This window comes from Hydrogenophaga sp. (genome assembly GCF_019635465.1).
Classification (GTDB): Bacteria; Pseudomonadota; Gammaproteobacteria; order Burkholderiales; family Burkholderiaceae_C; genus Hydrogenophaga.
Genome location: NZ_JAHBZK010000017.1, coordinates 1 through 55416, shown reverse-complemented (window position 1 = coordinate 55416; position 55416 = coordinate 1). Strand labels below are relative to the sequence as shown.

Annotated in this window: 58 protein-coding genes (1 of these 58 only partly in view); 37 read left to right on the top strand and 21 right to left on the bottom strand. The window is 67.3% G+C overall.

What is annotated here, in order from left to right:
* Nucleotides 1–5: the start of a hypothetical protein gene (locus tag KF871_RS15485; RefSeq protein ID WP_291144442.1), read on the bottom strand. The gene continues 214 nt to the left of window position 1, outside the view; 5 of the gene's 219 nt are visible here — the first part of the coding sequence; it begins with the start codon at nucleotides 3–5; its stop codon lies off the left edge, out of view.
* Between the two features lie 206 nt (nucleotides 6–211).
* Here KF871_RS15485 and KF871_RS15480 point away from each other — a divergent pair, with 206 nt between their 5' ends.
* Nucleotides 212–652, top strand: a complete 441-nt coding sequence (locus KF871_RS15480) for a hypothetical protein (protein ID WP_367172062.1) — start codon at nucleotides 212–214, stop codon at nucleotides 650–652.
* 26 nt (nucleotides 653–678) lie between these two features.
* On the top strand, nucleotides 679–1497 hold the full coding sequence (locus KF871_RS15475; RefSeq protein WP_291144437.1) for an EamA family transporter: 819 nt from the start codon (nucleotides 679–681) through the stop codon (nucleotides 1495–1497).
* Nucleotides 1498–1512: 15 nt separating this feature from the next.
* On the opposite strand, the gene KF871_RS15470 is transcribed toward KF871_RS15475, so the two are convergent.
* Nucleotides 1513–1830: a YnfA family protein gene (locus KF871_RS15470; RefSeq protein ID WP_291144435.1), complete on the bottom strand. Its 318-nt coding sequence runs from the start codon at nucleotides 1828–1830 to the stop codon at nucleotides 1513–1515.
* A gap of 6 nt (nucleotides 1831–1836) precedes the next feature.
* Nucleotides 1837–2232, bottom strand: coding sequence for a MerR family transcriptional regulator (locus tag KF871_RS15465; RefSeq protein WP_291144432.1), 396 nt, complete (start codon nucleotides 2230–2232; stop codon nucleotides 1837–1839).
* Nucleotides 2233–2318: 86 nt separating this feature from the next.
* Here KF871_RS15465 and KF871_RS15460 point away from each other — a divergent pair, with 86 nt between their 5' ends.
* From KF871_RS15460 to KF871_RS15415, 10 genes are all read left to right on the top strand, one after another.
* Nucleotides 2319–4592, top strand: coding sequence for a heavy metal translocating P-type ATPase (locus KF871_RS15460; RefSeq protein ID WP_291144428.1), 2274 nt, complete (start codon nucleotides 2319–2321; stop codon nucleotides 4590–4592).
* Nucleotides 4593–4606: 14 nt separating this feature from the next.
* A complete protein-coding gene (locus tag KF871_RS15455; protein WP_291144424.1) occupies nucleotides 4607–4870 on the top strand; it encodes a zinc ribbon domain-containing protein in 264 nt (87 codons plus the stop codon).
* Between the two features lie 39 nt (nucleotides 4871–4909).
* The gene (locus KF871_RS15450) at nucleotides 4910–5248 is read left to right on the top strand and encodes a hypothetical protein (protein WP_291144422.1); all 339 of its coding nucleotides are present in this window, start codon (nucleotides 4910–4912) and stop codon (nucleotides 5246–5248) included.
* A gap of 104 nt (nucleotides 5249–5352) precedes the next feature.
* Nucleotides 5353–5859: a signal peptidase II gene (gene lspA / locus KF871_RS15445; RefSeq protein ID WP_291144420.1), complete on the top strand. Its 507-nt coding sequence runs from the start codon at nucleotides 5353–5355 to the stop codon at nucleotides 5857–5859.
* A complete protein-coding gene (locus KF871_RS15440; protein WP_291144417.1) occupies nucleotides 5856–6272 on the top strand; it encodes a disulfide bond formation protein B in 417 nt (138 codons plus the stop codon). Before lspA ends, KF871_RS15440 begins: the two co-directional genes overlap by 4 nt.
* Complete coding sequence (locus tag KF871_RS15435) at nucleotides 6269–6979, top strand: thioredoxin domain-containing protein (protein ID WP_291144414.1); 711 nt, start codon at nucleotides 6269–6271, stop codon at nucleotides 6977–6979. The genes KF871_RS15440 and KF871_RS15435 overlap by 4 nt, the downstream gene beginning before the upstream one ends.
* A gap of 64 nt (nucleotides 6980–7043) precedes the next feature.
* On the top strand, nucleotides 7044–7616 hold the full coding sequence (locus tag KF871_RS15430) for an SCO family protein (RefSeq protein ID WP_291144611.1): 573 nt from the start codon (nucleotides 7044–7046) through the stop codon (nucleotides 7614–7616).
* A gap of 12 nt (nucleotides 7617–7628) precedes the next feature.
* Nucleotides 7629–8954, top strand: coding sequence for a M23 family metallopeptidase (locus tag KF871_RS15425; protein WP_291144412.1), 1326 nt, complete (start codon nucleotides 7629–7631; stop codon nucleotides 8952–8954).
* Nucleotides 8955–9124: 170 nt separating this feature from the next.
* Nucleotides 9125–10261 carry a murein L,D-transpeptidase family protein gene (locus KF871_RS15420; RefSeq protein WP_291144409.1) on the top strand — a complete coding sequence of 379 codons (1137 nt, stop codon included), beginning with the start codon at nucleotides 9125–9127 and terminating at the stop codon, nucleotides 10259–10261.
* A 22-nt stretch (nucleotides 10262–10283) separates the two neighbouring features.
* Nucleotides 10284–10445, top strand: a complete 162-nt coding sequence (locus tag KF871_RS15415; RefSeq protein WP_291144406.1) for a hypothetical protein — start codon at nucleotides 10284–10286, stop codon at nucleotides 10443–10445.
* Here KF871_RS15415 and KF871_RS15410 read toward each other — a convergent pair.
* The gene (locus KF871_RS15410) at nucleotides 10442–11065 is read right to left on the bottom strand and encodes a tyrosine-type recombinase/integrase (protein ID WP_291144403.1); all 624 of its coding nucleotides are present in this window, start codon (nucleotides 11063–11065) and stop codon (nucleotides 10442–10444) included. The two genes, KF871_RS15415 and KF871_RS15410, sit on opposite strands and share 4 nt — an antisense overlap.
* Before the next feature lie 377 nt (nucleotides 11066–11442).
* Here KF871_RS15410 and KF871_RS15405 point away from each other — a divergent pair, with 377 nt between their 5' ends.
* From KF871_RS15405 to KF871_RS15395, 3 genes are read left to right on the top strand one after another with little or no spacing between them, the layout of a single operon-like run.
* The gene (locus KF871_RS15405) at nucleotides 11443–11661 is read left to right on the top strand and encodes a SlyX family protein (RefSeq protein WP_291144400.1); all 219 of its coding nucleotides are present in this window, start codon (nucleotides 11443–11445) and stop codon (nucleotides 11659–11661) included.
* Nucleotides 11662–11714: 53 nt separating this feature from the next.
* Nucleotides 11715–12671 carry an NAD-dependent epimerase/dehydratase family protein gene (locus tag KF871_RS15400; protein WP_291144397.1) on the top strand — a complete coding sequence of 319 codons (957 nt, stop codon included), beginning with the start codon at nucleotides 11715–11717 and terminating at the stop codon, nucleotides 12669–12671.
* Complete coding sequence (locus KF871_RS15395) at nucleotides 12668–13486, top strand: hypothetical protein (protein WP_291144394.1); 819 nt, start codon at nucleotides 12668–12670, stop codon at nucleotides 13484–13486. The genes KF871_RS15400 and KF871_RS15395 overlap by 4 nt, the downstream gene beginning before the upstream one ends.
* Here the strand turns inward: KF871_RS15395 and KF871_RS15390 are convergent.
* The 3 genes from KF871_RS15390 to KF871_RS15380 form a co-directional block, all read right to left on the bottom strand.
* A complete protein-coding gene (locus KF871_RS15390; RefSeq protein ID WP_291144391.1) occupies nucleotides 13474–13983 on the bottom strand; it encodes an aromatic-ring-hydroxylating dioxygenase subunit beta in 510 nt (169 codons plus the stop codon). The two genes, KF871_RS15395 and KF871_RS15390, sit on opposite strands and share 13 nt — an antisense overlap.
* Nucleotides 13983–15329 carry an aromatic ring-hydroxylating dioxygenase subunit alpha gene (locus tag KF871_RS15385; protein WP_291144388.1) on the bottom strand — a complete coding sequence of 449 codons (1347 nt, stop codon included), beginning with the start codon at nucleotides 15327–15329 and terminating at the stop codon, nucleotides 13983–13985. The genes KF871_RS15390 and KF871_RS15385 overlap by 1 nt, the downstream gene beginning before the upstream one ends.
* Before the next feature lie 82 nt (nucleotides 15330–15411).
* A complete protein-coding gene (locus tag KF871_RS15380) occupies nucleotides 15412–16077 on the bottom strand; it encodes a DedA family protein (protein WP_291144386.1) in 666 nt (221 codons plus the stop codon).
* A gap of 58 nt (nucleotides 16078–16135) precedes the next feature.
* Between KF871_RS15380 and mutL the strand changes: the two genes are divergently transcribed.
* The 10 genes from mutL (at nucleotide 16136) to pgi (ending at nucleotide 28366) form a co-directional block, all read left to right on the top strand.
* Nucleotides 16136–17989 (top strand): DNA mismatch repair endonuclease MutL, encoded by a 1854-nt coding sequence (gene mutL, locus KF871_RS15375; RefSeq protein ID WP_291144383.1) that lies wholly within the window; start codon nucleotides 16136–16138, stop codon nucleotides 17987–17989.
* A gap of 66 nt (nucleotides 17990–18055) precedes the next feature.
* The gene (locus tag KF871_RS15370) at nucleotides 18056–18931 is read left to right on the top strand and encodes an alpha/beta fold hydrolase (RefSeq protein WP_291144381.1); all 876 of its coding nucleotides are present in this window, start codon (nucleotides 18056–18058) and stop codon (nucleotides 18929–18931) included.
* 104 nt (nucleotides 18932–19035) lie between these two features.
* On the top strand, nucleotides 19036–20265 hold the full coding sequence (locus tag KF871_RS15365) for a multidrug effflux MFS transporter (protein ID WP_367172061.1): 1230 nt from the start codon (nucleotides 19036–19038) through the stop codon (nucleotides 20263–20265).
* The gene (gene miaA, locus KF871_RS15360) at nucleotides 20262–21230 is read left to right on the top strand and encodes a tRNA (adenosine(37)-N6)-dimethylallyltransferase MiaA (RefSeq protein ID WP_291144376.1); all 969 of its coding nucleotides are present in this window, start codon (nucleotides 20262–20264) and stop codon (nucleotides 21228–21230) included. Before KF871_RS15365 ends, miaA begins: the two co-directional genes overlap by 4 nt.
* Entirely contained in the window at nucleotides 21227–21886 is a 660-nt protein-coding gene (locus KF871_RS15355) for an ABC transporter ATP-binding protein (protein WP_291144375.1), read from the top strand. The genes miaA and KF871_RS15355 overlap by 4 nt, the downstream gene beginning before the upstream one ends.
* Before the next feature lie 120 nt (nucleotides 21887–22006).
* A complete protein-coding gene (gene zwf, locus KF871_RS15350) occupies nucleotides 22007–23473 on the top strand; it encodes a glucose-6-phosphate dehydrogenase (RefSeq protein ID WP_291144372.1) in 1467 nt (488 codons plus the stop codon).
* Entirely contained in the window at nucleotides 23470–24168 is a 699-nt protein-coding gene (pgl, locus tag KF871_RS15345) for a 6-phosphogluconolactonase (RefSeq protein ID WP_291144370.1), read from the top strand. Before zwf ends, pgl begins: the two co-directional genes overlap by 4 nt.
* A 130-nt stretch (nucleotides 24169–24298) precedes the next feature.
* A complete protein-coding gene (edd, locus tag KF871_RS15340; protein ID WP_291144367.1) occupies nucleotides 24299–26122 on the top strand; it encodes a phosphogluconate dehydratase in 1824 nt (607 codons plus the stop codon).
* A 13-nt stretch (nucleotides 26123–26135) separates the two neighbouring features.
* Nucleotides 26136–26774 (top strand): bifunctional 4-hydroxy-2-oxoglutarate aldolase/2-dehydro-3-deoxy-phosphogluconate aldolase, encoded by a 639-nt coding sequence (gene eda / locus KF871_RS15335; protein ID WP_291144365.1) that lies wholly within the window; start codon nucleotides 26136–26138, stop codon nucleotides 26772–26774.
* Between the two features lie 5 nt (nucleotides 26775–26779).
* Nucleotides 26780–28366: a glucose-6-phosphate isomerase gene (gene pgi, locus KF871_RS15330; protein WP_291144362.1), complete on the top strand. Its 1587-nt coding sequence runs from the start codon at nucleotides 26780–26782 to the stop codon at nucleotides 28364–28366.
* A 15-nt stretch (nucleotides 28367–28381) separates the two neighbouring features.
* Here the strand turns inward: pgi and garD are convergent, their stop codons facing one another.
* Nucleotides 28382–29968: a galactarate dehydratase gene (garD, locus tag KF871_RS15325; protein WP_291144358.1), complete on the bottom strand. Its 1587-nt coding sequence runs from the start codon at nucleotides 29966–29968 to the stop codon at nucleotides 28382–28384.
* Between the two features lie 173 nt (nucleotides 29969–30141).
* On the opposite strand from garD, the gene KF871_RS15320 reads away from it, so the two are divergent.
* The 5 genes from KF871_RS15320 to KF871_RS15300 all read left to right on the top strand — a co-directional run bounded on the left by KF871_RS15320 (nucleotide 30142) and on the right by KF871_RS15300 (nucleotide 35410).
* Nucleotides 30142–31176, top strand: a complete 1035-nt coding sequence (locus KF871_RS15320) for a LacI family DNA-binding transcriptional regulator (protein WP_291144354.1) — start codon at nucleotides 30142–30144, stop codon at nucleotides 31174–31176.
* 158 nt (nucleotides 31177–31334) lie between these two features.
* A complete protein-coding gene (locus tag KF871_RS15315) occupies nucleotides 31335–32285 on the top strand; it encodes a tripartite tricarboxylate transporter substrate binding protein (RefSeq protein ID WP_291144351.1) in 951 nt (316 codons plus the stop codon).
* Between the two features lie 16 nt (nucleotides 32286–32301).
* Entirely contained in the window at nucleotides 32302–33648 is a 1347-nt protein-coding gene (gudD, locus tag KF871_RS15310) for a glucarate dehydratase (RefSeq protein ID WP_291144349.1), read from the top strand.
* A 45-nt stretch (nucleotides 33649–33693) separates the two neighbouring features.
* Nucleotides 33694–34485, top strand: coding sequence for an aldolase/citrate lyase family protein (locus KF871_RS15305; protein WP_291144345.1), 792 nt, complete (start codon nucleotides 33694–33696; stop codon nucleotides 34483–34485).
* A gap of 28 nt (nucleotides 34486–34513) precedes the next feature.
* On the top strand, nucleotides 34514–35410 hold the full coding sequence (locus KF871_RS15300; protein WP_291144343.1) for a 2-hydroxy-3-oxopropionate reductase: 897 nt from the start codon (nucleotides 34514–34516) through the stop codon (nucleotides 35408–35410).
* Between the two features lie 38 nt (nucleotides 35411–35448).
* Here the strand turns inward: KF871_RS15300 and KF871_RS15295 are convergent, their stop codons facing one another.
* The 3 genes from KF871_RS15295 to KF871_RS15285 form a co-directional block, all read right to left on the bottom strand.
* The gene (locus tag KF871_RS15295) at nucleotides 35449–35781 is read right to left on the bottom strand and encodes a hypothetical protein (protein ID WP_291144340.1); all 333 of its coding nucleotides are present in this window, start codon (nucleotides 35779–35781) and stop codon (nucleotides 35449–35451) included.
* A 28-nt stretch (nucleotides 35782–35809) separates the two neighbouring features.
* The gene (locus tag KF871_RS15290; RefSeq protein ID WP_291144338.1) at nucleotides 35810–37048 is read right to left on the bottom strand and encodes an ammonium transporter; all 1239 of its coding nucleotides are present in this window, start codon (nucleotides 37046–37048) and stop codon (nucleotides 35810–35812) included.
* Between the two features lie 224 nt (nucleotides 37049–37272).
* Nucleotides 37273–37761, bottom strand: a complete 489-nt coding sequence (locus KF871_RS15285) for a VOC family protein (RefSeq protein ID WP_291144335.1) — start codon at nucleotides 37759–37761, stop codon at nucleotides 37273–37275.
* A 190-nt stretch (nucleotides 37762–37951) separates the two neighbouring features.
* Between KF871_RS15285 and KF871_RS15280 the strand changes: the two genes are divergently transcribed.
* Nucleotides 37952–38608, top strand: a complete 657-nt coding sequence (locus KF871_RS15280) for a hypothetical protein (protein ID WP_291144332.1) — start codon at nucleotides 37952–37954, stop codon at nucleotides 38606–38608.
* Nucleotides 38609–38678: 70 nt separating this feature from the next.
* Here KF871_RS15280 and KF871_RS15275 read toward each other — a convergent pair whose 3' ends face one another.
* From KF871_RS15275 to KF871_RS15260, 4 genes are all read right to left on the bottom strand, one after another.
* Nucleotides 38679–39695 (bottom strand): TRAP transporter substrate-binding protein, encoded by a 1017-nt coding sequence (locus KF871_RS15275; RefSeq protein ID WP_291144329.1) that lies wholly within the window; start codon nucleotides 39693–39695, stop codon nucleotides 38679–38681.
* A gap of 73 nt (nucleotides 39696–39768) precedes the next feature.
* Nucleotides 39769–41046, bottom strand: coding sequence for a TRAP transporter large permease subunit (locus tag KF871_RS15270; RefSeq protein ID WP_291144326.1), 1278 nt, complete (start codon nucleotides 41044–41046; stop codon nucleotides 39769–39771).
* Entirely contained in the window at nucleotides 41043–41525 is a 483-nt protein-coding gene (locus KF871_RS15265) for a TRAP transporter small permease (RefSeq protein WP_291144323.1), read from the bottom strand. Before KF871_RS15265 ends, KF871_RS15270 begins: the two co-directional genes overlap by 4 nt.
* Complete coding sequence (locus tag KF871_RS15260) at nucleotides 41522–42058, bottom strand: gluconokinase (RefSeq protein WP_291144319.1); 537 nt, start codon at nucleotides 42056–42058, stop codon at nucleotides 41522–41524. Before KF871_RS15260 ends, KF871_RS15265 begins: the two co-directional genes overlap by 4 nt.
* A 182-nt stretch (nucleotides 42059–42240) precedes the next feature.
* On the opposite strand from KF871_RS15260, the gene KF871_RS15255 reads away from it, so the two are divergent.
* Nucleotides 42241–43266 (top strand): LacI family DNA-binding transcriptional regulator, encoded by a 1026-nt coding sequence (locus KF871_RS15255; protein WP_291144317.1) that lies wholly within the window; start codon nucleotides 42241–42243, stop codon nucleotides 43264–43266.
* A 55-nt stretch (nucleotides 43267–43321) separates the two neighbouring features.
* On the opposite strand, the gene KF871_RS15250 is transcribed toward KF871_RS15255, so the two are convergent.
* The 4 genes from KF871_RS15250 to KF871_RS15235 all read right to left on the bottom strand — a co-directional run bounded on the left by KF871_RS15250 (nucleotide 43322) and on the right by KF871_RS15235 (nucleotide 48062).
* Nucleotides 43322–44302, bottom strand: coding sequence for a nitronate monooxygenase family protein (locus KF871_RS15250; RefSeq protein ID WP_291144314.1), 981 nt, complete (start codon nucleotides 44300–44302; stop codon nucleotides 43322–43324).
* 80 nt (nucleotides 44303–44382) lie between these two features.
* Nucleotides 44383–46173, bottom strand: a complete 1791-nt coding sequence (locus KF871_RS15245) for an acyl-CoA dehydrogenase (RefSeq protein WP_291144311.1) — start codon at nucleotides 46171–46173, stop codon at nucleotides 44383–44385.
* 91 nt (nucleotides 46174–46264) lie between these two features.
* Nucleotides 46265–47197 (bottom strand): FAD-binding protein, encoded by a 933-nt coding sequence (locus KF871_RS15240; protein WP_291144310.1) that lies wholly within the window; start codon nucleotides 47195–47197, stop codon nucleotides 46265–46267.
* 112 nt (nucleotides 47198–47309) lie between these two features.
* Nucleotides 47310–48062 carry an electron transfer flavoprotein subunit beta/FixA family protein gene (locus tag KF871_RS15235; RefSeq protein ID WP_291144307.1) on the bottom strand — a complete coding sequence of 251 codons (753 nt, stop codon included), beginning with the start codon at nucleotides 48060–48062 and terminating at the stop codon, nucleotides 47310–47312.
* A gap of 333 nt (nucleotides 48063–48395) precedes the next feature.
* On the opposite strand from KF871_RS15235, the gene KF871_RS15230 reads away from it, so the two are divergent.
* From KF871_RS15230 to KF871_RS15220, 3 genes are all read left to right on the top strand, one after another.
* Complete coding sequence (locus KF871_RS15230) at nucleotides 48396–49406, top strand: TRAP transporter substrate-binding protein (RefSeq protein WP_291144304.1); 1011 nt, start codon at nucleotides 48396–48398, stop codon at nucleotides 49404–49406.
* Nucleotides 49407–49488: 82 nt separating this feature from the next.
* Nucleotides 49489–49998: a TRAP transporter small permease gene (locus KF871_RS15225; protein WP_291144301.1), complete on the top strand. Its 510-nt coding sequence runs from the start codon at nucleotides 49489–49491 to the stop codon at nucleotides 49996–49998.
* Nucleotides 49995–51290 (top strand): TRAP transporter large permease, encoded by a 1296-nt coding sequence (locus KF871_RS15220; RefSeq protein WP_291144297.1) that lies wholly within the window; start codon nucleotides 49995–49997, stop codon nucleotides 51288–51290. The genes KF871_RS15225 and KF871_RS15220 overlap by 4 nt, the downstream gene beginning before the upstream one ends.
* 48 nt (nucleotides 51291–51338) lie before the next feature.
* On the opposite strand, the gene KF871_RS15215 is transcribed toward KF871_RS15220, so the two are convergent.
* The gene (locus KF871_RS15215) at nucleotides 51339–52628 is read right to left on the bottom strand and encodes a mechanosensitive ion channel domain-containing protein (protein ID WP_291144294.1); all 1290 of its coding nucleotides are present in this window, start codon (nucleotides 52626–52628) and stop codon (nucleotides 51339–51341) included.
* Between the two features lie 34 nt (nucleotides 52629–52662).
* Nucleotides 52663–53616, bottom strand: a complete 954-nt coding sequence (locus KF871_RS15210) for a histone deacetylase family protein (RefSeq protein ID WP_291144290.1) — start codon at nucleotides 53614–53616, stop codon at nucleotides 52663–52665.
* A 42-nt stretch (nucleotides 53617–53658) separates the two neighbouring features.
* Here KF871_RS15210 and KF871_RS15205 point away from each other — a divergent pair, with 42 nt between their 5' ends.
* Entirely contained in the window at nucleotides 53659–54579 is a 921-nt protein-coding gene (locus KF871_RS15205) for an AAA family ATPase (RefSeq protein ID WP_291144608.1), read from the top strand.
* A 5-nt stretch (nucleotides 54580–54584) separates the two neighbouring features.
* Nucleotides 54585–55416, top strand: an 832-nt coding sequence (locus KF871_RS15200; protein ID WP_291144287.1) for a DUF58 domain-containing protein, incomplete at its 3' end; no start/stop codon positions are given.

The window sequence follows — 55416 nt, the reverse complement described above, 5'->3', positions numbered from 1 at the left end:
TTCAACTCGCGATTGAGTCATCTGCCTTGCCGGTGTATGTGACCGCAACCGCTGCACATCTGCCCGTCGCCAATGCGTATCGGCGCCAGGTGACCACCTGACCAGGGCACTTGACGAGGATTCGCCGGGCCTCCAGGCAAAATCCAGATGATCGGGGCGAGCTTGGCGTCGGTCCTGCGGGAGTATCACCTTGAAGAATGGAACAGCAACAATGGCACTGACGAAGAAAGGCGAGTTCTGGTACGGAACCACGTCGGGCGACACCCAAGCCGAGCTGCGCAGCTACAGCGTTGCGAATCGCCATGAGGCCGTCCGGTTTGCCGCGTCCAAATGCGACTGCGGGTCCCGGAGCTTCGCGCTGCAGACCGATGAAGAAGCCGGCGTGGCAATCCGCACTTGCTCCGACTGCGGGCAGGAACACCTGATGGGCGACAGTGCGGAATACGTTGAAGAAGCCTTGCCCGAGGCGCACGAGTGCGTGTGTGAAAACGAGGTGTTTGAACTGATGTCCGGCGTCTCCGTGTACGAGGGCACACATGACGTGCGTTGGTACTACATCGCTTGCCGTTGCGTGGAATGCAATTTGGTTGGGGTCTTCGCAGACTGGAAGTGTGAAGCGGGTGATGCGGCGGCCTTCCTGGCCAAGGTATGAACGGCCGAACTCTGCAGAGATAAGCCATGCGCACCCGCGAGCTTTCATCGCCCGTGGTGCGCGGTGGACTGCTGGCGCTGCTGGCCGCGGCCCTGTTCGGCCTGAGCACGCCACTGGTGCAGCGCTTCGGCCAGGGGCTGGGGCCATTCACCACGGCGGCGCTGCTGTACGGTGGCGCGGCCCTGGTGGCGGTGTTCCAGCGCCGGGGCGCCAGCCGCGAAGAGCCCCTGTCGCGAAGCGACGCGCCGCGCCTGCTGGCCACCGTGGCCTGGGGGGTGGACAACACCCTCTCGCGCGGGGTCGCCGAGCGGGATCCGGGTCAGGTGGTGCTGGCCAAGGCAGCGCTGGGGGCACTGGCCACCACGGCGGTCGCCCTGCTGCGGGGCGAACCGCTGCCCACCCAGGGGGCGGCGCTGGCGCTGCTGGCCGTTGGCGCCAGCGGCTATGGCCTGAGCCTGCGCTTCTACCTGCTGGCGCAACGCCAGTTCGGCGCGGCTCGCACCGGCTCGGTGTTCGCGTTCGCGCCCTTCATCGGCGCGCTGGGCGCGTTCGCGCTGGACGAGCGCACTCCCGGGGTGTTGTTGCTCCTGGGCGGCCTTCTCATGGTGGGTGGCGTGGTGGTGCACCGGCTGGAAGATCACGGCCACGAACACGAACACGAACACGAACACGAACACGACCACGAGGCGCTGGAGCACGAACACGCGCACACCCACGACGACGGGCACCATCTGCATCGCCACGAACCCATGCCCACCGGCCCGCACAGCCACCGGCATGTGCACGCCGATCTGCACCACAGCCACCCCCACGTGCCCGACGCGCACCACACGCACAGGCATTGAAGAGCTCGGAGCCGGTCAGCGCGGCTGGAACGCGATGATGCCCATGCCCAGCAGCGCCACGCTGGCACCCGCAGCATCCCAGGTCGAGGGCCGCACGCCGTCCACTGCCCACAGCCAGGCGATGGCGGCGCCGATGTAGACACCGCCGTAGGCCGCGTACACGCGGCCCGAAGCAGCGTCGTGCAAGGTCAGCAGCCAGGCGAACAGCGCCAGGCTGGCCGCCGCGGGCAGCAGCAGCCAGACCGAGGCGCCTTGACGCAACCAAAGCCAGGGCAGGTAACAACCAAGGATCTCGGCCAGGGCGGTGGCGGCGTACAGCAGAAAGGTTTTCATGGCGGATCAGTGCGCAAGGTGGCCATGGCAGGCACAGGCTTCACCGTGGGCGGCAGCCACGAGCTCCTTGAGGATGCCGCAATCGGCTCCGTCCGCATCACAGCGCCCGCAGCTGGCCTGGAGCAGCAGCAACTGCTTTTCCAGTGCGCGCATGCTCTTGAGCCGCGCCCGCACCCGCTCGATCTGCTCCTGCACCAGCTGATCCACGTCCGGGTGCGGCGTGCCCGGAGCATCCAGCGCGCGGCAGTGGCGGACGAAGGCCAGGCGTTCCAGGTGTTCGTCCGCGTAGTCGCGGTAGCCGTTGTCCTGCCGGGCAGGCGCCGGCAGCAGGCCCTGCTTTTCGTAGTAGCGGATGGTCTCCACATCCACGCCCGTGGCCTGGGCCAGTTCCTTGATGCGCATGCTTCCCTCCGGTGATTGATCGGGCTTGACTCTGGAGCCGCTCCAGGGTTTTCAATACCGGCATTCTGTTCTTTTCGGGAGTTTCCATGTCTGCCCATTGTTGTGACCACGGTCACGCGCACGCCAGCGAAGCCAACCCGCAAACACCACCTGTTAATGACCACCCGAATGACCCTGACCATGGTCATTCCGGCTGCAGATCGCAGGCCTGCTGTGCACCGGCGGTGGCGCCCCTCGGCCAGTTCGATGCGGCACAAAGCGACACCGAGGGTGTGCGAACGCCCATCCGCATCCTGCAGATGGACTGTCCGACGGAAGAGGCCTTGCTTCGCAAAAAGCTCGGCCCGATGCCTCAAGTCAAGCAGCTGGACTTCAACCTGGTGCAGCGGGTCTTGACCGTGGTGCATGCCCCCGGTGCACTGGAGCCCGTTCTGGAGACGGTGCGATCACTTGGATTCCAGCCCGAGGTGGCCACCCCGGACGCCGCACGCCAACCCATGCAGGTGCCCGTCAAACCCTGGTGGCCGCTGGCCCTGGCCGGTCTGGCCGCCATTGCGTCAGAGGCGGTGAGCTGGGCCGGCCTGCCCGAGCTGCTGGCGGCCGGTCTGGCGGTTCTGGCCGTGCTGGGATCGGGGTTGACCACCTACAAAAAGGGCTGGGTGGCCATCCGCAACGGCAACCTCAACATCAACGCGCTGATGAGCATCGCCGTCACCGGTGCGCTCGCGCTGGGGCAATGGCCAGAAGCCGCCATGGTGATGGTGCTCTTCACAGTGGCTGAGCTGATCGAGGCCAAGTCACTGGACCGTGCACGCAACGCCATCGAAGGGTTGATGCGCCTCACGCCCGACCAAGCCACGGTGCAGCAGGCCGATGGCAGTTGGCAGCTGGCGGATGCCAAGGCCGTGGCGGTGGGGGATCTCGTGCGGGTGCGGCCCGGCGAGCGGATCGCGCTGGACGGCACCGTCGTCAGTGGCCGCTCCACGGTCAATCAGGCCCCCATCACGGGAGAAAGCCTGCCCGTCGACAAAACCGAGGGAGACGCGGTGTTTGCCGGCACCATCAACGAGGCGGGTTCGCTGGAATACCGGGTCACCGCGCCGGCCAGCAACAGCACCCTGGCCCGGATCATCCACGCGGTCGAAGAAGCGCAGGGCGCGCGTGCGCCCACGCAACGCTTTGTCGACCAGTTCGCTCGCGTCTACACCCCCCTGGTGTTCGCGATGGCCGTGGCCGTGGCCGTGTTGCCACCGCTGTTGATGGGCGGGGCCTGGCATGACTGGATCTACAAAGCCCTAGTCCTGGTGGTCATCGCCTGCCCCTGCGCGCTGGTGATCTCGACGCCTGTGACCATCGTCAGCGGGCTGGCCGCTGCGGCACGCCACGGTGTGCTGATCAAAGGCGGTGTGTACCTTGAGGAGGGCCGCAAGCTGCGCTGGCTGGCACTGGACAAGACAGGAACAATCACTCACGGCAAGCCCGTTCAAACCAACTTTGAACTGCTGGACGACATGGAGGAAGCGCAATGCCTGAGCCTGGCCGCCAGCCTGGCTGGCCGATCGGATCACCCGGTCTCACAAGCCGTGGCGAAGGCGGCTGACACCCGTGGCGGTGCGCGGGTGCCGGTGGACGCGTTCGAGGCCCTGCCTGGAAGGGGTGTGAAGGGTGTGATCGCTGGCGCTGGCTACAGCCTGGGTAACCACCGCATGGTTCACGAGTCGGGCCTGTGCACCCCAGAGCTGGAGACCCTGCTGGACACCATGGAGCGGCAGGGCAAGACGGTGGTGATGTTGGCGAACGAAAGCCGGGTGCTGGCCCTGTTCGCGGTGGCAGACACAGTCAAGGACAGCAGCCGTGCAGCCATCGCTGAACTCCATCAACTGGGCGTACGGACCGTGATGCTGACCGGCGACAACCCCCACACGGCCGAGGCCATCGCCCAGCAGGTGGGCATTGACCAGGCCCGAGGCAACCAGTTGCCGGAGGACAAGCTGCGCGCCATTGAGAGCCTAAGTCGCGAAGGCCAGGTGGGCATGGTCGGCGACGGCATCAACGATGCGCCGGCCCTGGCGCGCTCGGACATCGGATTCGCCATGGGCGCGATGGGCACCGACACCGCCATCGAGACCGCCGACGTGGCGCTCATGGACGACGATCTGCGCAAGATACCCACCTTCATTCGTTTGTCGAAGACCACGCATGCAGTGCTGATCCAGAACATCACGATGGCGCTGGGGATCAAGGCCGTGTTCCTTGTGCTCACGCTCATGGGCCTGGGCACCATGTGGCTGGCTGTGTTCGCCGACGTCGGGGCGAGTCTGCTGGTCGTTGGCAACGGGCTGCGTCTGCTGCGGCGTTGACAGGGGAGGCCGCGATGGGACTTTTTGATCAGCTGTTTGGCAAACACGGTCATCACCATGGAAGGCACCATGAGCGCGATGGGCACAGGGTGGATGTCCGTCACGAAGGCATTTCGTCCGGGAACATCTGCCCGGGCTGCAGGACCTCGACGGCGGCAGCCGACCGGTTCTGTCGTCAGTGTGGCCAGTCTTTGCTGCCCGCACCATGCAAGCAGTGCGGCATCGCCTTGGCGCCTGGTGCCCGGTTCTGCGTATCCTGCGGTTCGCCATCCACATGAATGACCGGCCTCGACGTCGCCGCCTACAATCGTTCCTCCATGCGCGCCTGCCTGCTTGCCCTCCTGATGCTGTTCTGCCTGCCCTTGCAGTGGGCCGGCGCAGCCACGGGCGCGCCCTGTGCACACGAGCCCTGCGCGCCATTGCACGCCAGCCTGACCGAGGCGTCCGCACAGGCCGCCGCCGATGAGGCGGTGGGCGAATCCCACGCGCAGCATCCCCACTGCGGCAGCTGCCACACGGGCGCCATGGCCCTGTCGGCCAGCGCCCCTTGGGCCGTGGGCGACACCGCTCGCGGCCTGCGGTCGGGCCCCAAGCCCTGGACCGAAGTCATGCTGATTGAGCGGCCCGAACGGCCACAGTGGCTCACCCTGGCCTGACCGGGGTTCGGCAGTCTTCGCGGCACGTTTCGCCGCACCACCGATCCCTGTGAAGCGCGCCAGCCCGTGTGGTTGGCGATGTCCGTTCTTTCAGGGTGTTTTTCATGTCTGTATTTTCCTGGCGGGGCCGTCCCCGCCTGGCCTGGCTCCTCGCCGTGGGCCTGCTGCTGGCCATGGACCAGCTGAGCAAGGCCTGGTTCGCCGCCACCATTCCCTTGGGCACGGCCATCGAGGTCACGTCCTGGTTCAACCTGGTCCATGTGCTGAACACTGGTGCCGCGTTTTCTCTGCTGGCCGATTCGGGCGGCTGGCAGCGGGTGTTCTTCATCGTCGTCGGCGTGCTGGTGATCGTGCCCATCACCTTCGTCTGCCTGGCGCGGCAGGTCGACCCGCTCGAACGCCTGGCCGGCGCCTTGATCGTGGCCGGCGGCAGTGGCAACCTCATCGACCGCATCGACAGCGGCGCCGTCACCGACTTCCTCGACCTGCACTGGCGAGGCCTGCACTGGCCGGCGTTCAACCTGGCCGACGTGTTCATCGTGCTGGCGGCGGGTGCCTGGATCCTGATGTCCCTGCGCCCCGCCAAAGCCGCCTCCAGGAGCGCCCCATGAACCGCCCGTGGACCCTGCTGCTGCTGGCCTGGCTGGTCGCCACCAGCGCCACCCTGGGCGCGCTGTTCCTGGGCGAGGTCATGGGCATGACGCCCTGCGTGCTGTGCTGGTACCAGCGCATCTTCATGTTCCCGCTGGCCATCGTGCTGGGCATCGCTGCCTACCAGGACGACCGCCGCGGTGCGGTCTATGCCCTGTGGCTGTCCCTCGGTGGACTGGCCATCGCGGCGTACCACACCCTGCTGGTGGCCGGTCTGATCCCCAAGGCCTGGGTCCCCTGCAGCGCCGGCGTGTCCTGCGCCGACCAGAAGCTCGAAATCCTCAACGGCGTCCAGATTCCGTGGCTGTCACTGGCAGCCTTCGTGGTCCTGGCGCTCCTGCTCATCGTCTACCTCCGAAAGTCTTCCCGATGAACTCCAAAAAAATCACCGTCGCCGCCCTGGTCGTCATTGTCCTGGTGTTCTTTTTCCTGGGCATGAACGCGTACCAGAAGCGTGTGCAGCAGTCCCAGGCCGAGAAGGTCAACCAGGCCATCAACCAGTCCGCCCCCTCCGGCTCAACAGCCGACGGGCAGGCCCAGCCGGCCGACAACCGCCTGATCCGCTTCCATTCGCCCGTCTTTGGCCCCAGCACCGCGCCGGTCACCATCGTCGAGTTTTTTGACCCGGCCTGCGAGACCTGCCGGGCGTTTTACCCCATCGTCAAGAACATCCTCCAGCAGTACCCGAAGGATGTGCGCCTGGTGATCCGCTACGCCCCCTTCCATGCGGGCTCCGACCAGGTGGTCAAGCTGCTGGAGGCGTCCAAGCGGCAGAACAAATACCTGCCGGTACTGGAGTCGGTGCTGGCTGCCCAGCCGCAGTGGGCAGACCATGGCAATCCCAACCTCGACCTGGCCTACCAGGCGGCCGAGGCTGCGGGCCTGGACATCCAGAAAGCGAAGGCCGACGCCCAGGGGTCGGACATAGCGGCGGTGTTGAAGCAGGACATCGAGGACCTGACCGCGCTGGAAGTGACCAAGACCCCCACTTTCTTCGTCAACGGCCGCGGGCTGCCGTCGTTTGGCGACCAGCAGTTGATGGCCCTCGTGGCCGAAGAAGTGGCCAAAGCCAGGAAGTGACATGAGCCAGCACATCCCCTTTCCCACGACCCCAGTCGCCACCGGTCGCCGCCGTTTCGTGCAGATGGCTCTCGCCTGTGCGGCGCCTGTGCTGCTGCTGGCCTGTTCACCCAAAAAGCCTGAGTTCAAGAGCACCGACGTGACCGGCGCGGCTTTCGCAAAAGACCTCAAGCTCAAGGACCACCACGGCAACGTGAGGACGATGCAGGACTTCAAGGGCCAGATCGCTGTGATCTTCTTCGGCTTCACGCAGTGCCCGGACGTCTGCCCCACGTCCATGAACACCATGGCGGAGGTCAAGCGCCTGCTGGGCGCGCAGGGTGATCGCTTGCAAGTGCTGTTCATCACGATCGATCCCGAGCGCGACACCCAGGCCTTGCTCAAGGAGTACATGGCCAGCTTCGACCCAGGCTTCCTGGCCTTGCGCCCTGAGCCCGATGAAGTCCAACGCGTTGCAAGCGACTTCAAGATCTACTTCAAGAAGGTGTCCGGCTCCACCCCGACTAGCTACACCATGGACCACTCGGCCGGCAAGTACATCTTCGATACCGAAAGCCGGGTCCGCCTGTTCTCGGCCTATGGAACCGACGCCGCCACCATCGCGGCGGACATCCAGGTGCTGCTGTCCGCCGCCTGAGGACGTCCTGTCATGAGAAACGTCCCGCTACACCTGGTGCTCGCACAGGTCCACCACCGCCGAGGGCCTGTGGTGACGGTCCTCGGCGCCCTGATGCTGGGTACCGGCGTCATGGCCTTCGGCGTCTCTACCTCCTTGCCCGACGCCGCTCAGTGGACGGTCCGGCAAGTGGTGGAGCCGGTGGAGGCGCCGCTGGCAACGGCCGCGCCCACGGCACCCAGCACCGACTTCCTGGTTCACCAGTCAGAAACCACCCGGCGCGATGATTCCCTGCAATCGCTGCTCCGGCGTCTGGGGGTTGAAGACCGCGACGCGCAGTACTTCCTGGCGCGCGATGCCACATCGCGCCTGCTGCTGGCGGGCCCGTCCGGCAAGCTCGCCTCCGTCACCCGAACGCCCGAAGGCCAGCTGCACGGCTTGACGGTGCGCTGGGTGGATGGCAGCCAACGCGTCAGCCGGCTGGTGGTTCAGGCGCAGGACGGGATGTACCGCTCCCGGCTCGAACAGCCCGTGCCCCGGCGCCTGGTGCGCTTCGGCGGGCTCACACTGCGTTCCTCGTTCTATGCGGCCGCTGACCAGGCGGGCATCCCGGACGCCATTGCGGCCCAGGTGGTGGAGGCGTTCTCCGGCGATATCGATTTCCAGCGCGACCTGCAGCGCGGGGCGCGGTTCAGCCTGGTGTACGAGGCGTTCGAGCTGGAGGGCGAAACCCTGTTCACCGGGCGGCTGCTGGGCGCCGAGGTCCGCAACGGCAAGGACAGCCACCAGGCCATGTGGTTCCAGGAGCCGGGCCAAGCGGGCGAGTTCGTCAGCCTCGACGGCACGAGCCAGCGACGGGCTTTCCTGGCATCGCCCTTGGCGTTTTCCCGAGTCACCAGTTCGTACGGGCCGCGCATCCACCCAGTGTTCGGTGTGCAGAAAGACCACAAGGGCACGGACTACGGGGCGCCGGCGGGAACGCCCGTGCGAACCGTCGCCGACGGCGTGGTGACGTTCGCCGGCCAGCAGGGCGGGTACGGCAACTACGTGGTGATCCGCCACCCCGACAACGCCGCAACCGCCTACGCCCACCTTCAACGCATCGCGGTCCGGGCGGGGCAGCGTGTTCAGCAAGGTCAGAACATTGGCACGGTCGGTTCCACCGGCACGGCGACGGGACCGAATCTGCACTTTGAATACCTCGTCAAAGGACGGCGCACCAACCCGACCCGGATCGTGGAGGCGCTAGGGGCCAACACCCCGGTGCTGGCGCAGCTGCCGTCGTTTCAGCGGGAGGCCAATGCCATGCGGGAACAGCTCGTTACGGCCGCCTCCGTCGCATGGGCCAGCGTGCAGTGACCCGACCACCCAAGCTCATGTCTCAGATCGACCACCCCGTGAACGCGCCCTCCGATTCGTCCACCCGGCGGATCTGGCTCGCGCGTAGCGCAGCCGCGGTGTCGGCGCTGGCCTAGCCCTTCCAACCCGCCAACGCCCAGCCGGCCCGCAGCCCATCGTACGAGGGCGCCGTGCTGGCCGGCAGCTTGCGCTCGTCGCCCGAGGCGCGGCTGATCCAGATCTACCGGGCCATTGCCGCCGGTGACCCCCAGGCCTTGCCACTGGCGGCGGCGCTGGTGCGGGATGTGCCCAGTTTTCAGCTGGGCCAGCTGGTGTATGGCGACCTGCTGCTGGCCCGCAGCGGATCGTTTCCCGACTTCTGCACCGCGACGGACGGCCCGCCCGCGGTGCGAGGACAACTGCAGAAGCTGCGCACCGAAGCCCAGCGCCGGCTGGGCGCGTTGAAGGAAATGCCACCCGCCGGCTTGGTGCCGGAACAGGCGCTGCAAGTGGCGCGCAACGTCCGGCACGTGGTGGTAGTGGACGCCAGCCATTCGCGGGTCTACGTCTTCGAGCACCAGGCGAACGGCCTGCAACTGTTGCGCAGCTTCTACGCGTCCATCGGTCAAGCGGGATTCGACAAGTGGGTAAAAGGCGACCTGCGCACCCCGCTGGGGGTGTACTTCATCACCAGCCGCCTGGACGACCAGCAGGTCGAGGAGCTGTACGGCATCGGCGCGCTCCCGCTGAACTACCCCAACGAACACGACCGCCGCCTGGGACGCACCGGCAGCGGCATCTGGCTGCATGGCGTGCCGCGCGCCACCTACTCGCGCAGCCCCTACGCCACTGGGGGCTGCGTGGCCCTGGCCAACGACGACATGGCCTACCTCATGCAAGTGCTGCAAACGCGGCGCACGCCAGTGGTGATCACGGACGAGGTGACCTGGGTTCGCCCTGCCGACAAGGCCGCCCAACGCCAGAGCTTCGAATCCCTGCTGGGTCAGTGGCAGCAGGCCAGGGCTCGGGGGGACCGTGGCGCCCTGCAGGCGCTGCAGACCGCCGACTACAACAACGCGCGCGGCGCAGCAGCCCGTTGCGCCGGGTGTCCACGGACGCGGAGAGCGCGCGTCCCCGCGAACCCGAACCGCCCACCGGATGGCGCGACGTCTCGGTGTTCCGCTGGAAACGCCAGTCGGAGGTCGCCATCATCGACTACAGCGCGGTGGCGCCGAAGCCGGCGCGCAGCACGGAACGCCGCCAGTACTGGGTCCGGGAGCAAGGGCGCTGGCGCCTGTTCTTTGACGGGGCCGTCTAAGCAGGTGTGAGCGGCCGGCCACCGTGGCCAACATGGAGCAGAACCTGAGGTTCGCCATCGTTTACAACGCGCAGGACATTCCCTCGGCCGCTGGTCTGCTGCATCTGTTCAACGGCTTGCTACTCTCGCCCATGATCGCCGAGCAGGCCATGAGCCTGCGTTCGGCTTCCGTCATTGGCAATGCGCTGCTCTAAATTTCCGTTTGTTCAGAGATTTCAAGAGCGTCATCGACCTCAATGCCGAGGTATCTCACCGTCGATTCGAGCTTGGAGTGACCGAGTAGCAACTGAACGGCACGAAGGTTCTTGGTGCGGCGATAGATCAAAGTCGCCTTGGTTCTTCGCATTGAATGCGTCCCGTAGTCGGCGCGATCCAGTCCCAGCTCATCCACCCAGTGCCCAAGAATCCGGGCGTACTGCCGGGTTCCCAGGTGAGGTGACTTGTGCAATCTGCTGGGAAACAAGAAATCATCCGATCTCAATGCAGTCTGCTTGATCCATGTCTGCAATGAGTCCCTTGTTGCTGAGGTGATCTCGAACTGCACCGGTCGCTGAGTCTTGTGCTGCATGACGATGGCTCGCGTGGCCATCTGATCACCGTGGCACACATCTCGCACCTTGAGGGACACGAGGTCACATCCACGCAGTTTGCTATCGATGCCGAGATTGAAGAGCGCCAACTCTCGGACACGCCCTTGCATTTGAAGGCGCACGCGCAGCGCCCAAATGTCTTTCAGCTTGAAGGGCGCTTTCTGCCCAACGATTTTTCCCTTGTTCCAAGGCTCCCGATGCACGGAACTGTCCAATGTTTCCATGATGGTCTCCCATCGAGTTGAGGGGCAGACAGCTTGCGCCTGTGAAATCTCATGGGTTTGCGCAACGTCAAGCTCGGCCAGGGTGCCTCTCATTTGATCCCATGTAGAAGAGGGAATTTATGGCGCAAGTGAATGACCGATGTACGCCCGAAAGCAGCCGTCAGAACGAACAATTCAAGAGACGGCTTTCGCTGCGAAGCGGACATAGGTCCCCCTCCTAAAACTGGACGACTGCAACGGGTCGGAAGCGGCTCGTGAGGGACCCACATCCAGCAGGAGAGGCACGGGCAATGACCCAGGAGGTTGCCCATTCACCAAAGCTCCGCCCGGACCTCCCAACGCGTTGCCCCACCGCGTGACGCGAGACAATACTGCCGATGGAACCCACCGACGCCGACGCCCGCCTCACCAATCTCGAGATCAAGGCGAGCTTCGCCGAAGACCTGCTGGACACGCTCAACGAGATCGTCGCGCGCCAGCAGGCCCAGATCAACCGCCTCACCGCTGAGCTCTCCGCGCTGCGCAACCAGATGCCCGCGGCTGACGGTGCCCCCGCCTTTCGCAGTCTGCGCGACGAACTGCCGCCGCACTACTGAGCAAGTATGGTGACGCGCCGGTCGATACCGCCTTCGAGACACAGGACAGCCGCATGCAAACCATCCTGGGGGCCACTGGCCAGATAGCCATTGAACTCGCGCGCGAGCTGGGTCGCCAGTACACGACCGATCTCCGGCTCGTGAGCCGTCAGCCGCGCAAGGTCAACGACACCGACACGCTGCTGCCGGCAGACTTGCTCGATGCCCGGCAGGCGGCCGAGGCGGTCAAGGGCAGCAGCGTCGTCTACTTCACGGCGGGCCTGCCGCCGGACACGGCGCTGTGGGAGGCACAGTTCCCGGTCATGTTGAAGAACGCGCTCGACGCCACCCGCGCTGCTGGCGCCCGGTTCGTCTACTTCGACAACACCTACATGTACCCGCAGGACGATCGCGTGCAGACCGAGCAGACCCCGTTCATGCCAATGGGGCGCAAGGGCAAGGTGCGGGCGGCCATGGCCACCCGGGTGCTGGACGAGATGGCGCGTGGCGACATCCCGGTGCTCATTGGCCGCGCACCGGAGTTCTATGGCCCCGGCAAAACGCAGAGCTTCACCAACGCGCTGGTCATCGATGCCATCAAGGCGGGCAAGACGCCGCGCGTGCCCGTGCGGGACGACACGCTGCGCACACTGATCTGGACGCCCGACGCGAGCCGCGCGCTGGCCGTGCTCGGCAACACGCCCGACGCGTTCGGGCGGACCTGGCACCTGCCCTGTGACGACGAGCGCCTGACCTACCGCGAATTCGTGGCGTTGGCGGCTGATGTGTTTGGCACAGCGCCTTCGTACAAGGTCATCGGCAAATGGGCGCTGACGGCGGTAGGCCTCGTGTCGAAGCCGGCACGGGAGCTGCGGGAACTGCTGCCACGGTACGAACACAACAACCTGTTCGACTCCTCGGCCTTCAAGCAGCGTTTTGCAGACTTTGCGGTGACCACCTACCGGCAAGGTCTGCAACACATCCACCAAGCGTCGGTGCGCAAGGTCGATGACCCGGGAGCCCACCCATGAAGCCCACCCTGACGCATCTGCGGCGTCTGCTGGTGGTGGCACTGGTGCTGGTGATCGTGGTCTGCGCCTGGTACCCGCCCATCGTTGCGCAGGCCAACGAGCAGATCGACGCGGGGCTCAACCGCGCCTTGATCAGCTTTGCCTCGGCGCGCACGCTCAACGGGGTCATCTCGGTGCTGCAGGGCACCGCGGTGGAGGTCGCGCCGCTGGGCGTTGGCGTCACGCTCACGCTGGGCCAGATCCTGGACCCGATCAACGATCTGGTGGAGTCGTTCTCGTCGCTGATGCTCATGGCCAGCGTGGCGTTTGGCGTGCAGAAGATGCTGCTGGCCATTGGCGCGCACTGGGTCGTCTCGGCCGTGCTGTCTGCCCTCGCCATCGCCTGGGGCGTTTGCAGCCTGCGCGGTGGTGCGCCGCGCTGGCTGACGCGCGCCACGCTCGTGCTGGCGATGGTGCGGGTGGCCATCCCGGTGGTGGCCCTGGGCAGCCACCTGCTGTTCGATGAGCTGATGGCCACCGACTATGCCCAGGGGCAGGCCACGCTGGAGGTGGCGGCCGCGCAGGTGGGCGCTGCGGTGCCCGACGACGAAACCGGTCTCATCGACCGGATCAAGAAGAAGCTGCCGGACCTGGAGGCCATCCAGCGCGCGGTGTCGGAAGTGCCCGAGCGGGTGATCAAGCTGATCGTCGTCTTCGTGATGCAGACGGTGGTGATCCCGATCGCGTTGCTGTGGTTGCTCTACATGGTGGTTGCCGGTGCGCTCGGCCTGGGCTCAAGGTGGCCCAGACCCGGGGCAGCGGCTCACACAGGGTAGATCAGCGAGTTCAGCACCATTTCGCTGTCGTACACGCAGCGGCGCTCCAGCAGCTTCCAGACGCCCGCTTCCACGACGAAGGCATCCACATAGCGCCCCACCTGGTAGACCCCGCTGGTGCTGCCGGGCTTGGTGCGGAACACGCTGTAGTTGGCCTCGGCGCGCACCGGGTCACCCGCGCTGCCATCGCCGTCGTGCGTGATGCGCGACGGGCCGATCACGTGGCGGGTGTAGTACGGCGCGTGATAGATGGTCTGGGTGGCGCCGACGATGCGGTCGCGCATCATGGCCTGGCTCTCGAAGTTGAGCAGGCACAGCGGCAGGCCGCGCTCGGCGTTTTCGCGCGCCTGCACCCGGTAGCGGCCATCGGCCACAAAGAGGTCGGGCCACTCGGCAAAGCGGCGTTGATCGAGCACGTCGGCATAGGCCGCGTTGAAGCGGTCGATGGCGTGGTGGCGCAGCACGCTGCGCAGGTCGGAGTCGGTGATGGCGTTCATCAAAGGCCCATCACTTGGCGCCAGTAGGCGTACATCGATCTGATCAGCGTCTCGGTGACCATGTGCTCGGTGGGTGCCTTGCCCACATCGTCGTCCTTGCCGCCCAGCTCCACCAGGGTCTCGCCGCCTTCGCCCCATTGCCGAAAGCCGTCCTGGCTGAACTCGATCACCTCGCCGTCGTCGGCGCTGACGAAGCCCGCGGGACCGAACAGGTTGGCCTGGCGCAGACGGCGCGTGGTCATCTCTTCGGTGTCGTCGGCAAAACCGAAATGGGTCCACACGAAGTCGAACTCGTTGGGCCCGCGCGGCACGATGTGGCGCGTGGAGAGTGAGTTGACCTGCTGCTGGATGATCACGCTCGGGAACAGCGTGATCATGGTGACCGTGGGCGTGATGGTGGCGCCGGGGTTCTGCGGGTCGTCAATGGTCCACCAGGGTTCGGGCACCACGTCGAGCAGTCGCGGGTCGTTGAGCTTCATGTCGGCCTTGAAGCTGGTCACGCCCTGCGTCACGGTCTTGTTCTCGCCGCCGTCGTTGCGGCGGCTGATCATCACCGCGTGGCGGCCCTGCCCGTCCATGACCATGCGGCTCTTCTGATCGGCGCGCCACAGGCCGAAGGTGACGAACCAGGTGTGCAGCAGGCCCGGGTGGTACGGGTCCTTGATGTTTTCCATCATCAGCTTCCAGTTGCCTGGAATGCGCTGGCGGTTGTAGCCCAGCAGCTTGAGCTCGCGGCCCTGGAAGATGCGGTCCAGCCAGGGCTTGAGTTCGCTGCCCAGGTAGTCCTCCAGCGGCTCCGCGGCGTCGCTGAAGGTGGCAAACACCAGCCCGTGCAGCACGGCCACGCGCAATTTGGTCAGGCCGTTCCTGCTCAGGTCGAAGTCGGGCGGCATGCCGCCGTGGGTGCACTCGCCCTCAGGTCCCTCGGCCTTGACGCCGTCCTTGAATGGCAGTCCGGCCAGGTCGCCGTTGAGTTTGTAGGTCCACTGGTGGTAGGGGCAGACGAAGCTGCGCGCATTGCCCACCTCGCCGTCCATGGGCGGCTGGCAAAAGCGCACGCCGCGGTGCGCACAGCGGTTCTCGACCACGCGGATGCCGTGATCGGTGCCGCGGTCTTTGGGTGCCACGCGGTCGCGCACCATGATGACCTGGCGCTCGCCCACCCAGCTGAGTTTGTAGTCACCGGTGTTGGGAATCTCGACGGCCAGACCCACATAACACCAGTGCGCGCCATGGAAGATGCGCTCGAGCTCGCGTTGGTACAGCTCGGGGTCGGTGTAGGCCCAGAACGGGATGCGGCTGGTGCCGCGGTCGTGCCATCGCACGAGGGCTTGCGGTGCGTTCATGTCTCCTCACGCGTCGGTGCGGTGAGGCGAAATGATAAGCCTACTGATTAATTCGGGCCAGCGCCGGTGGTCGCGTGGCCGGTCACTCCCCGCGCAGCGCCGCGTCCTTTGCCGCGTTGCGCCTGGCGCGCCAGGCGCCAAAGATCGCGATCAGGCCGGGGATGAGGATCAGGCCCCAGATGATCTTGCTCAGGTTGGCCTGCACCCAGGGCAGGTTGCCGAACAGATAGCCCGCGCCCAGCAGACCGATCACCCAGATCAGCGCGCCGACGACGTTGTAGGCGGTGAACTTGGTGCGGGTCATCTCGGCCACACCGGCCACGAAGGGCGCGAAGGTGCGAATGAAGGGCATGAAGCGCGCCAGGATGATGGTGATGCCGCCGTAGCGCTCGTAGAAGGCGTGGGCCTGGTTGAAGGCGTCCTTGTTGAAGAGACGCGAGTTCTCCCACTGGAACACCTTGGGGCCGAAGTAGCGGCCGATGGAATAGTTGGTCTGGTCGCCCAGGATGGCGGCCACCACCAGCAGCGCCATGGCCAGCGGCAGGCTCATGAGGCCGGCGCCGCACAACGCACCCACCACAAACAGGAGCGAGTCGCCCGGCAGGAAGGGCATGACCACCACACCGGTCTCGGTGAAGATGATCAGGAACAGCAGCGCGTACACCCATGCGCCGTAGGCCTGCACAAAGGCCTGCAGGTGTTGGTCCACGTGCAGGATGAAGTCGATGAGATAGCTGACCAGTTCCATGGCGGCGGATTATCACCACCGCGGGTGACGCCTTCGGGGCCTTCCTACAATCCCGCGCATGTCTGCCCTGCCCGCGCGCCGCCCCATCCGCGAACTGCCCGACGAACTGATCAGCCAGATCGCGGCCGGCGAGGTGGTCGAACGCCCGGCCTCGGTGGTGCGCGAGCTGGTCGACAACGCGCTGGACGCGGGCGCATCGCAGATCACCGTGCGCCTGCTGGGCGGCGGGGTGCGCCTGATCACGGTGGAAGACGATGGCATCGGCATTGCGCAGGCCGAGATGGCGCAGGCCCTCAAGCGCCACGCCACCAGCAAGATCAGCAACCTGGCCGAGCTGGAAGCCGTGGGCACCATGGGCTTTCGTGGCGAGGCGCTGGCCGCCATCGCCTCGGTGGCCGAGGTCTCGCTGCTCTCGCGCACCGACGAAGCGCCGCACGCCTGGCTGCTGCAGGCGCGCAGCGGCGAGCTCTCGCCCGGGGCGCGCCAGCGCGGCACCACCATCGAGGTGCGCGAGCTGTTTTTTGCCACGCCGGCGCGGCGCAAGTTTCTGAAGTCCGACAGCACCGAGCTCGCCCACTGCGTGGAGGCCGTTCGCCGCCACGCCCTGGCCCGCCCGGACGTGGGCTTTGCCATCTGGCACGAGGGCAAGCTGGTGACCCAGTGGCGCGCGGTGCCGGGCGAGGCCACCGACGCCACGCCGCTGCGCCTGGCCGAGGTGCTGGGCAGCGACTTCGTCGAGCAGGCGGTGGCGCTGCAGTGGCCGGCCGATGGCTCGATGGCGCGCGGCCTGCGGGTGCGCGGCTACGCCGGCCTGCCCGACGTGGCGCGCTCGCGCGCCGACCTGCAGTTCGCCTACGTCAATGGCCGCTATGTGCGCGACAAGGTGATCGGCCACGCCGCGCGCGCCGCCTACGAGGACGTGCTGCACGGCCACCGGCAGCCGGTCTACGCGCTCTACATCGACATCGACCCCACGCGGGTGGACGTCAACGTGCACCCCACCAAGATCGAGGTGCGCTTTCGCGACAGCCGCGAGGTACACCACGCGGTGCAGCAGGCGGTGCAAAGCGCGCTGGCCGTGCCCCGGGCCGGTCAGCTGCCCGCCGCCGCTGCGGCCCTCACGCCCGAGGTCGCGCCCTGGTCGCCGCCCACGCGCCAGTCCGGCTTCAGCTTTGCACCGCGCGAGGCCGAGGCCGGGCACCGGGTGAACGACGTGTCGGCCCTGTGGGGCCAGTCTGTCCCGGTGGCCGCCGACGCCACCGCGCTGCTTGAGCCCGACCGGCCGACCTCGCCTGTCGCAGCCTCGGCCCAGGCCCTGCCCGAGGGCGAGTGGCCGCTCGGGCGCGCCATTGCCCAGCTGCAGGGCGTGTACATCCTGGCCGAGAACGCCCAGGGCCTGGTGATCGTCGACATGCACGCCGCGCACGAGCGCATCGTGTACGAACGCCTCAAACGCCAGCTCGACGCGCGCGACGTGCAGAGCCAGCCCTTGCTGATTCCGGCCACCTTCAGCGCCACCCCCGAAGAAGTGGCCACCGCCGAGACCGGCAGCACCACTCTGGGGGCACTGGGCCTGGAGGTGACGCCCCTGTCGCCACGCACCCTGGCGGTGCGCGCCGTGCCCACCACCCTGGCGCAAGGCGACCCGGTAGCGCTGGCGCGCAGCGTGCTGGGCGAGCTGGCCCAGCACGAGGCCACGCAGGTGCTGCAACGCGCCGAGCACGAACTGCTGGCCACCATGGCCTGCCACGGCGCAGTGCGGGCCAACCGGCGCCTGACCGTGGACGAAATGAACGCCCTGCTGCGCCAGATGGAAGTGACCGAGCGCAGCGACCAGTGCAACCACGGCCGCCCCACCTGGCGCCAGCTCAGCCTGCGCGAGCTCGACGCGCTGTTCCTGCGGGGCCGCTGATCGGCGCGGCCGCCCGGCGGCCTGCGCATTGAACTTCTGGCCCGCCATTTGCATCAAGCTGCGGTCATGAAGCGCTGGTTGCTCGCCATTGCCGCCGCCCTTGCCACCCTGGCCCTGCTGGCCGGCTGCGCCACGCTGGACGAGAAGCAGCGCAGCTGGATCTTCCAGCCCTCCGACCGCACCTGGAGCGGCGGCGCCTACGCGGCCGAGGGCATGGAGGACATCTGGATCCACTACACCTCCACCGTCACCGGTGAGCCCGTGCGGCTGCACGCCCTGTGGGCACAGAACGACAACTTCGCCCGCCGCGCCGATGCGCCGGTGCTTCTGTACCTGCACGGCGCGCGCTTCAACGTCACCGGCTCGGCCATGCGCATGCGCCGCATGCAGGAGCTGGGCTTCTCGGTGCTGGGGGTGGACTACCGCGGCTTTGGCAAGAGCAGCAACGTGCTGCCATCGGAACAACTGGCCACCGAAGACGCGCGCGCCGCCTGGGACTGGCTGGCGAAGAACCACCCCGATCGCCCGCGCTACATCTTTGGCCACTCGCTGGGAGGCGCACTGGCCATCAACCTCGCCACCCAGGTCAGCGACGAAAAAGGCACCCTGGTCGAAGGCACCTTCACCTCCATACCCGACGTGGTGAGCACCTTCAAATGGGGCTGGCTGCCGCTGTCGCCCCTGATCACCCAGCGCTTCGAGTCGATCGAGCGCGTGGCCGACATCGGCTCGCCGCTGCTGGTGGTGCACGGCAGCGCGGATGGGTTGATCAAGCCCGAACTGGGGCAACGGCTGTTCGAGGCCGCGCGCGAACCCAAGCGCTTTGTGCTGGTCGAGGGCGGTTCGCACCACAACACCAACTCGGTCGGCCAGGGGCAATACCGCGAGGCGCTGGCGGCGCTCTTCGGGCTGGACGACGGCATCCGCGTGGTCGAGCGCTGACCGGTCCACCCCCGGGGAGTACCGGGAAAACCCGCATCGCTTCTGCTACCCTCGCCCGGATGTCTCCCTCGTCGTCCGTCTCCGCGGCCAGCGCGCCGTCCGCCATGTCGCCCGCCCTGGTCGTGCTGGTGCTCACCTTGTTGCTGGGCATGCAGCCCATCACCACCGATCTGTACCTGCCGGCCCTGCCCGCCATCACCCAGGGCTTTGGCGCGTCCATGCCGCAGGCGCAGCTCACGCTCACTGCGCTGCTGCTGGCCTTCGGCACCTCGCAACTGGTGTGGGGCCCGCTGTCGGACCGCTTCGGGCGCAAGCCCATCCTGTTGTGGGGCATGGGCCTGTTCGTGGTGGCCGCCATCGGCGGTGCCTTTGCCACCTCCATGGGCAACCTGATTGCCTGGCGCACCTTGCAGGGCGTGGGCATGGGCTCGGCGGTGATGTGTGCGCGCGCCATCGTGCGCGACCTGTACGCCCCCACCGAAGGCGCCCGCATGATGAGCAAGGGCCTGACCGGGCTGGGCGTGATCGCCTGTGCCGCCGCGCCCACCGGCGGCCTGCTGTCCGACCTGTTCGGCTGGCGCGTGGCCCTGCTGTCGCTGGCGGTGTTCGCGGCCATCACGCTGGCGGTGCTGGTGTGGCGCTTCGAAGAATCGCTGCCGCAGCGCAACCCGCAGGCGCTGCAGCCCGGCCGCCTGATCGCCAACTGGCTGCAGATCGCACGCCACCCCACCTTCTGGGCCTGGACGCTGCTGGCCACCGGCTCCTACGCCGGGCTGTTCACCTACCTCGCCTCGTCCTCGTTCGTGATGATCGGCGTGCTGGGCTTGAGCAAGACGCAGTACGGCCTGGTGATGTTCACCATGTCGCTGAGCTACATCGTGGGCACCTTCATCTGCCGTCGCCTGCTGGTGCGCCTGGGCGTGCGCCGCACCGTGGCGCTGGCGGCGGTGGTCACGCTCACCGGCGGCACCCTCATGGGCGCGCTGCCGCTGCTGGGCGTGCACAGCCTGTGGAGCGTGCTGCTGCCGTTCTACCTGTTCATGCTTGGCCACGGCGTGCACCAGCCCTGCGGCCAGAGTGGCGCGGTGGCGCCCTTCCCGCAGACCGCTGGCGCAGCGTCGGCCCTGGCCGGCTTCCTGATGATGCTGGTGGCCTTTGCGGTGGGCGGGTGGCTGGGCCTGGCGCTGTCCACGCCCTCGCTGGGCGCGGGCACAGTGCGCCCGCTCACCGATGGCATCTGGTTCTGGAGCGCCGTCATCAGCGGCACGGCCTGGACCCTGGTGCAGCGCCACGGCGAGCCCCATCCCGCGCCGCAGCGGCTCAAGACCTCGTGACCCCCAACGCGCCACGCTGTCTGGCACTCGCCGGCCCCACCGCCAGCGGCAAGACGGCGGCGGCGCTGGCCCTGGCTGCGCGCTGGCCGATCGAGATCATCAGCGTCGACTCGGCGCTGGTGTACCGCGGCATGGACATCGGCACCGCCAAGCCCAGCGCGGCCGAGCTGGCGGCGGTACCCCACCACCTGATCGACATCCGCGACCCGGCCCAGCCCTACAGCGCGGCCGATTTCGTGCGCGACGCCACCCGCCTGGTGACCGAGATCCGGTCGCGCGGGCGCATTGCCTTGCTGGTGGGCGGCACCATGCTGTACTTCAAGGCCTTGCTGAGCGGGCTCGATGACCTGCCCGCCGCCGACGCCACCGTGCGCGAGCGCCTGGAGGCCCGCGCACGCGACCTCGGCTGGCCGGCCCTGCACGCCGAGTTGCAGCGCGTGGACCCCACCACCGCCGCGCGCCTGTTCCCCAATGACGCTCAGCGCATCCAGCGCGCGCTGGAGGTGTACGAGGTGTCGGGGCAACCCTTGTCGGCCTTCCACTCGGGGCGCGATCACGACCCGCACAGCCCGCTTCAGGAAGACCACCTGATCTCGCTCGAACCCACCGACCGCACCTGGCTGCATGAGCGCATCGCCCAACGCTTCGACGCCATGCTGGCCGCGGGTCTGGTGGACGAGGTGCGCACCCTGCGCCAGCGCGGCGACCTGCACCCCGAGCTGCCATCGATGCGTTGCGTGGGCTATCGGCAGGTGTGGGCCGCGCTGGATGCGCAACCGCAACCCGACGCCGTCGCCCTGGCCGAGTTGCGCGACCGCGGCATCTTTGCCACCCGCCAGCTCGCCAAGCGCCAGCTCACCTGGCTTCGCTCGCTGCCCGCGCGCCAGGTGGTGGCCGCCGATGCACCCAACGCGCTGGACCAGGTGATGGCCCTGGCCGCGCACTGGCTGGACGCCGCGCCATGAGCCTGCGCGCCCGCCAGCTGGCCAAACGCTATGGCGATGCCACGGTGTTCCAGCACGTGGACCTGGATCTGGCGCCGGGCGAGTTCGTGGCCATCGTGGGCGAATCGGGCGTGGGCAAATCCAGCCTGCTCAACTGCCTGGCGGCGCTGGACAGCTGGCAGGACGGCAGCGTCGAGCACGACGGCACCGACCTTGCCGCGCTGGACGAGACGCGCCGCGCGCATTGGCGCCGCCGCCACCTGGGCTTCGTGTTCCAGGCCTTTCACGTGCTGCCGCACCTGGACGTGGCGCAAAACATCGGCCTGCCGTTGATGCTGCTGAACCAGCACGACGACGCGCGCGTGCAGGCCATGCTCGACGCCGTGGGTCTGGGCGGGCTCGGGCCGCGCCTGCCGGCGCAACTCTCGGGCGGGCAACTGCAGCGCGTGGCCATCGCCCGCGCGCTGGTGCACCGGCCCAGCGTGGTGCTGGCCGACGAACCCACCGGCAACCTCGACCCCGACACCGCCGCCCGCGTGCTCGATCTGCTGCAGACGCAGACGCGCGAACACGGCAGCTCGCTGCTGCTGGTCACCCACGCCGACGCCGCGGCGGCACGGGCCGACCGGGTGCTGCGCCTGACGCGGGACGGCCTGCTCGACGCTTCTCGCGGCTGACGGCACTGACCGCGTTTCGCGCCTGCGCTTCTTTCGGACGTGCGGGTGGATCGCCCAATCCGTAACCCACAGGTAACTTAATTACATTACCATCGCACTTGCATGTAACGCGAACAGGCCATGGAGACAGACAGCCCCACCCCCACCACCCTCGACCTGATCATCTTCGGCGGCGCCGGCGACCTGTCGGTGCGCAAGCTGCTGCCGGCGCTGTACATGGCCCACCTGCACAAGACGCTGCCCGACGGCACGCGCATCGTCGCCCTGGGCCGCCACGCCTGGGACCGCGCCGCCTTCACCGGCTTCGTCGACGACAAGGTGCGCGGCTTCATCAGCAGCGGCGAGTTCGACGCCAAGGCCTGGAGCGGCTTCATCGATCGCCTGGCCTACGTCAGCGTCGACGCCAACCGTGCTGAAGACTTTGCCGCGCTGGGCCAGGCGCTGCGCCCCGGTGCCGAGCGCGTGTACTACCTGGCCACCGCCCCCACCCTGTTCACCGCGATCTGCGCCAACCTGCACGGCGCAGGCCTGATCGACGCCCACTCGCGCGTGGTGCTGGAAAAGCCGCTCGGCCACGACCTCGCTTCGGCGCGCGCCATCAACGACGAGGTGGCGAAGTACTTCAGCGAACAGCAGACCTTCCGCATCGACCACTACCTCGGCAAGGAGACGGTGCAGAACCTGATGGTGCTGCGCTTTGGCAACGCCATCTTCGAGCCGCTGTGGCGCAGCCCCAGCATCAAGAGCGTGCAGATCACCGTGGCCGAGTCCGTCGGCGTGGGCAGCCGCGCCGGCTTCTACGACGGCACGGGCGCGCTGCGCGACATGGTGCAGAACCATTTGCTGCAGTTGCTGTGCATCGTTGCCATGGAGCCGCCGGTCTCGCTCGACCCCGACGCGGTGCGCGATGAAAAGCTCAAGGTGCTGCGCTCGCTGCGCCCCATGTCGGTGGCCGACGTGGCGCGCGACACCGTGCGGGGCCAGTACACCGCGGGCAACGTGGGCAGCGAGCGAGCGATCGGCTACCTGCAGGAAGACAACGTGCCGGCCACCAGCGAGACCGAGACCTTCGTCGCGCTGCGCGCGCACATCAACAACTGGCGCTGGGCCAACGTGCCCATCTTTTTGCGCACCGGCAAACGCCTGGCCGAGCGCCGCAGCGAAATCGTGGTCGAGTTCGCGCCACTGCCCTACTCGCTGTTCCCTGACACGCCGCGCGTGCCCGTCAACCGCCTGCTGATCCGCCTGCAACCCGAAGAGCACGTGCAGCTGCAGATGATGGCCAAGCAGCCCGGCAGCGGCATGAAACTGCGCCCGGTCTCGCTCGACCTGGACCTGCAGTCGGCCATGACCGGTCGTCGCGCCGAGGCCTACGAGCGCTTGCTCATCGACGTCATCAAGGGCAGGCTGACCCACTTCATGCGGCGCGACGAACTCGAGGCCGCCTGGACCTGGGTCGAGCCCATCATTGCCGGCTGGCAGTCGCTGGGCGAGCGGCCCAGGCCCTACGCCGCCGGCAGCTGGGGCCCGGCCGCGTCGTCGGCGCTGATGGCGCGCGAGGACAGCGCCTGGTCCGAAGAGGCATGAACGAACAGATCTGCAACACCCCGACCGAGCTGGCCCAGCGTCTGGGCGCGTGGATCGGCCTGCGCCTGCACGCCGCCATCGAGTCGCGTGGCCATGCGGTGTTGGCGGTCTCGGGTGGCAAATCGCCCCTGCCGCTGTTTCAGGTCCTGCGCAAGCAGCCGCTCGACTGGTCGCGGGTGAGCATCACGCTGGTGGACGAGCGCTGCGTGCCGCACGATCACCTCGACAGCAACACCGCGCTGGTGCGCACCCACTTGCTGCAGGACGCGGCGGCCGCTGCCACCTTCGTGCCCTGGTTCGACACCTTGCCCGACACCCTCGACGACGCCGCGCTGCAAGGCTTGGCTGACGCTGCCAGCCTGCGCCTGGCCACGCAACCCTGGCCCTGGGACATCGCCGTGCTGGGCATGGGCGAAGACGGCCACACCGCCTCGCTCTTTCCCGCGGCGCCGGGCTTGTCGCAGGCCCTGCACGCCAATGGCCCCGTGGCCTGGACGCGGCCGATCAACGCCCCCCACCCCCGCCTGACCCTCACGCTGCCGGCCCTGCTGGCCACGCGCGAGCTGGTGCTGCCCCTGACCGGCCCCGCCAAGCTGCGCGTGTACCAGCAGGCGCGACTGCGTGAAGACGTGGCGCTGCCCATTTCACTCTTGCTCCATCAGCACCAGACCCCCATACAAGTCTGGCTGGCCTGAACATGAAACACCCCCGCCGCGCTGCGCGCGACCCCCTCAAGGGGGCGGCACCAGAGGCCCGGCAAAGCCGGTTCCTCGGTGCCCCGCGCCCAGGTCGCATCGCTCGACTGCGATCACACTCCGCCAAGCCATGAGCCACATCGACCCCGTCCTCGACCACGTCACGCGCCGCGTCATCGAACGCAGCGCGCCCAGCCGCCACGCCTACCTCGAGCACACCGCCGAGCAGCGCACCCAGGGCACGCAGCGCGCCGGCCTGGGTTGCGCCAACATGGCGCACACCACCGCCGCCCTGCCCAACGACGACAAGCTGCGCATCCACGCCGAACGTGCGCCGCACCTGGGCATCGTCACCGCCTACAACGACATGCTCTCGGCTCACCAGCCCTTCGAGAGTTACCCCGGCCTGATCCGCTGGCACGCCCAACAGATCGGCGCCACCGCGCAGGTGGCCGGCGGTGTGCCCGCCATGTGCGACGGCATCACGCAGGGCGAGGCCGGCATGGAGCTGTCGCTGTTCTCGCGCGACACCATCGCGCTGGCCACCGCGGTGGCCTTGTCGCACAAGGTGTTCGACGCCGCGCTGATGCTCGGCGTGTGCGACAAGATCGTGCCCGGCCTGTTCATGGGCGCACTGCAGTTCGGCCACCTGTCCACCGTGTTCGTGCCCGCCGGCCCCATGACCTCGGGCCTGTCCAACGACGAGAAGGCCAAGGTGCGCCAGCAGTTCGCGCAGGGTCTGGTGGGTCGCGAGGCGCTGCTCGAATCCGAGGCCCGTGCGTACCACAGCCCCGGCACCTGCACCTTCTACGGCACCGCCAACAGCAACCAGATGCTGATGGAGGTGATGGGCCTGCACCTGCCCGGCAGCTCCTTCGTCAACCCGGGCACACCGCTGCGCGAGGCATTGACCAAGGCAGCGGTCGAGCGTGTGGTGGCCAACACCGGCCGAACCGGGCAGACAGCGGTGTGCCTCGCCGACATCGTGAGTGAGAAGACCATCGTCAACGGCATCGTCGGCCTGCTGGCCACGGGCGGCTCCACCAACCACACCCTGCACCTGGTGGCCATGGCGCGCGCCGCCGGCATCCTGATCGACTGGGACGACTTCGCCGAGCTGTCGGCGGTGGTGCCTTTGCTGGCGCGCGTCTACCCCAATGGCGGCGCCGACGTGAACCACTTCCACGCGGCGGGGGGGCTGGGCTTGCTGATGCGCGAGCTGCGCGTGGCCGGCCTGCTGCACGAGGACGTGGCCACCGTCATGGGCCAGGGCCTGGCCGCCTACGGCGTGGAGCCCTGGCTCGACAGCGAGCGGCTGAGCTGGCGCGCCGTGCCCGAGACCAGCGGCGACCTCGACGTGTTGCGCCCGGTAAGCAACCCCTTCAGCGCCGATGGCGGGCTGCGCCTGCTCACCGGCAACCTGGGTCGCAGCGTGATCAAGGTGTCGGCCGTCAAACCGGCCCACCGGGTGGTGCGCGCGCCGGCGGTGGTGGTGCACGACCAGCAAGAGCTGCTGGCGAAGTTCAAGGCCGGCGAGCTGGAGAAGGACTTTGTGGCGGTGGTGCGCTACCAGGGCCCGCGCGCCAATGGCATGCCCGAGCTGCACAAGCTCACGCCGCCGCTGGCGGTGCTGCAGGACAAGGGCTTCAAGGTGGCGCTGGTCACCGACGGGCGCATGTCGGGCGCGTCCGGCAAAGTGCCGGCCGCCATCCACTGCACGCCCGAAGCGCTGGCCGATGGCCCGATCGCGCGCGTGCGCGACGGCGACATCATCACCCTCGACGCCGATCGTGGTCTGCTGCGCGTGGACGTGGACGAAGCCACGCTGGCCGCGCGCGAGGTGCATCATCCCGACCTGACGGCCAACACGCACGGCACCGGCCGCGAGCTCTTCGGCCTGTTCCGCGCCCACGTGAGCGGCGCCGAGCAAGGCGCCTCGCCCCTGCTGGCCTGAACCCGACCAAACCATGCAAGACCAACACCTGCAACACCCCACCTTCACGTCGCGCGTCGTCCCGGTCATCGTGCTAGCCGACGCCAAGCAGGCCGTGCCGCTGGCGCATGCATTGCTCGAAGGCGGCATCGACGTCATGGAAATCACGCTGCGCTCGGACGTGGCGCTCGACGCCATCGAGGCCGTGGCCAAGGCCGTGCCGCAGATGCATCTGGGTGCCGGCACCGTGACCCGCGCCAGCGACGTGCCGCGCGTGATCGACGCGGGCGCGCGATTTGCTCTGTCGCCCGGTTGCACCGACGCACTTGTGGACGCCATGCGCGCCACCGGCCTGCCCTTCATCCCGGGTGTGATGACGCCCGGCGAAGTGATGCGCGCGCGCGACCACGGCTTCACGCTGATGAAGCTCTTCCCCGCCCAACAGGCCGGCGGCATTGCCATGCTCAAGGCACTGGGCGCGCCCATCCCCGACGTGCGCTTCTGCCCCACGGGCGGCGTCAGCCCGGACAACCTGCGCGAGTTCCTGGCGCTGCCCAACGTGGCCATGGCCGGCGGCTCCTGGCTCACACCGGCCGACGCGCTGCGCGACGGCGACTGGGCGCGCATCACCCGGCTGGCACGCGAAGCCAGCAACCTCGCCCGCGCACAATGAGCCGCATGCCCGAGTCCGCCCTGCCCCCCGCCCTGCCCACCACCTTGCCTGCCTGGCCGCAGCTTGCGGCGGCCGCCGCGCAGCCCCAGCGCCATCTGCGCGACCTGCTCGCCGAGCCCGATCGCGCGAAAGCCATGACCTGGTCGGCCGCCGGTATCACCCTCGACGCCAGCCGCCAGCCGATCGACCGCGCGATTGAGCAGGCATTGCTCGATCTGGCCGCACAGAGCGATCTGGCTGGCCAGCGCGAGGCCATGTTCCGCGGTGACCGCATCAACGTCACCGAAGACCGCCCCGTGCTGCACGTGGCCTTGCGTGGCGACGCCAGCGGCGGCCCCTGGGGCAGCGACATCCAGGCGCTGGTGCAGCGCGAACTCGACCGCGTGTGCCACTTCGCCGACGCCGTGTGCCAGGGCACCGTGCGTGGCAGCGGTGGCGAGGCCTTCACCGACGTGGTCAACATCGGCATCGGCGGCTCTGACCTGGGCCCACGTATGGCGGCCGACGCACTGGCCCACCTGGCCAGCCCCACGCTGCGCGTGCACTACGTCTCCAACCCCGACGCCTGGGCGCTGTGGCAGGTGCTGCGCGGGCTGGACGCCAGGCGCACGCTGGTGGTGGTCTCCAGCAAGACCTTCACCACGCAGGAGACATTGACCAACGCCGCCAGTGCGCGCCACTGGCTGGCCGACCAGGGCGTGCCTGCCGATGCGATCACCCAGCACCTGGTGGCCATCACCGCCTCGCCCGCCAAGTCCGCCGAACTTGGCTACGCGCCCGAGCGCACCTTCCTGTTCTGGGACTGGGTGGGCGGGCGCTATTCGCTGTGGTCCTCGCTCGGGCTACCGCTGGCACTGGGCATTGGCGCCGATGCGTTCAAACAATTGCTGGCCGGTGGGCGGGCCATGGACGCGCACTTCTGCAACGCGCCTCTGGCGAGCAACCTGCCCGTGCGGCTGGCGTTGCACGGCATCTGGCAACGCAACTTCCTGCGCCGCCCCACGCAACTCATCGTCAGCTATGCCTCGCGCCTGGTGCGCTTCGTGCCCTTCGTGCAGCAGATGGACATGGAGTCCAACGGCAAGCACACCCACATCGATGGCACACCCACCACGGTGGACACCGGCCCCATCGTCTGGGGCGGTCTGGGCATCGATGGCCAGCACGCCTACTTCCAGCTCATTCACCAGGGCACACACCGCGTGCCGGTGGACTTCATCGGGGTGCAGAGCGAAGACACGCCGCTGCCGATGGCCGCCACCCATCACCACGTGGTCAACCTGAACCTGCGCGCGCAGGCGCAGGCCATGGCGCTGGGCCGCACGCCCGAAGAGACCGAAGCCTTGCTGTTGAAAGACGGCGCCGATGCGACCACCGCGCAAGCGATGGCGCAGGCGCGCAGCTTCCCTGGCGACATCCCGAGCCACATCCTCTGGCTCGACCGCCTCGACCCCGAACGGCTGGGCGCCCTGATCGCGCTGTACGAGCACAAGGTGTTTTCCCAGGCCGCCATCTGGCGCATCAACGCGTTTGATCAGTGGGGTGTGGAGCTGGGCAAGACCATGGCCAAGGCCATGGAGGCCGGCGGCTGAGGCGCGAACCGGCGCTCAGGTCACCGGTGCGGGGTTGAAAAGCACCAGCTGGTTGTGCAGCTTCCACTGTTCCGCCCAGGTCTTGCGGCGACCGCTGGCCACATCGAGCATGCAACGGAACAGCTCCCAGCCCACCTCTTCGATCGAGGCCTGACCATCCGCGATCGTTCCCGCGTTGATGTCCATCAGGTCGTGCCAGCGCCGCGCGAGGTCGCTGCGCGTGGCGACCTTGATCACCGGCACCGCGGCCAGGCCGTAGGGCGTGCCGCGGCCGGTGGTGAACACGTGCAGGTTCATGCCGGCGGCCAGTTGCAGCGTGCCGCAGATGAAGTCGCTCGCCGGCGTGGCGGCGTAGGTCAGGCCCTTGGCGCGCAACTTCTCGCCGGGTGACAGTACGTTGGCGATCGGCGCGCTGCCCGACTTCACGATCGAGCCCATGGCCTTCTCAACGATGTTGGACAGGCCACCTTTCTTGTTGCCCGGCGTGGTGTTGGCGCTGCGGTCCACGCTGCCGCGTTTGAGGTAATCGTCGTACCACGCCATTTCGCGCACCATGGCCTGCGCCACCTCGGGCGTGGTGGCGCGCGCGGTGAGTTGCGCAATGCCGTCTCGCACCTCGGTGGTTTCGGAGAACATCACGCTGGCGCCGGCGCGCACCAGCAGATCGGTGCAGAAGCCCACCGCGGGGTTGGCGGTCACACCGCTAAAGGCATCGCTGCCACCGCATTGCACACCGACCACCAGCTCGCTGGCGGGCACGGTCTCGCGGCGGCGCGCGTTCAGGCGCTTCAGGTGCACCTCGGCCTGGCGCAGGATCGAATCCACCATGCTCATGAAGCCGACGTGGGCATCGTCCTGAAGACAGACGGTGTCAAACCCCCCTGCGCCGCTTCGCGTCTCCCCCCTTGGAAGGGGGGGCACACCCAGTGGCCCGGCAGAGCCGGTTCCACGGGTGTCCTGGATCGGGATCGCGTTGGGCGGGAAGAGCCGCTCGGGCTGCAGCTTCTCGCACCCCAGGCTCACCACCATCACCTCGCCGCCGAAGTTGGGGTTCTGGCTGATGTGGCGCAGGGTGCGGATGGGGATCACCGCATCGGGTGCGTCGATCGCGACGCCGCAGCCGTAGCCGTGCTCCAGCGCCACCACGTCGTCGACGTTCGGGTACCTGGGCAGGAGTTCGGCCTTGATGCGCTGCACCGCGAAGTCGGTGACACCGGCCACGCACTGCACCGTCTGCGTGATGGCCAGGATGTTGCGCGTGCCGACTGAGCCGTCTGGGTTGCGGTAGCCCTCGAAGGTGTAACCCGCCAGCGGTGGCAGGGTCGTTGCGCCCTGGGTGGCCATGGGCAGATCATCCAGCCCGCGCGCCTCGGGCATGCGCAGTCGACGCTCGTGCACCCAGGCACCGGAGGCGATGTCTTCCAGCGCAAAGCCAATGGTCACGCCGTAGCGTTGCACTGCGGTGCCGGCCGGCAGGTCCACCAGCGCCACCTTGTGACCCTGCGGCACCCGCTCGACCAGCACGGGCCCCTCGGGCAGAACGGCGCCCGCGTCCAGGCCACCGTCGTTGGCCACGATGGCCACGTTGTCGGCCGGGTGCATGCGGATTGCTCGCGGGCTGATGACCGATGGCGTTGAGGCCGCCAAGACTGTTTGAGGGGGTGCGATGTCCGGCATGCGCCGTCTCCTATGATCCCGTTTGCCCGCCGCAGTCGATGCCTTGCATCGATAGGCTGGCGCCACCGGCTTGGTACCGGTACCATTCTACGCCGCTCATGGACGATCCTTCCAACCCCGCCCGTCGCTCGCGCCGCCGCAGCGGGGCCATCACCGTGCGCGACGTGGCCCGCATGGCCGGCGTCGCACCCATCACCGTCTCGCGCGTGGTCAACACGCCCGAGCAGGTGTCCGTCGATGTGCGCGAGCGCGTGCTGGAGGTGGTGCGCAAGACCGGCTACGTACCCAACCGCATGGCCGGCGGACTGGCCTCGTCGCGCAGCCGGCTTATTGCCGCGGTGGTGCCCAGCACGGTGATGTCGGTCTTCATGCCCACCATCGAGGCGCTCAACGACGCGCTCTTCGGCGCCGGCTACCAGCTCATGCTCGGTCAGTCCGACTATTCGGCCGAGCGCGAGGAGGCCTTGCTCGAAGCCATCGTCGGCCGGCGCCCGGATGGCATCTTTCTCACCGGCATCCTGCGACCCAGCCAGGGCCGCACGCGCCTGCTGGCGTCGGGCATTCCGGTGGTCGAGACCTGGGACCTGACCCCGACACCCATCGACATGCTGGTGGGTTTCTCGCACGCCGACATCGGGCGGGAGGTGGCGCGCTTTCTCATGGGCAAAGGGCGGCGCCGGCTGGCGCTGATCCGTGCCAGCGACGAGCGCGCCGAGCGCCGTGCCCAGGCCTTCATCGACACGGTCAAGCGTGCTCATGGTGGCGAAGTCACCGACATCAACGTCGGGGTCTCGCGCTCCTTGCGCAGTGGTCGCGACGCGCTGGCGCGGCTGCTGGACCAGCGGGCGGATGTCGACGCCATCTTCTGCAGCTCCGATCTGCTCGCGCTGGGGGTGGCCACCGAGGCGCGGGTGCGCGGCATCGCCGTGCCGGACGACGTGGCGCTGATCGGCTTCGGCGACGTGCCCTTCGCCGCCGACATGGCGCCAGCGCTGAGTACCGTGCGCATCAACGGCGCCGATATGGGCCGCCTGGCCGCCCGCCACCTGATCGACCGGGCCGAAGGCCGCGAGGTGGCCCAGCGGGTCATCGACGTGGGCTTTTCCATCGTCGAACGCGACACCACCGGCTGAACATCCAGCCAGGCTCAGGGTCATCCCTGACGGCGACGAACGCGCATTGACGCCCTCCACTGGTACCGGTACCATTCGCGCCAGACCGATTTGGTACCGGTACCATTCCGACCACGCCGGCCTTGGACAGCCATTTCCACCCGACAGGAGACACACCCATGAAGCAGCTGCTGTGCGCCATCGGCGCCACGCTCACCCTCACCTCGGCCCTGGCCTGGCCCGACAAGCCGGTCACCATCGTCGTGCCCTTCCCGCCCGGCGGCTCCACCGACATGATTGCCCGCACCCTGCAACCCAAACTGCAGGACAAGCTGGGTGGCACCTTCATCATCGACAACAAGCCCGGCGCCACCGGCACCATCGGCGCGGCCCTGGTGACGCGCTCGGCACCCGACGGCAACACGCTGTTTGTGTCCTCGCTCGGCCCCTTCGTGATCGCCCCGCACCTGACCAAGGTGACCTACGACGCCACCAAGGACTTCGACCTCATCACCGTGGCGGTGCAGGCACCCAACGTCCTGGTGGTGCCCGCCGCCTCGCCGCACAAGTCCATGGCCGATGTCATGGCCTACCAGAAGGCCAACCCCGGCAAGATGACCTTTGCCTCTTCGGGCAACGGCAGCTCCGACCACCTGACCGCCGAGCTGTACTGGCAGCAGACCGGCACCTCCGGCGTGCACGTGCCCTACAAAGGCGGCGGCCCGGTGATGACCGACCTGCTGGGCAACCAAGTCGACTGCTCCTTCATGAACATCAACACTGCGATGCCGCAGATTCAGGGTGGCAAGCTGCGCGCCCTGGCCATCACCAGCGCACAACGCTCGCCCTTGCTGCCCGATGTGCCCTCGCTCAACGAGCTGGGCATCAAGGACGCCAACGTGTATTCGTGGCAGGCGGTGGCCGCGCCCAAAGGCATCCCGGCCGATGTCCGGGCCAAGCTGCACGACGCCATCAAGGACGCTCTCAACGATCCGGCCATCAAACCCAAGCTGCTGGCCCTGGGCTTCGAGATCGTGGCCAACACGCCCGAGCAGTTCACCGCCTTCCAGGCCGCCGAATTCGAGCGCTGGAAGAAGCTGATCGAAAGCCGCGGCATCAAGTCCAACTGATCCGCCGTTGCCCACCATGCTCAACCCCGTCCCTGTGGGTGCCACCCCCCGCGTCACCGAGCTGATCGCCATTCCGGTCGCCGGCCGCGACGGCATGCTGCTCAACCTGAGCGGGGCGCACGCACCCTTCTTCACCCGCAACCTGCTGATCCTGCGCGACAGCGCCGGGCGCACGGGCGTGGGCGAGGTGCCTGGCGGCGAAAAGATCCGTCAGACCCTGGAAGACGCGCGCGAGCTGGTGGTGGGCCAGCCCATCGGCAACCACCTGCGCCTGCTGCGCGAGCTGCAAACGCGCTTTGCCGATCGCGACGCCGGTGGGCGCGGCCTGCAGACCTTCGACCTGCGCACCGCGATCCATGCGGTGACCGCGGTCGAATCTGCTCTGCTCGACCTCCTGGGCCAGCACCTGGAAGTTCCGGTGGCCGCACTGCTGGGTGAAGGCCAGCAGCGCGATCGGGTGGAGATGCTGGGCTACCTGTTCTTCGTGGGCGATCGCACCCGGACACCATTGCCCTACGCCAGCGAACCCGATCAGCCCGACACCTGGTGCCGCCTGCGCCATGAGCAGGCGATGACGCCCGAGGCCATCGTGCGCATGGCCGAAGCCGCGCGTGAGCGCTACGGCTTCAACGATTTCAAGCTCAAGGGCGGCGTGCTGCGTGGCGACGAGGAAGTGGATGCGGTGACCGCATTGCATGAACGCTTCCCCGATGCCCGCGTCACGCTCGACCCCAACGGCGGCTGGCTGCTCAGGGACGCCATCCGCCTGGGCCTGCGCATGCGCGGCGTGGTGGCCTATGCCGAAGACCCCTGCGGTGCCGAGGACGGCTTCTCGGGCCGCGAGGTGATGGCCGAGTTCCGCCGCGCCACCGGCCTGCCCACGGCCACCAACATGGTCGCCACCGACTGGCGCCAGCTCAGCCACGCGCTGTCGCTGCAGAGCGTGGACATTCCGCTGGCCGACCCGCACTTCTGGACCATGGCCGGCAGCGTGCGCGTGGCGCAGACCTGCCGCGACTGGGGCCTCACCTGGGGCTCGCATTCCAACAACCACTTCGACGTGTCGCTGGCCATGTTCACCCACGTGGGTGCGGCCGCGCCGGGCAAGGTCACCGCCATCGACACGCACTGGATCTGGCAGGACGGCCAGCGCCTCACGAAGGAGCCGCTGCAGATCGTCGACGGCCACGTGTCGGTACCCAGGCGTCCCGGCCTGGGCATCGAGCTCGACATGGGCGAGGTCGACAAGGCCCATCAGCTGTACAAACAGCACGGCCTGGGCGCGCGCGACGATGCCTTGGCCATGCAGCACCTGATCCCCAACTGGACCTTCAACCCCAAACGCCCCGCCCTGGACCGGTAAGCCCGCACAGAGCGCTCAACCCCCAACGCACAACGCACACCCCCCATGCGCCCCAACCGACTGCGCGAAATCTGGGCCAACGGCGGCGCCGTGGTCAACGGCTGGCTGGCCATCGCCAACAGCTTCTCGGCCGAGACCATGGCCCACCAGGGCTGGGACTCGCTCACCATCGACCTGCAGCACGGCGTGGTGGACTACCAGGCCATGGTGCCCATGCTGCAAGCCATCAGCACCACCGCCACGGTGCCGGTGGTGCGCGTGCCCTGGCTGGAGCCCGGCATCCTGATGAAGGTGCTCGACGCCGGCGCCTATGGCGTGATCTGCCCCATGGTGAACACGCGCGCCGACGCGGAGAGGCTGGTGGCCTGCACCCACTACGCGCCGCGCGGCACACGCAGCTTCGGCCCGGTGCGTGCCCTGCTCTACGGCGGCGCCGACTACCCCGCGCACGCCAACGACACCATCGTCACCTTCGCCATGATCGAGACCGCGCAGGCGCTCGACAACCTCGACGACATCCTGTCCACCCCGGGGCTGGATGCGATCTACATCGGACCGTCGGACCTGTCGCTGGCACTGGGCTGCACACCCACCTTCGACAACCTTGACGCCAAGGCAGCCGACGCGGTGCAGCACATCCTGGCGCGCGCCAAGGCGCACGGCATCGTGGCCGGCATCCACAACGGCACGCCCGAGGCCGCGCTCAAGCGCATCGCCATGGGCTTTCAGTTCGTCACCATCAGCTCCGACGCCCGGCTCATGGCCGCGGGCGCGCAGCAGGTCGTGAGCGCCATGCGCGGCGGCATGAAGGCCGCCAAGCCCGAAGGCGGCTACTGACCCAAGCTCTCCATTGCATAGGCACCTTATGAAAGTCGGCTTCATCGGCCTGGGCATCATGGGCACCCCCATGGCCCTGCACCTCGTCAACGCGGGCCATGCCCTCACCGTCCACACCCGCCGCGAGCCACCCGAAACGATCACCGCCGCCGGCGGTGTGCGCGCGGCCAGCGCTGCCGCCGTGGCGCGCGAGGCCGAGGTGATCTTCACCATGCTGCCCGACACCCCGGACGTCGAAACCGTGCTGTTCGGCGAAGGCGGCGTGGCCGAAGGGCTCAAGGGCCACACCGGTGCACGCAAGGTGGTGGTCGACATGAGTTCCATCTCGCCCATGGCCACCAAGGCGTTCGCCCAGCGCATCAACGAACTGGGTGCCGACTACATCGACGCGCCGGTCTCGGGTGGCGAGGTGGGCGCCAAGGCCGCGTCGCTGACCATCATGTGTGGCGGCGACGAAGCCGTGTTCGAGCGCATCAGGCCCCTGCTGGCGCTGATGGGCAAGAACATCACCCTGGTGGGCGGCAATGGCGATGGTCAGACCACGAAGGTGGCCAACCAGATCATCGTGGCGCTCAACATCGCCGCCGTGAGCGAGGCCCTGGTGTTCGCCAGCAAGGCCGGCGCCGACCCGGCCAAGGTGCGCAGCGCACTCATGGGCGGCTTCGCAGCCAGTCGCATCCTCGAGGTGCACGGCGAGCGCATGATCAAGCGCACCTTCAACCCCGGCTTTCGCATCAAGCTGCACCAGAAGGATCTGGGCCTGGCCCTGCAGGGTGCGCGCGAGCTCGGCGTGGCCTTGCCGCAGACGGCCAACGCCGCACAGCTGATGCAGGCCTGCGCCGCTCACGGCCTGGCCGAGCTCGATCACTCGGCGCTGGTGCGGGCGCTGGAGATCATGGCCGAGCACCCAGTGGCCAAGGGGTGACCACCCGCGGGGCAATGGCGCCCCGCCCCGCACCGCGTTCAGCGAACGCCGCGCCGGTACTTCTCGGCCTGCAGCGACCGCAGACGCTCGCTCTCTGTCGAGTGGTCGTCATCGTCTGCGACGGAAGGTGCAGCGGCCTGCGCCGGTGCCGCAGCGGCTTGCCGTGGCCCCCCCAACAGGCGCTGGAGGTATGCCGCCTGCTCGCGCAGTTGCGCGTTGGTGCTGCCCAGCGCGACCTCACACACCTCCTGCGCGTAGCCGGGATCGGCCAGCATGGTCTGCACGTTGACGCTGCGACCGAACTCACGGCGCATGGGCACCACCATGCGCAGGGCATGCGCGATGAAATCGGACTGTTGGAACGCGCTCATTCAGGTGTCTCCGGCCAAAGGTCCGTCATCACGTGGCGCTCTCGCCGTGCTGCGCCAGGTCGAGTCCGACGGACTCCTGCTTGGCGGTGACACGCAGTCCCACCACGAACTGAATGCACTTCAGCAAAACGTAGCTGGCCGCCGCTGCGTACACGAGCACAGCCAGCGCGCCGACCAGATTGACCAGGGGTGTGGCCGTGACGGGTGCAATGGACGGCAGGGCAAACACAGGCGTCAGCACCGTGCCGACCAGGCCACCGACACCATGCAGCGCGAACACGTCGAGCGAGTCGTCGATGCCCGTGAGCGCTTTGAAGTAGCTCACCGCCCCAAAGCAGGCCAGACTGCCTAGAACGCCGATGGCCAGTCCGCCCGACACGCCGACGAACCCCGAGGCGGGCGTGATCGCGATCAGCCCGGCAATGGCGCCTGTGGCCATGCCCAGCACGCTCATCTGCTGGCGCCGCAGCATTTCGGCAAAGCCCCAGGCCAGTGCGCCGGCCCCGGCCGCCACCTGCGTGACCAGCAGTGCACCGGCTGCGCGCGTGCCCGCCTCAAAAGCGGAGCCCGCGTTGAAGCCGAACCAGCCTGCCCACAGCAGGCCGGCACCCAACACCGTGAGCGTGAGGTTGTGCGGGGCCATCGGCTCCTTGCCGAAGCCGCGACGCGCGCCACACGCCACCGCCGCCGCCAGACCACTCGCGCCGGCGGCAATGTGCACCACGGTGCCGCCAGCGAAATCCATGTGACCCATGCTGGCCAGCCAGCCTGTCGGGTGCCAGACCCAGTGCGCGACGGGTGCATACACCAGCAGCAACCAGCCCGCGGCAAACACCATGGCCACGCCGATGCGCATGCGCTCCGCGGTGGCGCCGAGGACCAGGGCAAAGGCCACGATGGCGAAACCCATCTGAAACAGGAAGAACACCGACTCCGGCACCGTGGGAGCCAGCACATGGGCCTGAGACAGAGGACCGACCAGACCGGATGCCCAGGCCTTGCTCAGACCACCCCACCATCCGTTGCCCACGTCGAACGCCAGCGTGTAGCCCAGCGCTGCCCACAACACGGTGACCACGCCGATCGAGGCAATGGTCTGCGCCATGATCGACAGCGCGTTGCGCTTGCGCAGCATGCCGCTGTAGAAGAGCATGAGCCCGGGCATGGTCATGAGGAACACCAGCACGGTGGAGACCAGCATCCAGGCCGTATCGGCACCCTGGATGGCGGGAGTGGCCGCTGCCGCGGCAATGGGGTTGGCAGGCATGAGTCGTTTCCTGGATCGGTGGATGGACGAAAAGCCGCGACTCTGCGTCGCGCGTCCTGCGGTTCCGCCACGACCACGACGGCCGGTAGCGCCAGGGGTCTATGCAAACCTGCCTAGTACATGGGCAGCAGGTACTAAGTCACACGCGCGGCCTCACTCGCGCGGCCGAACCCCCGCACCCAACCACACGCCCGTGCTGCCGAAAACGCAGCAGCAACCTCGCCTCAGCCCCCAGCGCCACGCCAGGCCCGTTCGATGGCCGCCACGTTGATCTTGCGCATGGTCATCATCGCGTCGAAGGCCCGCTTGGCCGCTGCGCGATCGGGGTCGTTGATGGCCTCGGTGAGCACACGCGGGGTGATCTGCCAGGACAGGCCCCAGCGGTCCTTGCACCAACCGCATTCGCTTTCCTGTCCGCCGTTGTCCACGATGGCGTGCCACAACCGGTCGGTCTCGGCCTGGTCATCGGTGGCCACTTGAAACGAGAACGCCTCGGACTGAGGGAACGCCGGCCCGCCATTGAGGCCCAGACACGGAATGCCAAGTACGGTGAACTCCACCGTGAGCACGTCGCCTTGCGTGCCCGAGGGGTAGTCGCCGGGCGCGCGCAACACGCGGCCCACGCTGCTGTCGGCAAAGGTCGCGGCGTAGAAGGTGGCCGCATCGAGCGCATCGCGCTCGTACCAGAGGCAGATGGTGTTCTTGGCGAGCATGGAACTCTCCGTGTTGATTGAGGAATTACCGCCCATTTGACGCCGGTCAAGCCTTGTGCGGGAAGGCTGCCGGGGAACACCTGCCCGAAACGGGGTTTGACGCAAATCAAAAACCGGTGTGCCGGAGTTCCTAGAGTGGTTTTCAGCAGGCCTGAACGCCTGCACCCCCAGTCCACCAACGGAGACATTCATGCGAACCACAAGAAGAGCCAACGTCCTGCTGATGACCGCCACCGCGGCGGCCGTCGTCTTGTCCGCCGGTTGCGCCAGCACGCCGCCCGTGGCCGAGAGGATGGTCCCCGATCCCATGGGCACCGTCACCACCTTCCACCGAAAGAGCTCTGGCAGTCTGGGCATTTTCGATGGCAAGGTGACATGGACGCACGCGCCTGCCAGCTGGCAGGGCAAGCCCATGATTGCTTTCGGTGCCCCGCAGGCCGGCGTGTCGCTGCACGACCCAGTCACCTTCGACGTGGTGGCCTACCAGCGACCTGATGGTTCGCCGCTCGCAGCGTTCAACCCGCCCATGGGTTACCGCTGGCCGCTGGAGCTGGGAAAAACCTGGACCTCCACCCACGAAGTGACCAACTTCGTGACGGGCGCCAAGCGGACGCTCACGATCCAATGGAAGGTGGTGGCTTATGAAGACGTGACGGTGCCGGCCGGCACCTTCAAGGCATGGAAGCTGCAATGGACCGACAACCTGGGCGAGGCCGAGACGCGCTGGGCCGCACCGGCGGACGGACTGGCAACCATCAAGCGCCATGTCGAACGCCCGGCGTCTCACCCTCAGGGTGCAGGCGTGCTGGACGCCGAGTTGCTGTCGCGCGTGCGGCCCGCCAAGTGACCCACAGCGCATCATGACAAGGAAAAGGCCGGCCTCTGTGAGGCCGGCCTTTCTTATGGAGAGGCCAGGATCACTTGCCGCCGCGCGCCTTGGCGATCGCGGCCTGGGTGTCTTTCCACAGATCTTCACCCACGTTGGCGGCGATGCTGGCGTTGACCGCGCCCAGTTTCTCGCGCATGCGGTTGGCTTCGGCCGGGCTGAGCTGGTTGATCTGCATGCCCTTGCCCTTGAGTTCGGCGAGCGCCTTGTCGGCTTCAGCGCGGGTGTCCTTGCGTTCGAAGTCGCGGCTCTTCACGGCGGCATCCATCAGCACCTTCTGCTCGTCCTTGCTGAGCTGGTCCCACCACTTCTTGCTCACCGTCACGATCCAGGGGCTGTAGACGTGGTTGGTCACGGTCAGGTACTTCTGCACCTCGTAGAACTTGCTGGACAGGATGGTGTTGTAGGGGTTCTCCTGGCCGTCGACGGTCTTGGTCTCGAGCGCGGTGAACAGCTCGGAGAACGGCAACGGCACGGCGTTGGCACCCAGGGTCTTGAAGCTGTCGATGAAGACGTTGTTCTGCATCACGCGCAGCTTGATGCCATCGAAGTCTTCAAGCTTGTTGACCGCGCGCTTGTTGTTGGTGAGGTTGCGAAAGCCGTTCTCCCAGTAGACCAGGCCGACGAGGCCTTTCTCCTGCAGCTTGTCCATCACCTTCTGGCCCACCGGGCCGTCGAGCACGGCGTCGGCTTCCTGCGCGTTGTTGAACAGGAAGGGGGTGTCCCAGATGGCCATCTCTTTGGTGATACCGACCAGGGTGGCGGTGGAGCCGACCATCATTTCCTGCGCACCCCCGATGAGGGCCTGCTGCATCTGCACGTCGGAGCCGAGCGCGGCGGCGCCGATGGCGCGCACCTTCATCTTGCCGCCCGAGGCTTTCTCGACCTCTTCGGCAAACAGCTTGGCGGCGCGGCCCTGGTTGGACACTTCGTTGAGGCCGTAGCCGAAGCGGATAAGACGCGGCTTGATGTCCTGCGCGTGGGCAATGCCACCGGCCGCCGCGGCCAGCGCCACGCCGAGGGTCAGCACGAGTTGTTTGAGTTTCATGGTCATCTCCTGGTTGTAGGGGCCCGCAGGCCGTCGGTGGAAGCGAATCCCCGGATGGGGCAAGGGGTCATCGTCAGAACATCCACTTGAGCGGTTGGATGACGATGGCGGGGAACACGATGAGCAGGGCCAGCACGGCCGCGTAGACCAGAAGGAAGGGCATGACGCCGCGAATCACCGGCGCCATGCGCAGCCCGCCGACGCCGGCGACCACGTTGAGCACCGTGCCCACGGGCGGCGTGAGCAGGCCCAGGCAGCCGACGAAGATGAAGATCAGCCCGAAGTACACCGGGTCGATGCCGGCCTTGGCCGCCAGCGGCGCCAGCACCGGCGCCAGGATGAGGATGGTGGGCGTGAGGTCCATGACCATGCCCACGGCCAGCAGGAACACCGCCACCACCGCCATGAACAGCATGGGGTTGTGCAGCAGCGGGCCCATCACCCCGGCCAGTTGGTTGGGCAGGTCGGCCAGCGTGATCATGTAGCTGGCCGCGGTGGCCGCGCCGCACAGGAACATCACCACACCGGTGGTGCGCGCGGCATCGACAAACACGCGGTACAGGCGGCCCAGGCTGAGCTCGCGGTAGACGAACACCGCGATCAGCATGGCGTACACGGCGGCCACGACGGCGGCCTCGGTGGGCGTGAACAGCCCCAGGCGCAGGCCGCCGATGATGATGACCGGCATGAACAAGGCCCACACGCTGGACGCCAACACCTGGCGCCGGTGCGGCCAGTCGGTCTTCTCGGCCACCGGCAGGTGCTCGCGGCCCGCAATGCGGCGCCACACCAGCACCAGCGCGGTGGCCATGATCACGCCCGGCACGATGCCGGCCAGGAACAGCTTGCTGATCGAGGTGTTGGTGGTCACCCCGTAGATCACCATCGGCATCGAGGGCGGCACGATCGGCGCGATGATGCCGCCGGAGGCGATGAGGCCGGCGCTCGAGCCTTCGGGGTAGCGCTGCTCGCGCATCATGGGCAGCAGCAAGGTGGCCAGCGCGGCCGTGTCGGCAATGGCCGATCCGCTCATCGAGGCCAGCAGCAACGAGGCCGCGATGGCCACGTAGCCCAGCCCACCCGGGATGTGGCCGACGAAGGCCCTGGCCAGGTCGATGATGCGCCGGCTCAGGCCGCCCGCGTTCATCAGCTCACCGGCCAGAATGAAGAAGGGCACCGCCAGCAGCGGGAAGCTGTCGAAGCCGGCCTGCACGTTCTGCGCCAGCAGTTGTGCGTCGAAGAAGTCGAGCTGCACCATCAGCGCCAGTGCCGTCAGCATCAGCGCAAAGGCAATGGGCACACCGACCGTCATGGCGGCGAACAGCACCAGCAGGAAGAGCACGATGGTCATGCCGACTCTCCCGATGCGGGCGTGCCCCGCAGCTCGGCCAGCGCCTGCAGCAACAGCAGCACGGCCATGCACACGCCCATCACGAGGATGGCGCCAGCGCCCAGCGCCAGCGGGTAGTTCATGACCGGGCTGTGGCTGTCCATGCCGACCACCACCTGCGCCCAGGCACCGGTGATCAGGTAGTACAGCGACAGCGCAATGAGCACGCGGGTGAGCCAGCGCAACGCCGCCGCCGGCAGACCCTGCAGGCGCGCGGTGACCAGGTCGAAACCCAGGTGCTTGCCTTCAGCGAAGGTGAGTGTGGCGGCGATGGCCACCAGCCAGACGAACAGCAGGCGCGACAGCTCCTCCGACACCACCCAGCCAGTGCCCCAGCCGTAGCGCAGCACCACGTTGCCGAACACGGCCACCACCATGCCCAGCAGGCACATGGCCAGCAAGGCCTCCGACAGATGTTTGATCCAGCGTTGCAGGTTCATGCGCGCATCTCCTCGCCGGGCGCGGGTGTGCGGCGCACCCAATCCGCCAGTGCCGCCACCAGATCGACCAGTGGCCGTGTGGCGTCCAGTGCCAGCACGCCGGGTTCGCCGCAGGGGTCTTCCAGCGCCTCGAACTGGCTGTCGACCAGGCTCACCGGAAACACGTGCCCGGGCCGGGCCGCCACGCGCTCGCGTGCCTGCTCGCGGGTGAGCTGCAGAAACACAAAGCGCAACCCCGGTGCGGCGGCGCGCAGTCGGTCGCGGTAGCGCCGCTTGAGCGCCGAGCAGGTCAGCACCACGCCGTCGGGTCGCTGCGCCAGCTCCGCCGCCAGGGCATCGAGCCAGGTCGCGCGGTCGTCGTCGCTCAGCGCCACACCGCCGCGCATCTTGGCGAGGTTGGCGGGCGAGTGGAAGTCGTCGCCTTCCAACAGCGGCAGACCCAACGCGGCCGCGCCCTGCTGGCCCAGGCTGGACTTGCCGCAGCCGGCCACGCCCATGACGACGAGGCGGGTGGGAAGCGGGGATGTGGACATCGGGTAGCGCTATCCAAAGAAATCGAAAGAAGGCGGCTCTCACGAATCGCCGCCGATGGGTGTCGCATTCACTCGACGCTTGCCGCCTGGATGCGTGCAATCAGGGTCGATCTGGATGCGAAGCCCGCTATGGTAGCGCTATCCTAATGTCCAATTCACTCACCCAACCACCGGGAAAACTCTTGCCCAGCTCCGAACGCCGCCGTCGCCCCAGTGGGCGCATCACCTTGCAGGAAGTCGCCCGCAGCGCGGGTGTGAGCCCGATCACCGCATCGCGCGCCCTGCGTGGCGAACGCGGCGTGGCCGCCGAACTCGTCGAGCGCGTCAAGGTCGCCGCTGCCGAACTGGGCTACGTGCCCGACCCCGCTGCCCGCGCCCTCGCCTCGCAACGCGGCACCCAGGTGCCGGTGCTGGTGCCGCTGCTGTCGAACGCGCTGTTCGTGGACGTGATCGAAGCCGTGCACCGCGAGCTGCTGCCCCATGGCTACCAGCCCCTGATCGGCGTGACGCACTACGACCCGATGGAAGAAGAACAACTCCTGCGCGGCTACCTCGCCCAGCGGCCCGCGGGGCTGTTGCTGACCGGCTTCGACCGCACCGAGGCGGCGCGCCAGATGGTGGCGACCTCGGGCATTCCCTGCGTGTACCTGATGGAGCTCACCGCCGCGCCGGGCGTGCACTGTGTGGGTTTCTCGCAGCACGACGCGGGCTACGCCATCGCTCAACACCTGCTGGACCGTGGCCGGCGGCGCGTGGCCTTCATCGCCGCCCAGCTCGACCCACGCACGCTGCAGCGCGCCGAGGGCTATCGCCATTGCCTGCGCGATGCGGGCGTCTACGACGCGCGCCTTGAGCTGCTGAGTCCGCAGCCCTCATCCATGCGCCTGGGGGGTGAACTGTTCGAAGACCTGGTGCGAACGCGCCCCGACGTTGACGCGATCTTCTTCTGCAACGACGACCTGGCACAGGGTGGCCTGCTGGCTGCGTTGCGCCTGGGCGTGGCCGTGCCGCAGCAGATCGCGGTGGCCGGCTTCAACGACCTGTCGGGCAGCGACCAGATGCTGCCGCCCTTGACCACGGTGCGCACGCCGCGCCGTGCGGTGGGTGAGGCGGGCGCACGCACCCTGCTCGCCCTGTTGCGCGGTGACCCGGCCGTGCAGGCCAGCACCGATCTGGGTTTTGAACTCGTGGTGCGCGGCAGCAGCTGACGCACGCACAAAAAAGCCGGCAGTTGCCGGCTCTTGCGGAGGGCCCGATGGGCGATCAGGCTGCGCAGATGCGCGCCTTCGCCTCGGCGTACTCGCGCTTGAAACGCGCGACAAGCTCACCCGCGGGCACGATCTCGCGGATGGCGCCGATGCCCTGGCCACAGCCCCAGATGTCGCGCCAGGCCTTGGCCGAATTGGCGCCCTCACCCGACGCAAAGTTCATCTTGCTCGGGTCGCTCACCGGCAGGTTCTCCGGGTCCATGCCGGCGTTGCGGATGGAGCCTTTGAGGTAGTTGCCGTGGATGCCCGTGTAGAAGTTGCTGTAGACGATTTCGTCCGAGTTGCTCTGGACGATCATCTCCTTGTAGCCATCGACCGCGCGCGCTTCGTCGGTGGCAATGAAGGCCGAGCCGATGTAGGCCAGGTCGGCACCCATGGCCTGCGCGGCCAGGATGGCGCCGCCCGACGCAATGGAGCCCGACAGCGCCACCGGGCCACCGAACCACTCGCGGATCTCCTGGATCATGGCGAACGGGCTCTTGACGCTGGCGTGGCCGCCGGCACCCGCGGCCACGGGGATCAGGCCGTCGGCGCCCTTTTCGATGGCCTTGTGTGCGAACACGTTGTTGATGACGTCGTGCATCACGATGCCGCCCCAGCTGTGCACGCCCTGGTTGACGTCTTCACGCGCGCCCAGGCTGGTAATGATGATCGGCACCTTGTACTTGGCACACAGCTGCATGTCGTGCTCGAGCCGGTCGTTGCTCTTGTGCACGATCTGGTTGATGGCGAACGGCGCGGCCGGGCTGTCGGGGTTGGCCTTGTCGTGCGCGGCCAGCGCCTCGGTGATCTCGGACAGCCATTCATCCAGTTGCGAGGCCGGGCGCGCATTGAGCGCCGGCATCGAACCCACCACACCAGCCTTGCACTGGGCAATCACGAGCTTGGGGTTGCTGATGATGAACAGCGGCGAGCCGATCACCGGGAACTTGAGGTTCTTGAGGACCGGGGGCAGGTAGCGCTCGGGTGCGGGCATGGGGTCTCCTGGACGTTGTGCGTTGTGCGTTCCGCGTTGGGCGAGCGCCTGGGCACCCGGGACCGAACGCTCAATGAAATTCAGAAGGCTTCGAGGGCCATCTCGGTGACGCCTTCGGCACCGTCGACGATCGAAGCCGCCACGCCCGGCGCACGACTGAGGATGTGGTCGGCGTAGAAGCGCGCGGTGGTGATCTTCGCGTCCATGAAGGCCTTGTCCTGTCCCTTGGCAGACAGGTCCTGCGCCACCAGCAGGGCGCGCGCCAGTTGCCAGCCCGCCATCAGGTTGCCCGCCAGCATGAGGTAAGGCACGCTGCCGGCAAACGCCGCGTTGGGGTTGGTCTTGGTGTTGGCGACGATGAATTCCACCGCCTGCACGAAGGACTCACGCGCGGCCGCCAGTCGCTTGGCAACCGCCTTGGCGTTGGCGCTGCCGCTTTTGGCGAGGTCGGCCTCGGTCTGCTGCACTTGCGCGGCAATGGCCTTGGCCACAGTGCCGCCGTCGCGCGACGTCTTGCGCCCCACCAGGTCGTTCGCCTGGATGGCGGTCGTGCCCTCGTAGATGGTCAGGATCTTGGCGTCGCGGTAGTGCTGGGCGGCGCCGGTTTCTTCGATGAAGCCCATGCCGCCGTGCACCTGCACCCCCAGGCTGGTGACCTCCAGGCTCATCTCGGTGCTGTAGCCCTTGACCAGCGGCACCAGAAATTCATAGAACGCCTGGTTCTGCTTGCGCACCTCGGCGTCCGGATGGTGGTGCGAGGCGTCGTAGGCGGCAGCCGCCACGCTGGCCATGGCACGGCAGCCTTCGGTGGCGGCGCGCATGGTCATGAGCATGCGCTTGACATCGGGGTGGTGAATGATGGGCGCGGCGGTATTCATGCTGCCGTCGACCGGGCGACTCTGCACGCGGTCGCGCGCGTATTGAACGGCCTGCTGGTAAGCGCGCTCGCTCACCGCGATACCCTGCACGCCGACGGCGTAGCGGGCCGCGTTCATCATGATGAACATGTACTCGAGGCCGCGGTTTTCCTGGCCAACGAGCGTACCAATGGCGCCACCGTTGTCGCCGTACTGCAGGACCGCGGTCGGGCTGGCCTTGATGCCGAGCTTGTGCTCGATGCTCACGCAATGCACGTCGTTGCGTGCGCCGAGCGAGCCGTCGGCGTTGACCAGAAACTTGGGCACGGTGAACAGGCTGATGCCCTTGACGCCTTCGGGTGCGCCGACCACGCGCGCCAATACCAGGTGCACGATGTTGTCGGCCATGTCGTGCTCACCATAGGTGATGAAGATCTTGGTGCCGAAGATCTTGTAGGTGCCATCGGGCTGTGGCTCGGCGCGCGAGCGCACCGCCGCCAGATCGGAACCCGCCTGCGGCTCCGTGAGGTTCATGGTGCCGGTCCACTCACCGCTGATGAGCTTGTGCAGGTAGGTGTCCTTCTGCACATCACTGCCTGCGGTGAGCAGGGCTTCGATGGCGCCGTCGGTCAGCAGGGGGCACAGCGCAAAGCTCAGGTTGGCGCTGTTGAGCATTTCGCCGCAAGCGGAGCCGATGGTCTTGGGCAGGCCCTGGCCACCGAAGTCGGTGGGGTGCTGCAGGCCCTGCCAACCACCCTCGGCGTATTGGCGGTAAGCGTCCTTGAAACCCGGCGTGGTGGTGACAACACCGTCCTTCACGAACGACGGCTTGAGATCGCCCTCGCGGTTGAGCGGCGCCACCACCCCCTCATTGAGCTTGGCGCACTCTTCCAGCACGGCCTGCGCCGTCTCCAGACCGGCGTCTTCAAAACCGGGCAGTTGCGCCACCTGGTCGATGCGCGCCAGGTGCTCGATGTTGAACAGCATGTCCTTGAGTGGGGCGGTGTAGCTCATGGTCGTTGTGCGTTGGGGGTTGGGCGTTGCGCGCAATAAAAAAGCGTCCGGTGCGAGCGCTCAACGCTCAACACCGAACGCTCGACGGGCATCACAGTGCCTTGATCAGCTCGGGCACGGCCTCGAACAGGTCGGCTTCCAGGCCGTAGTCGGCGACCGAGAAGATCGGAGCTTCCGGGTCCTTGTTGATGGCCACGATGACCTTGGAGTCCTTCATGCCGGCCAGGTGCTGGATGGCGCCCGAGATGCCGGCGGCGATGTAGAGCTGCGGCGCGACGATCTTGCCGGTCTGGCCGACCTGCAGGTCGTTGGGCGCGTAGCCCGCATCCACCGCGGCGCGGCTGGCACCGATGGCGGCGCCCAGCTTGTCGGCCAGTGGGGTCATGACCTCGGTGAACTTCTCGGCGCTGCCCAGTGCACGACCACCGCTGACGATGATCTTGGCCGCGGTGAGTTCGGGGCGGTCGCTCTTGGCGATCTCGCTGCCCACAAAGCTGCTCTTGCCGCTGTCGGCCACGGCGCTGGCGCTCTCGACCGCTGCGCTGCCACCCGAGGATGCTGCGGCATCGAAGCCGGTGGTGCGCACGGTGAGAACCTTGGTGGCGTCGGTGCTTTGCACGGTGGCAATGGCGTTGCCGGCATAGATCGGGCGCTCGAAGGTGTCGGCGCTCACGACCTTGGTGACGTCGGAGAGTTGCGCCACGTCCAGCAGCGCGGCCACGCGCGGCGCCACGTTCTTGCCCCCGGCGGTGGCCGGGAACAGGATGTGGCTGTAACCCGAAGCGATGGCCACAACCTGTGCTGCGACGTTCTCGGCCAGACCGTGCGCGAAGCCTTCGGCGTCGGCGAGGATGACCTTGGCGACGCCGGCGATCTGCGCGGCCGCCTGGGCCGCGGCGGCGGCGTTGTGACCGGCGACGAGCACGTGCACGTCGCCACCGCAGGCAGCGGCAGCGGTCACGGTGTTGAGGGTGGCGCCTTTGATGGACGCGTTGTCGTGTTCAGCGATGACGAGAGAAGTCATGACGTTGTTTCCTTGAATCTGATGACAAATGACGAATGACGTCGCTGCGCGTTGATGACGGTCGTCCGCAGGGAGTCATCCGTCATGCGCGCGCGCAGCGCGGCGTCTTCTGTCATCCAAGCACCTTGGCTTCGTTCTTGAGCTTATCGACCAGCGTGGCCACGTCGGGCACTTTCACGCCGGCGCCGCGCTTGGGCGGCTCGCTGACCTTGAGGGTCTTGATGCGCGGGGTCACGTCCACGCCCAGGTCCTCGGGCTTGACGGTCTCCAGCGGCTTCTTCTTGGCCTTCATGATGTTGGGCAGCGTGACGTAGCGCGGCTCATTCAGGCGCAGGTCGGTGGTGATCACCGCGGGCATGGCCACCGACAGCGTCTCCAGACCGCCGTCGATCTCGCGGGTGACCTTGGCGTTGCTGCCGTCAATTTCCACCTTGCTGGCAAAGGTGGCCTGCGGCAGGCCGGCCAGCGCGGCCAGCATCTGGCCCGTCTGGTTGCAGTCGTCGTCAATGGCTTGCTTGCCCAGGATCACCAGACCCGGCTGCTCCTTGTCGACCAGCGCCTTGAGCAGCTTGGCCACGGCCAGGGGTTGCAGTTCTTCAGCGGTTTCCACCAGGATGGCGCGGTCGGCACCGATGGCCATGGCCGTGCGCAGCGTTTCCTGGCATTGGGTGACGCCGCAGGAGACGGCGATCACTTCGGTGGCGGCACCCTTCTCCTTGAGGCGAACCGCTTCTTCCACCGCGATTTCGTCAAAGGGGTTCATGGACATCTTCACGTTGGCGATGTCCACACCCGTGCCATCGCTCTTGACGCGGACCTTGACGTTGTAGTCCACCACGCGTTTGACGGGGACGAGAACCTTCATGCTGGCTTGCTCCTGTTGGTGTTGATGTGGTCGCGCAATTGACGTGCACGTCAACCGGGATTGTAGAGGCCACCCATTGAACGACCTGCCAATGGGCAAAAACGAACGATCGTGCTTTTTTGAATTATATCGATGGCATCACCATCACGACCAAAGTCCGAGCGCCGCGGGTCGGGATGTCGTCCGGCCGACATTTCCCGACCGCAAGGTCGGCGAACTCGGGTAATTCAGGAGGCGGCTGCATACCCCCTTGTCCTATAGTGGATCAGCGCCAGTTGCTTATGTTGAGTAACGAATGGCCAAACACATCAACCGCCTCCTTGGAGCATGCGCATGAAGCTCGTTTCCGTCCTGTCCGTGGCATCCGCCGCCTTGCTGGCCACTGGTGCCGTCTCGGCGCAGACCGTTTTCTCGGTGTCGTCCTGGGTACCCCCTACCCATACCTTGAGCGTGGCCCAGAAGAGCTGGTGCGACGAGCTGGAGAAAGAAAGCGCCGGCCGCATGAAGTGCAACATCCTGCCTAAGGGCGTGGCTGCAGCGCCCGGCACCTTTGACGCCGTGCGTGACGGTCTGGCCGACATTTCGTACACGGTGGACGGCTACACGCCGGGTCGCTTCATCAACACCCAGGTGGCCGAGTTCCCGTTCCTGGGCGACAGCGCCGTGCCGACCTCGGTGGCCTATCAGCGCATCTACGACAAGTACTTCGCACCGCTGGGCGAACACCGCGGCGTGAAGGTGCTGGGCGTGTTCACGCACGGCCCTGGCGTCATCTTCAACAGCAAGATGCCGGTCACCAGCGTGGAAGAGGCGCAGAAGCTCAAGTTCCGCATCGGTGGTGGCAACATCAACGAGCTGTCCAAGCTGCTGGGTTTCAACACCACGCTCAAGCCTGCGCCTGAGTCGTTCGAACTGCTGTCCACCGGCGTGATGGACGGCACCTTCTTCCCCGATGAGTCGATCGCTTCCTTCAAGCTGTCAATGATCAAGTACGCCACCACCTTCCCTGGTGGCCTCTACAACACCAGCTTCGTGTTCATGATGAACAAGGCCAAATACGACGGCCTGTCAGCGCAAGACAAAGCCGTCGTCGACAAGCTGTCGGGTGAGCACGCCGCGCGCATGTTCGGTCAGGGCTGGGACAAGGTCGATGCCGCCAGCCGCGAACTGCAGAAGCAGCAAGGTGTGCAGCGCATCCAGGCCAACGAGGCCTTCATCAAGGCCGTTGCCGCCAAGCAATCCGAACTGGAAGACAAGTGGGCCGCCGCTGCGGGCGCCAAGGGTCTGAAGGATCCGAAGGCCGTGCTCGCCGAGTTCCGCGCCGAAATCAAGAAGGTGAAATAAGACCCCGGCCTTCGGGCCGATGTCACCGGCGGGCAGTCGCCTTATCGACTGCCCGCCGGTTTCTTTTGAAGGCTGCTCAGTCATGCTCAAGTTGCTGGACCGCGCGTTGCGCTGGTCAACCGGCCTGATGGCCGCGATGGCGCTGTTTTCCATCATGCTGCTCACACTCGTGGACGTGAGCGGACGCAAGTTCCTCAGTCATTCGGTGCCCGGCGGCCTGGAGGTCACCGAAATCCTCATGGTCATCGTCATCTTCGGCGCCTTGCCGCTGGTGTCCTGGCGCGGCGAGCACGTGGTGTTCGATTCGCTCGATGCCTTCATTCCCGAGTGGATGCACCGCATCCAGCAGCGCATCGTGCACCTGATCTGCTGCGTGGCATTCGCCTACATGGGGCGCCTCATGCTGCTGCGCGCCGACCGGTTTGCCGAATACGGCGACATCACGGTGCACCTGCAGTTGCCGATGGCGCCGGTCGCCTGGGTCATGGCCGCGTTCCTCTTCGTGACGGGCTTTGTGCACCTGGTGTTCGTCTTCGTGCGACCACCAGAGCCTTCGTTCCATGGCGCCACGCAGGTAGGAGAGCCGTCATGACCGAAGCCTTGTTGGGATTTCTGGCCGTCTTCGCGATGGCCTTTTTGCGCATTCCGCTGGCGGTCGCCATGGCGATCTCGGGCTTTGTGGGCATGGGCCTGCTGCGCGGCTGGAACCCTGCCCTGGCCAGCGCCAGCCAGGTGATCTTCGAGACCGGCTTTGCCTATGTGCTGTCGGTGATCCCGCTGTTCGTGCTGATGGGCAATTTCGTGGCGCGCGCGGGCATGGCGCGCGAGTTGTTCACCGCCGCCAACGCCTTTGTGGGTCACCGCCCCGGCGGGCTGGCCATGGCCAGCATCATTGCCTCGGGCGGCTTCGGTTCGATCTGCGGATCGTCCATCGCCACCGCGGCCACCATGGCGCGCGTGGCGTTTCCCGAAATGAAAGCCCACGGCTACAAGGAGACCCTGGCCACCGGCGCCATCGCATCGGGTGGCACGCTGGGCATCCTGATCCCGCCGTCGACCATCCTGGTGATCTACGGGATCATCACCGAGACCGACATCGGCAAGCTGTTCATCGCCGGCATCCTGCCCGGCATCGTCGCCATCACCTGCCTGTGCCTGGCGGTGGTGTTCGTGACCTGGCGCGACCCGGCCGCCGGGCCCCGCGCCGAGCGATTCACCTGGCGCCAGCGCTTGCAGGCCATCCGTGGCATCTGGGGCGTGGCGGTGCTGTTCGCGCTGGTCATCGGTGGCATCTACGGCGGCGTCTTCACCGCCACCGAGGGCGCTGGTGTGGGAGCGGCCGGGGCGTTCTTCTTCGCGCTGGCGCGCGGCTCGCTCACGCCGAGGTTGCTGCTGGACGTGCTCATCGAAAGCGCACGCACCACGGCCATGCTGTTCACTATCCTGATTGCGGCGATGGTGTTCACCAACTTCATCAACTTCACCACCATGCCGGGCGACCTGCGCGACTTCGTGTTGCACTTCAGCCCGCACCCCATCGTGGTGGTGCTGGTGATGATGGGCATCTACCTGGCTCTGGGCATGGTGATGGAGGAGTTGGCCATCGTGCTGCTGACCATCCCCGTGTTCTTCCCGGTGATCACCGGCCTGGGGTTCGACCCCATCTGGTTCGGCATTCTCATCGTCACCATCGTGGAGATCGGCATGATCTCGCCGCCAGTGGGCCTGAACCTGTTCGTCATCAGCTCGCTGCTGCCGCAGGTGAAGCTGACCACCATCTACCGCGGCGTGTGGCCTTTCGTGATGGCCGACATCGTGCGCCTGTGCATCCTGATCGCGTTCCCGATGATTGCGCTCTGGCTGCCGGGGTTCATGAACCGATAGCTGCGACGACACCCCCTGGGAACGGATGACCCCGCGGGGATCGTCCGCTCAGGTCTGCTGGCGCAGGTGGACCACGCGTTGCGGGTACGGAATCTCGATGGCGTTGGCCCGCAGCGCATCGAGAATGGCGCGGTTGATGGCCGAACGCAGGTTGAGCTGACCATTCTCCGGGTCGGCTATCCAGTAGCCCAGCGTGAACTCCAGGCCATCGGCACCAAAGTTGGACAGGGCCACCCCCGGTCCGGGCTCGCTGAGCACGCGCGGTTGCGCCTTGGCGGCCTCGAGCAGCAATCGGGTGACCAGTTCGACATCACTGTCATAGCCCACCGACACCACGGTCGATTGCCAGACGTTGGTGTCGGCCAGCGACAGGTTCTCCACCCGGTTGGTGATCAGGATCTCGTTGGGCACGATCGACTCGCGACCGCTCAGGCTGCGGATCAGCGTGTAGCGCGCGTTGATGTCGGTGATGCGGCCCTCGAAGTTGTCGACGCGCACGTTGTCGCCGATGCGCATGCTGCGCTCGGCCAGGATCACAAAGCCGCTGACGTAGTTGGCCGCCAGCTTCTGCAGGCCGAAGCCGATGCCCACGCCAATGGCGCCACCCAGCACAGACAGCGCGGTGAGGTCGATGCCCACCGCCGACAGGGCAATGATCAGCCCCACGAACACCAGCAGCGCGCGCGTGGCGTTGCTGACGGCCTTGCGCAGTGACAGGTCGCTGCCCACGGCCTGCTTCAAGAGACGCGATTCAAGTGCAGACGAAATCCACAGCGCCAGGATCATCACCGCGCTGGCCGTGATGAAGCCCTCGAGCATGGTGCGCAGGCTGAGCGTGGTGTTGCCAACCTTCCAGTTGATGTCGTCGAGCTCGGCCAGAACCACTGGCAGCAGGCCACTCACCCACAGCACCATGGCGCCCCAGGCCACCCACGAGATGGAACGCTCCAGCACCCGCACCCAGGGCTTCTCGACAAAGGCCACCTGCAGCACCTTGACGCCGATGCGGATGACCACCAGCGACACCAGCACCGGCACCGCCACCTTGAACACGATCAACGGCACGAACTTGGCCAGGATGGCGCGCGCCACGTGGCCCAGTGCCAGCAGGATCAGCGGGAACATCGCCCCGTCGATGATGCGGCGCCCGAACATCACGCTGTTGGGTTCGGCCTGCATGTTCAGCGCGCGCTGCAACAGGCGCGCCAGCAACCAGGCCAGGGCCACGACCACGGCCAGCGCCGCCATTTCGGCGAGTGCAGATGGGCGGGTGAAGGCGGCCAGCCAGGCACCCAGGTCGTCGACCGGGCGCAGGGGCACAGATGATGAGTCGTTCATCGGTATCGATTGCGAAAGAGAGATCGGGAAATGCTCAGACGCCGGCCAACACCCGCAGGTGCGCCTCGACGCTGCGTGCCAGGGCATCGAGCGAATAGCCGCCCTCCAGGCAGCTCACGATGCGCCCTTGCGCATGGCGATCGGCCACCGCCTTGAGCTGCTCGGTCATCCAGGCGTAGTCGCTCTCGACCAGACCCAGCTGGGCCATGTCGTCCTCGCGGTGGGCGTCGAAGCCGGCGCTGATGAACAGCAGTTGCGGCTTGTGCTCGTGCAGTCGCGGCAACCAGTAGGTATCGACCAGTTCGCGGATCGCCATGCCACGCGTGTAGGCGGGCACCGGCAGGTTCACCAGGTTGGACGCGGTGGAATGCTCGCACTCCGGATAGAACGGGTGCTGGTAGAAGCTGCACATGAGGATGCGCTGGTCGCCGGCCACGATGTCCTCGGTGCCATTGCCGTGGTGCACGTCAAAGTCGACGATGGCCACGCGCTTGAGGCCATGACGCTCCAACGCGTACTTGGCCGCCACGGCCACGTTGTTGACGAAGCAAAAGCCCATGGCCTGGCGGCGCGTGGCGTGGTGGCCCGGCGGACGCACCGCGCAAAAGGCATTGGCCAGCTCACCGGCCAACACGGCATCGGTGGCGTCGATGGCCGCACCCGCGGCCAGCAGGATCGCGTCCCAGCTGTGGGCGTTCATGGAGGTGTCGGGATCGACCTGCACCCGCGAGGGGCCACCAGCGGCGATGTCGTCACGCAGGTTGTCGGCCAGGCCACGCAGGGCCGCCAGGTGCAACCGGTCGTGCGCGAGTTCGAGGTCGGCGATGGCTGCGGCCGTGGCCTCGCGGCGTTCGATGGCGGCGTCCAGGCCCGTCATCAGCAACCGGTCTTCGATTGCATCGAGCCGCTGAGGGCATTCGGGGTGGCCGGCGCCCATCTCGTGCTGCCAGCATGCCTTGTGGGTGAAATAACCGGTGGCGTGGGCCATCTCTGAACTGCGGTGAGAATCCAGACCAATATGCAAGCCCAAGTGCACAACGACACCCGGATCCGGCAACTGCTGAGCCAGCTTAACACGGTGATTGTGGGCAAGGCCCAGCAAGTGGCCGACAGCGTGGCCTGTCTGTTGGCCGGCGGCCACCTGCTCATCGAAGACGTACCCGGCGTCGGCAAGACCACCCTGGCCCATGCCCTGGCGCGCTCGTTCGGCTTGCAGTTCGCGCGCGTTCAGTTCACCGCCGATCTGATGCCCACCGACCTCATCGGTGTCTCGATCTACGAGCGCGGGCGCGAGGCCTTCGTGTTCCACCCAGGGCCGGTGTTTGCCCAGGTGCTGCTGGCCGACGAGATCAACCGCGCCAGCCCCAAGACCCAGAGCGCCCTGCTCGAAGCGATGGAAGAAAAGCAGGTGACCGTCGAAGGCGAGACGCGGGCACTGCCCGAGCCGTTCTTCGTCATCGCCACCCAGAACCCGCACGACCAGCTCGGCACCTATGCCTTGCCCGAGTCCCAACTGGATCGCTTTCACATGCGGCTGTCGCTGGGCTACCCGGATCGCGCCGCCGAGCGCGAACTGCTGCGCGGGCAGGATCGTCGCGCCTTGATCGAGTCGCTGCCCGCGGCGCTCACGCCCGACGACCTGGCCCACCTGCAGCAGGCGGTCGCCGCGGTGCACACCGCCGACCCGGTGTTGGAGTACCTGCAAGACCTCGTGGCCGCCACACGCAGCGGCCGCTGGTTTCTGCAAGGCCTGTCGCCGCGCGCCGCGCTGGCCGTGGTGCGTGCCGCCAAGGCGCAGGCGTTTCTACAGGGCCGCGACTACGTGGCGCCCGACGACATCGCCGCCATCCTGCCGCAGACGACGGCGCATCGCCTGATTCCGGTGCGCGACGCCGGGCGCGGCCCGATCGAGCAGGTGCGCGCCATGCTCGACGCCGTGCCCCTGCCCTGAACAGCATGACGGCCGCCGCCACCCACGCATCGGCCAGTGGCTGGCATTGGCGACACCCCCTGCGCCCGCTGCGCCGCCGCGTGCAGGCCTGGTTTCACAACCGGCTGCGCCGCACCGACACCCTCACCCTGACCCAGCGCAACGTCTACATCCTGCCCACCCGCGCGGGCTGGATGCTGGCCGTCACGCTGCTGGTGCTGCTGATCGCGAGCATCAACTACCAGCTCAACCTGGGCTACCTGCTCACCTTCTTGCTGGCGGGCAGTGCGCTGGTGGGCATGCACGTCTGCCACAGCAATCTGCGTGGCGTGTCGCTGCACCTGAACCCGCCCGAGCCAGTGCACGCACACCAGGCCCTGGTGCTGGAAGTGCGCCTGGGCAGCGAGCGGCGGCGCCCGCGCCACGGCATCGGGCTGGGTGTCATGGGCGACGAAGACAGCCCGCCGCCACTGGCGTGGACCGACGTGCCCGGCCAAGGCCAGGCCATGCTCCAGGTCGCCTGGAAAGCGCCGAGCCGCGGCCTGCATGCCCTGCCCACCGTGCTGGTGCAAACGCTGTTTCCGCTCGGCACGTTTCGCGTGTGGTCGCTGTGGCGTCCCGCCGCCACCGCCCTGGTGTACCCCACGCCGGAGGACCACCCGCCCCCGCTGCCCCCCGGTGAACCGCAGGACGCGGGCGCCGGCAGTGCGCGCGTGCACACCACCGGCGAGTACGACGGCGTGCGAGCCTATCGCCGCGGCGACCCCATCAAATCGGTGGTCTGGAAAAAGGCGGCTCAAGCCTTCGCGTCCGGACGCGACGAGTTGGTGAGCCGTGACGCCCTGTCCAGCCAGCGCC

Coding starts and splice junctions, on each gene's coding strand:
- KF871_RS15480 (WP_367172062.1), top strand. CDS start 212: ATGGCACTGACGAAGAAAGGCGAGTTCTGGTACGGAACCACGTCGGGC.
- KF871_RS15475 (WP_291144437.1), top strand. CDS start 679: ATGCGCACCCGCGAGCTTTCATCGCCCGTGGTGCGCGGTGGACTGCTG.
- KF871_RS15470 (WP_291144435.1), bottom strand. CDS start 1,830: ATGAAAACCTTTCTGCTGTACGCCGCCACCGCCCTGGCCGAGATCCTT.
- KF871_RS15465 (WP_291144432.1), bottom strand. CDS start 2,232: ATGCGCATCAAGGAACTGGCCCAGGCCACGGGCGTGGATGTGGAGACC.
- KF871_RS15460 (WP_291144428.1), top strand. CDS start 2,319: ATGTCTGCCCATTGTTGTGACCACGGTCACGCGCACGCCAGCGAAGCC.
- KF871_RS15455 (WP_291144424.1), top strand. CDS start 4,607: ATGGGACTTTTTGATCAGCTGTTTGGCAAACACGGTCATCACCATGGA.
- KF871_RS15450 (WP_291144422.1), top strand. CDS start 4,910: ATGCGCGCCTGCCTGCTTGCCCTCCTGATGCTGTTCTGCCTGCCCTTG.
- lspA (WP_291144420.1), top strand. CDS start 5,353: ATGTCTGTATTTTCCTGGCGGGGCCGTCCCCGCCTGGCCTGGCTCCTC.
- KF871_RS15440 (WP_291144417.1), top strand. CDS start 5,856: ATGAACCGCCCGTGGACCCTGCTGCTGCTGGCCTGGCTGGTCGCCACC.
- KF871_RS15435 (WP_291144414.1), top strand. CDS start 6,269: ATGAACTCCAAAAAAATCACCGTCGCCGCCCTGGTCGTCATTGTCCTG.
- KF871_RS15430 (WP_291144611.1), top strand. CDS start 7,044: ATGGCTCTCGCCTGTGCGGCGCCTGTGCTGCTGCTGGCCTGTTCACCC.
- KF871_RS15425 (WP_291144412.1), top strand. CDS start 7,629: ATGAGAAACGTCCCGCTACACCTGGTGCTCGCACAGGTCCACCACCGC.
- KF871_RS15415 (WP_291144406.1), top strand. CDS start 10,284: ATGGAGCAGAACCTGAGGTTCGCCATCGTTTACAACGCGCAGGACATT.
- KF871_RS15410 (WP_291144403.1), bottom strand. CDS start 11,065: ATGGAAACATTGGACAGTTCCGTGCATCGGGAGCCTTGGAACAAGGGA.
- KF871_RS15405 (WP_291144400.1), top strand. CDS start 11,443: ATGGAACCCACCGACGCCGACGCCCGCCTCACCAATCTCGAGATCAAG.
- KF871_RS15400 (WP_291144397.1), top strand. CDS start 11,715: ATGCAAACCATCCTGGGGGCCACTGGCCAGATAGCCATTGAACTCGCG.
- KF871_RS15395 (WP_291144394.1), top strand. CDS start 12,668: ATGAAGCCCACCCTGACGCATCTGCGGCGTCTGCTGGTGGTGGCACTG.
- KF871_RS15390 (WP_291144391.1), bottom strand. CDS start 13,983: ATGAACGCCATCACCGACTCCGACCTGCGCAGCGTGCTGCGCCACCAC.
- KF871_RS15385 (WP_291144388.1), bottom strand. CDS start 15,329: ATGAACGCACCGCAAGCCCTCGTGCGATGGCACGACCGCGGCACCAGC.
- KF871_RS15380 (WP_291144386.1), bottom strand. CDS start 16,077: ATGGAACTGGTCAGCTATCTCATCGACTTCATCCTGCACGTGGACCAA.
- mutL (WP_291144383.1), top strand. CDS start 16,136: ATGTCTGCCCTGCCCGCGCGCCGCCCCATCCGCGAACTGCCCGACGAA.
- KF871_RS15370 (WP_291144381.1), top strand. CDS start 18,056: ATGAAGCGCTGGTTGCTCGCCATTGCCGCCGCCCTTGCCACCCTGGCC.
- KF871_RS15365 (WP_367172061.1), top strand. CDS start 19,036: ATGTCGCCCGCCCTGGTCGTGCTGGTGCTCACCTTGTTGCTGGGCATG.
- KF871_RS15355 (WP_291144375.1), top strand. CDS start 21,227: ATGAGCCTGCGCGCCCGCCAGCTGGCCAAACGCTATGGCGATGCCACG.
- zwf (WP_291144372.1), top strand. CDS start 22,007: ATGGAGACAGACAGCCCCACCCCCACCACCCTCGACCTGATCATCTTC.
- pgl (WP_291144370.1), top strand. CDS start 23,470: ATGAACGAACAGATCTGCAACACCCCGACCGAGCTGGCCCAGCGTCTG.
- edd (WP_291144367.1), top strand. CDS start 24,299: ATGAGCCACATCGACCCCGTCCTCGACCACGTCACGCGCCGCGTCATC.
- eda (WP_291144365.1), top strand. CDS start 26,136: ATGCAAGACCAACACCTGCAACACCCCACCTTCACGTCGCGCGTCGTC.
- pgi (WP_291144362.1), top strand. CDS start 26,780: ATGCCCGAGTCCGCCCTGCCCCCCGCCCTGCCCACCACCTTGCCTGCC.
- garD (WP_291144358.1), bottom strand. CDS start 29,968: ATGCACCCGGCCGACAACGTGGCCATCGTGGCCAACGACGGTGGCCTG.
- KF871_RS15320 (WP_291144354.1), top strand. CDS start 30,142: ATGGACGATCCTTCCAACCCCGCCCGTCGCTCGCGCCGCCGCAGCGGG.
- KF871_RS15315 (WP_291144351.1), top strand. CDS start 31,335: ATGAAGCAGCTGCTGTGCGCCATCGGCGCCACGCTCACCCTCACCTCG.
- gudD (WP_291144349.1), top strand. CDS start 32,302: ATGCTCAACCCCGTCCCTGTGGGTGCCACCCCCCGCGTCACCGAGCTG.
- KF871_RS15305 (WP_291144345.1), top strand. CDS start 33,694: ATGCGCCCCAACCGACTGCGCGAAATCTGGGCCAACGGCGGCGCCGTG.
- KF871_RS15300 (WP_291144343.1), top strand. CDS start 34,514: ATGAAAGTCGGCTTCATCGGCCTGGGCATCATGGGCACCCCCATGGCC.
- KF871_RS15295 (WP_291144340.1), bottom strand. CDS start 35,781: ATGAGCGCGTTCCAACAGTCCGATTTCATCGCGCATGCCCTGCGCATG.
- KF871_RS15290 (WP_291144338.1), bottom strand. CDS start 37,048: ATGCCTGCCAACCCCATTGCCGCGGCAGCGGCCACTCCCGCCATCCAG.
- KF871_RS15285 (WP_291144335.1), bottom strand. CDS start 37,761: ATGCTCGCCAAGAACACCATCTGCCTCTGGTACGAGCGCGATGCGCTC.
- KF871_RS15280 (WP_291144332.1), top strand. CDS start 37,952: ATGCGAACCACAAGAAGAGCCAACGTCCTGCTGATGACCGCCACCGCG.
- KF871_RS15275 (WP_291144329.1), bottom strand. CDS start 39,695: ATGAAACTCAAACAACTCGTGCTGACCCTCGGCGTGGCGCTGGCCGCG.
- KF871_RS15270 (WP_291144326.1), bottom strand. CDS start 41,046: ATGACCATCGTGCTCTTCCTGCTGGTGCTGTTCGCCGCCATGACGGTC.
- KF871_RS15265 (WP_291144323.1), bottom strand. CDS start 41,525: ATGAACCTGCAACGCTGGATCAAACATCTGTCGGAGGCCTTGCTGGCC.
- KF871_RS15260 (WP_291144319.1), bottom strand. CDS start 42,058: ATGTCCACATCCCCGCTTCCCACCCGCCTCGTCGTCATGGGCGTGGCC.
- KF871_RS15250 (WP_291144314.1), bottom strand. CDS start 44,302: ATGCCCGCACCCGAGCGCTACCTGCCCCCGGTCCTCAAGAACCTCAAG.
- KF871_RS15245 (WP_291144311.1), bottom strand. CDS start 46,173: ATGAGCTACACCGCCCCACTCAAGGACATGCTGTTCAACATCGAGCAC.
- KF871_RS15240 (WP_291144310.1), bottom strand. CDS start 47,197: ATGACTTCTCTCGTCATCGCTGAACACGACAACGCGTCCATCAAAGGC.
- KF871_RS15235 (WP_291144307.1), bottom strand. CDS start 48,062: ATGAAGGTTCTCGTCCCCGTCAAACGCGTGGTGGACTACAACGTCAAG.
- KF871_RS15230 (WP_291144304.1), top strand. CDS start 48,396: ATGAAGCTCGTTTCCGTCCTGTCCGTGGCATCCGCCGCCTTGCTGGCC.
- KF871_RS15225 (WP_291144301.1), top strand. CDS start 49,489: ATGCTCAAGTTGCTGGACCGCGCGTTGCGCTGGTCAACCGGCCTGATG.
- KF871_RS15220 (WP_291144297.1), top strand. CDS start 49,995: ATGACCGAAGCCTTGTTGGGATTTCTGGCCGTCTTCGCGATGGCCTTT.
- KF871_RS15215 (WP_291144294.1), bottom strand. CDS start 52,628: ATGAACGACTCATCATCTGTGCCCCTGCGCCCGGTCGACGACCTGGGT.
- KF871_RS15210 (WP_291144290.1), bottom strand. CDS start 53,616: ATGGCCCACGCCACCGGTTATTTCACCCACAAGGCATGCTGGCAGCAC.